Consider the following 57,671-nt stretch of genomic DNA (forward strand, 5'->3'; position numbering starts at 1 on the left):
AATTTGCCCGTGATCGCGTTATCCGAGCAAATATCTTCCTCATGGACGATGTGGACCGGAAAATCCTTGCCGAGCTGCAACAGGACGGGCGGCTGACCCTGACCGAGCTGGCCGGGCGGGTGAGGCTCAGCGTCTCGCCGTGCCACCGGCGCCTGCGCGAGCTGGAGCGGTCCGGCGCCATCCAGGGCTACCGGGCGGTGGTGGACCCGGGCGCGCTCGGGCTGAACTTCGAGGCGCTGGTCTTCGTCTCCATGCGGCAGGAGGACCGGGAGACGGTCCTGGAGTTCGAGCGGGCGGTCAGCGAAGTGGAGCACGTCCTCGACGCCCAGCGGCTGTTCGGGGAACCCGACTATCTGCTGCGGGTGGCCACCGCCGACCTCGCCGCCTTCCAGCGGCTGTACGACGAGCGGCTCGCGACCCTGCCGGGCGTGCAGCGGCTCACCTCGACGCTGGTGATGAAACACGTGGTACGGGACCGTCCGCTGCCCGCGTGAGGCCCGGACAGCGCACAGGCGGCGGTTCGCGAGTGCGAAACCACCGCCTGCCAGACAGGACGTGCCACCCGGGCGCCGCCGGGTGCTGAGGGTGCTACTTCGTCGGCTTCTTGCCCGTCACACCCAGGTGGACCAACAGTGCCAGGTTGGGCTTCAGCTGGGCCGGCTTCACCCCCCAGGACTGGAAGCCCTTCTGGTGGGAGGCCACCGCCGCGAGCATCGCGACCAGTGAGCCGGCCATCGCCGCCGGGCTGACGTCCTTGTCGACCCTGCCCTTGGACTGCAGTTCCGCGATGGAGTCGGCGAGGGAGCTGTTCACCGAATTGAGGATCTTCATGCGGATCTTGTAGAACCGTTTATCCCCCTCGGCCGCGCCGAGGTCGACCACGCGCAGGATCGCATCGTGCTTGCGCCAGAACTCCAGGAAACCGTCCACGAGTTCCTGTGCGGTCTGCCAGCCCGCCTTACCGCCCCAGGTGCGCCCCGCGAGGAGTTCGGTCAACCCCGCGCCCTCGGCGGCCATTTGCTCGGCGATCTCCAGGACGGCACCCTCGACGTCCGGAAAGTACTGGTAGAAGGTCGCAGGTGAAGTCCCCGCCTTCCGCGCGACATCGATGACCTTGACGTCCCGGTAAGGGGAGGAGCTGAGCATCTCGCTGAGGCAGTCGAGCAGCTTCTGCCGGGTCGCCTGCCCACGCCGGCCGGCCACGCGGCCGTCGACGGTACGCACTTGTCCTGTCATGCCGTCAGCTTACCGAGGGGGGGTCGGAGCGCGATTTGGCCGACTGCAAATGGGGTGCACGGGCACACAGAGCGTGGTGCGGCTGGTCTGCGCCGTGCGAGCGGCCCGGTTACTTTGACGACATGGCCGAAAACAGGGCATCCGGGAACGAAGAGGCGTACGGAGAGACGTACGGGGGGGAGTACCGCGAGGGCGTCCCCTGCTGGGTGGACGCCCAGCTGCCCGACGTCGAGGCGGGCAGGCGGTTCTACGGTGAGCTTTTCGGGTGGACCTTCGAGGCGGGGTACGGCCCCTTCGTCTGGGCCCGGCTGGACGGGGAGCCGGTCGCCGCACTCGCCCACAAGGCGGACGGCCGCATGCCCACCGTCTGGACCGTGTACTTCGCCACCCCGGACGCCGAGGGGCTCGGCCGGCGGATCACCGCCGCCGGCGGACAGCTGATCCTGGCCCCGTTTCCGGTGGACGGCCTCGGCACCGCCGCTCTCGCCGCCGACCCCGAGGGCGCGGTGTTCGCCCTGTGGCAGGCGGGCAGCCACCGGGGCTTCGGGCGCCGGTACGCCCCCGGAACCTTCGTCTGGGCCGAGCTGTACACCCGGGACACCGCCGCCGCCAACGCCTTCTACGGCGGCCTCTTCCACGACGCCCTGTTCGGCAGCGGCGCCGAGCCCGACTTCGGGCGGGCGGACGTCACCGAGGTGTTCCCCGCCGAGATGCCCCCGCACTTCCTGACGCACTTCCGGGTCACGGACCTGGAGGACGCCCTCGGGGCCGTCCAGCGGCTCGGCGGGCGGGTGCAGGCGCCACCCTTCGGAACGTCGTACGGGCAGGTGGCCGTGGTCACCGACAATCAGGGGGCGTCGTTCGCACTGCTGCAGCGCTGAAACATCCAGTCTGTCCGAAGACACCCCGATTTTTCACCGGGTTCGCAACCAGGGGCTCGGCCAGGAAGAATCAGGGTGCGTGCCGCCACGGCGGTGCGGTGGTGAGACGCTGCACTTCGGCCGCGTCCATATGCGGGTGACGCGGTTCGTACGGGGAGGTGGCAGGCAAGTGGTGGATCAGCTGACGCAGCACGATCCGCGGCGGATCGGGCCGTTCGAGGTGCTGGGCCGGTTGGGCGCCGGCGGCATGGGGCTGGTCTATCTGGCACGCTCGGCGTCCGGCCGGCGCGTGGCGATCAAGACGGTGCGCACCGAGCTGGCCGAGGACCAGCTCTTCCGGGTCCGCTTCACCCGCGAGGTGGAGGCGGCACGCGCGGTCTCCGGCTTCTACACGGCGGCCGTGGTGGACGCCGACCCCCGGGCCGCCGTGCCCTGGCTGGCCACCGCCTACGTTCCCGCGCCCTCGCTCGAGGAGATAGTGAACGATTGCGGGCCGCTCCCGGCCCAGGCGGTGCGCTGGCTCGCCGCGGGCGTCGCGGAGGCCCTCCAGTCGATCCATGGCGCGGGCCTGGTCCACCGCGACCTGAAGCCGTCGAACGTGCTCGTGGTCGAGGACGGCCCCCGGGTGATCGACTTCGGTATCGCGTCCGGCGTTTCGAACACCCGTCTGACGATGACGAACGTCGCCGTCGGCACCCCCGCCTACATGTCCCCCGAGCAGGCCAAGGACTCCCGCAGCGTCACCGGTGCCAGCGACGTCTTCTCGCTCGGCTCCACCCTCGTCTTCGCGGCCACCGGCCACCCGCCCTTCCACGGCGCCAACCCGGTCGAGACGGTCTTCATGCTGCTGCGCGAGGGCCCCGACCTGACCGGCCTGCCGGACGAGCTGCGCCCGCTCATCGAGGCCTGCATGCAGATGGAGGCCGCCGGCCGGCCCAGCCCCGCCGACCTCCAGGCCCAGCTCGCCCCCCACCTCTTCGGCTCCGGCTCCGACGACAGCGGCACCGCCTCCGCCTGGCTGCCCGAGAAGGCCGTCGCCCTGATCGAGGCCCGCCGCGGCGGCCGCCCCGCCGCCAAGCCGGCCCCGACCGCGCCCGGCCCGCGCGGCGGCGCCAGTGCCGGTGGCCGAGGGCCCGTGCCCCCGCCGCCGCCCTACGATCCCGCCGTTCCCTCCCTGTCCCCGTCCCCGGTGCCCGTCGGCGCCATGGGCGCGCCCGACACCGGGCCGGTCCGGCTGGCCGGCGCCCCGGTGCCCATCGGCCCCGGCCCCCGGGTCGCCGACGCGCGCGCCGCCGCCGTCAAGGCGCCCCCGCCGGAGGCCGGCCTGGTCGCGACATGGTCCCGCCCCCGCCCCGGCGTGACCGGCGCCGACACCGCCGCGCCGGCCGCCCCGCCCGCACCGGCCGAGTCCGCGACCGGCTGGCGCCCCTGGCGCTTCCGCATGTCCAACGACGTCTGGGGCACCCCCGCCGTCGACAGCGGCCTGGTCTACGTCACCTCCTTCGAGGTGCACGCGCTGGACGTGTCCACCGGCCGCCGCCGCTTCAAGACCCGCGACGTCGCCTGGTCCATGGCGGTCGCCGACGGCCGTATCCACGCCTCCGACGGCCCCACCCTGTTCGCGCTGGACGCCCGCGAGGGCACCGACCTGTGGCGGCTGTCCACGGACGCCTGGGTGTACTCCCTCAAGGCCGACCGCGGCACGGTCGTCACCGGCACCCGCGGCGGCGGAGTCCTGGCGTGGGAGGCCGCGAACGGCCAGAAGCTGTGGGAGATCGCCGGCTGCCAGACCGACTTCGAGTCCCCCGAGGCCGGCCCCCTCGTGCACGACGGCACGGTCTACGTCTGGCAGGACGCCCGGCTGCGCGCCCTCGAGGCCCGCACCGGCGAGGAGCGCTGGTCGTACCCCATCGGCGACGCGGCCTCCTGCGGCGGCGTCCCGGTCCGCATCACGCCGGCCCCCGACGGCTACGTCTACGTGTCCGCCGGCACCCGCGTCCTCGCGATCGACGTGGCGAGCGGCATGGTGCGCTGGCACTTCGAGGCCCCGGCGGTCTTCCTGTGCCCGCCCGCCTTCGTCCCCGGCCCCGCGGTCACCGGCGGCGGCGTCTACCTCGCCGACTACCTCGGCACGGTCTACGCCCTCGACGCCACCGACGGCCGCGACCGCTGGCGCATCGCCACGGAGGCCCGCTCGTCCGTCGAGCCGGTCCTGGTGGCGGCGGGCCACGTCCACGTCGGCAGCGGCAAGGGCCTCTACACGCTGGACGCGGTCACCGGCACCCCGAAGTGGCGGTTCCAGGCGGGCGGCGAGGTCGTCGGCGCGCCCGCGGTGGCGGAGGGCCGCATCCACTTCGGCTCCACCGACCACCTCCTCTACACCCTCAAGGCCGACGACGGCCGCCTGCGCTGGAAACTGGCGACGGGCGGCGAGATCACCGGCTCGCCCGTGGTGCAGGACGGTGTGGTGTACGCGTGCAGCAAGGACCGGTGCGTGTACGCGCTGGACGCGGAGAAGGGCACGGGGACCGCGCGTACCACGTAACCCCCCGCCAGGCGGCGCCGCGCCGATAAGACGCGCGCGTGCATGCAGCGGCACGCACGGTCAGGTCACCGCCGTACTGGCTTTCGTGGTGCTCAGCCCGACGGGCCTCTCCACGGGCCGGCACCACAGCCGCCACGGCAGCGCGGGGGCGGCGCGGAACAGGAAGTCGAGCCGACGGCGGTTCGGCCGTCCGGGGTGCGGACCTCGGCCTGGGGCTCCGGACACAGGCCGGCGTCGGACATGCGCAGTCGGGCCACCGTCTCTGCGGGTGAGCCTGTCCTGGGATCGGCGAGCCGCAGCCGGTCGTGGGCCCGGGTGGCGCCGTGGAGCGGGCTTGGAGGGCACGCGCCAGTGCGGCCGGGGTGGTGAGCGGTGCGTGGCGCACCCCGTCGACCCGGCGGTGGCCGAGCGCGGACTCCACGGCGACCAGCGCGTCATCCCTCGATCCCGCCCGGAGGAGGTCGGCGAGGGTACGAGGGACCCCGGTGACGCGCAGGCCGCAACGCTCCACGATGTCGGTCACGGGAAGAGGGATCCGGTGGATCCGGACGCCGGCCGCCGGACCGCTCCGGGTACGAAGCCCGGGATCGGTGAACTCGAGCCGGTTCGCTGCCTCGGCACCCAGGGTCTCGATCATCCAGAGGCGAGCCGCCGGCCGGTGACTGACGATGAGCCCCGGATTGAGCAGTTGGGCCGCCCGCAGCCGCAGGAGCACACCGACCGTTCTCCCGGGCTCCGCCCAGGCGCCGCTCCTGATCCGGGTCCGCCCTTCGCCGCCAAGCCGCCGCGAGAGCGAGCTCCGGGGCCACCCGGCCGCCGACGCCCGCGAGGTGAGCAGCACGCCCCCCTCGACAAGGTTCTTTGCCCCGCTTGCTGTGGACAACTCCCCCCGGGCCTCGGCTGGAGGCTGGAATTGGCAGATCCGTTCCACCACAGGCCGCGCCGACCTCGGTCAAGGCCACGCGCTCGTGGAACGAATCCGCCAATTCCCGGGCGGGACAGGAGGGTCAGCGGGTGCGCAGGGCCGCCATGAACGCCGTCCACGAACCCTGGACACGCCTCGGCCGCGACGGCCCCCCTCCGTGCCGTCGCGGCCGACCCCCGTCGGGAGGGTGGTCTTACTTGCTGTCCAGGTCCAGGGCGGGCGGAGCGGGCATGGCGTTGTTCATGGTGACGATCGCCTCGTCCGTCGCGGGCGGCGTGGGCATGGCGTTGTTCATGGTGACGATCGTCTCGTCCGTCGCGGGCGGCGTGGGCATCGCGTTGTTGTCCGGCGAGACGGTCGTCTTCTTCTGGTCGCTCATGGGCCTGTGTTCCTCTGCTTGGTGACGAGTGAGGAACGCCCGTCCGGAAGCTCCCCCGAGGCTTCTGGACGGGCGTTCGGAGCCGCACACTAACCGGTTGGGCTCCGGGTCGGACCATCTGCCCCCCGATGCGAAGGTCTGACGGGAACGAGCATGCCGGGAGGAGATAAACGAACGCTGAACGTCCGCATTTCCTGGTGGAGAAGCGCCTTGGTCACCCTGCGGACGCGAGGAGCGGTCGCACGGTGTCGGCCTCCGGCGCACCGCTTTGTTCGTAGAGGTTGAGCGCTTCGTGCCAGCAGGCTCTGGCCCGGTCCACCTGCCCCAGCTCACCCAGCGCCTGTCCCAGGAGTGTCAGGACGTTCCCTCGCATCCGGTCGCCGCCGATGCACCCCAAGGTGACTGCCAGTTCGGCGTGTTGGGCGGCCTGCGCCGGGCGATGCGCCGCGAGGTGCACCTGTGCGATCCGGAAGTTGGTCACCCCCTCCCACAGTCGCTGCCGGTGGTTGTTGAAGATGCTCAGGGCCTCGGAGAACTGGTCCAGTGCCTCGCTGGGACGTCCGGCCTGGGTCAGGGCCACTCCCAGCGCGAAGTGGCTGTTGGCGAGGCGCACGGAGCGCCCGATCTCGCTGTGTGCCGCTAGGCCGCGCTTCGCGATCTCGACCGCTTTGGCCGTATCACCCATCCCCAGGTACGCGCGTGACAGGTTGCCCAGGACGGTGGCTTCGAAGGGCCGGTTCCCCGCTGCCCTCAGACCTATGAGTGCCTGGTCGAACAAGGCCTTTCCCTCGGCGAACCGGCCCTGGTGCAGGCAGATGAGTCCCCGGTTGTTGGCCACCCAGCTGACCGCGGTGGCGTCCTGCGCGGTGCCGGCCAGTTCCATGGCGACGCGGGCTTCGTCCTCCGCATGCTCGATGCGGCCGGAGACCAGGAGCACGTCGCTGAGTACCGTACGTGCCCTTCCCTCCGCCCGCTTGTCGCCCACGGCTCGGGTGGCCTCACAGGTGGCCCTGGCCGTCATCTCGTACTGGTACGAGCTGGCCCCGGATTCGGTCAAGTCCTTGGCTGCCCAGAGGAGGTCGACAGCCCGCCGCAGTCTCCTTGTTCCCGCCGCCTGCCGCACGCAGGCCAGCAGCGGCCCCGCCTCCGTGTACAACCAGTCGAGGGCCGCCGCCCCGTCGACGAAGCGAAGCCCCGGATAGTGCGTGGGCTCCAGATCGTCGATCAGTCGGTCCCGGGGCTGCTCGATCGCGTACACCTGCGCAGTCGTCGCCAAATAGAAGTCCAGCAACCGCGACATGGCAGCCTCCCGCTCGCTCGGCGGCTGTTCGTCCCGCTCCGCGCATGCGCGCGCGTAGAGCCGGACCAGGTCGTGGAAGCGGTAGCGGCCAGGCGCGGCCGACTCCAGCAGTGACGTGTCGACGAGGGACTCCAGCAGGTCCTCCGTCTGCTCCGGCGGGAGGTCAAGGACCGCCGCGGCGGCGGCCAGGGACATGTCCGGGCCGTCGGCCAGGCCCAGCAGTCTGAACGCCCGCGCCTGGGCGGGCTCCAGTTGGCCGTAGCCCAGTTCGAAGGTCGCCTTGACCGCCAGGTCCCCGGCCTGCAGCTCGTCGAGCCGGCGCCGCTCGTCCGCCAGCTTCGCCGCGAGGACCGACACCGTCCAGGTGCGGCGGGCCGCCAGGCGGGATGCCGCGATGCGGATGGCCAGGGGGAGGAAACCGCAGGCCGCGACGACGTCCAGCGCGGCCTCGCGCTCCGAGGCCACCCGCTCCACGCCGACGATCTTCGTGAACAACGCCAGCGCCTCGTCAGGCGACATCACGTCCAGGTCCACCAGGTGGGCCCCGGCCAGGTCCACCATCCGTATCCGCGACGTGACCAGCGCCGCGCAGCCCTCCGTGCCGGGCAGCAGGGGGCGTACCTGGGCCGCGTCCTTCGCGTTGTCCAGGAGTACGAGCACCCGGCGGCCGTCCAGGACCGAGCGGTACAGCGCCGCCCGTTCCTCCAGGGAGTCCGGGATCGCGGAGTCCGCCGTGCCCAGGGCGCGCAGGAAGGAGCCCAGGACCGTTTCCGGTTCCGCGGCGCGGTGGCCGGCGCCCTGGAGGTCCACGTACAGCTGGCCGTCCGGGAACGCCGGGCGGGCGCGGTGGGCCACGTGCACCGCCAGCGTCGTCTTGCCCACGCCGCCGATACCGGCCAGCGCCGAGACGGCCATCACCCGGCCCTCCGCCTCCGACGCCGAGGCCAGTACGTCGCTCAGCTCGCTCACGAAAGCGGCCCGGCCCGTGAAGTCGGGGACCGACGCGGGCAGCTGTGCCGGGCGGACCGGGACGACGGACGGCTCCGTCACCGGTGCCGAGGGCTCGGCCAGAGCCGGGTCGGCCTGCAGGATGCGCTGTTGCAGTTCACGGAGGCCGGGGCGAGGATCCACGCCCAGTTCGTCGGCCAGCAGGCGGCGCGTGTCGGCGTACACCGCCAGGGCCTCCGCCTGCCGGCCGCTGCGGTACAGCGCCAGCATCAGCAGTTCGCGCAGGCGCTCGCGCAGGGGGTGCGCGGCCGTCAGGGCCGTCAGCTCCGACACCGCCTCGGCATGGCAGCCCTGCTCGAGGTCCAGGTCCAGGCGGGACTCGAGCAGTACCAGGCGCCACTCCTCCAGCCTGGCCCGCTGCCCCTCCGCGTACGGGCCGGGGACGCCGGCCAGCGGCTCACCGTCCCACAGGGCCAGTGCCCGGTTCAGGGTCCGGCGGGCGTGGGCGAGGTCGCCGTTGCTCCGCGCCTTCTCCGCCTCGGCCGCCAGTCCCTGCGCCGCCGCGAGGTCCAGGGCGCCCTCACGCAGGCCGCGTACCGCGTAGCCGCCCGACTCGCTGACCAGAACTCCGGGGTCCAGGACCTTCCGCAGCCGGGACGCGTACGTGCGCAACGCCGCCAGTGCCTGCGAGGGAGGCTCGGTGCCCCACAGTGCGTCGATCAGCTCCGCGGCCGTCGCCGTACGGCCCTCGCGCAGCAGCAGGGCTGCCAGCAGGGCGCGCTGCTGAGGGGAGCCCGTGCTGAGCGGCGCCTCGCCGCGCCAGGCCCGCACCGGACCGAGCACGCTGAAGCGCAACGCCGCCGGCTCCGCGATGGTCACGGAGTCGGCGCGCCGCTGCTCCGGCACTCGCGGCCCACCGTCCATGGGTTCGTCCCCCTAGGCACTCGAACAACTCCGCCAGTTTGCCTTGTTCCGGGCGGTTGCGTCAGCCGTGCGAGACGCCGATCACATATGGGCGCGCCTTGGTCCACAAGGCCCTCACACGGTCTTCGCACGGCGGCCGCCCAGGAGGGGCGGGGACAGTAGTTGACGAGTCGTCACGGCACGGCTGTTCGTCAAGCGGCAGGGAACCCATGGGGAGGTGCCGTTCGGTGGGTTCGAGAAGAGCGGGGTGGGGCGCGACGTCGGGTCGTACGCCCTGCACGCGTACAGCGCGCTTCGGGTGCCTGCCCCGGCCGGGGAGGGCCGGCGCCCTCTCAGGGCTGGTTGTGCGGGCTGATCCAGGCGATCTCGCGCCTGCGCAGGAACCAGTCGGCGCTGCCCGACGGCCGCTTGGCCCCGTAAGAGCCGGCGAACGGGTCGTTGTGCACCGCCTCGGCCGGGACCCCGGTCTGGCGCAGGGCGGTCCGGACCGCGGCGACCATGGGGCCCGGGCCGGCGACGAACACCTGCACGTGCTGCACTCCGGCCGCGACGGCGCACGCGGCGACCTCACGCAGCAGGCGTTCGTGGCCGTCCTGGGAGCCGCCGGCGCGTGGGGCGAGGGCGACGCCGACGTCCAGCCAGTGGTGTTTGTCGGCCAGGGCGGTGAGGTCGTCCCAGTCGTAGAGGTCCCGCTCTGTGCGTGCGCCCACGAGCAGTTGGACCGGGGGCGGTTCGAGCTGGAGGGCCAGGTCCTCGATGAGCGCCTTGATCTGTGCCCAGCCGGTGCCGCCCGCCACGCAGAGCAGCCCGCCGCCCGGGGTGGCGGGCACGCCGAGCGTGCCCATCGGCGGTCCCAGGCGCACCACGTCGCCGACCTGTACGAGGTCGACCAGCGCGGGGCTGAGCGCGCCGTCCCGTACGCGGCGGACATGCAGCTCCAAGGTGTTGTCCAGCCGTGGCGCGTTGGCGATCGAGTAGGGCCGCCAGACCTGCGGGGCCTGGCTCGTGGTCAGGCTCAGGTACTGGCCGCTCCGGTAGGGGTAGGGCATGCGGGGGCGCAGCGTCAGCACGGCGACGTCGGCTGTGCGCGGCTCGTGGCGCACGACGTCGGCGTCCCAGTAGTCGGGCAGTTCCTTCGCGTCGGCCTCGGCCGCCGCGTCGATCATGACCGTGCTGATGACGGAGTAGGCGGCGAGCCAGGTGTCCTGGATCTCCTCCGACCACTGGTCGCCGGAGAAGGTCTTCAGTGTGGCGATCAGGCTCATGCCCACCGCGGGGTAGTGCTCGGGTCGTGCTCCGAACTTGCGGTGGTCGAAGCCGAGTTGCCGCAGATAGGCGACCAGCGCGTCGGTGTCGTGCGCATGGGCCGCCGCGTGTCCGAGGGCCAGCAGCAGTCGGTCGCGCTGTTCGTCCATGCGCTCGGGGAACATCGACCGGATGCCTGGGTGTGCGGCAAACAGATGTGCGTAGAAGAAGCGGGACGCCTGTTCTGCCCGGCGCTCAACTATGGCGAAACTCTGCTTGAGAAGGTCAGAATCGAAGGACACTGGCCGATTCTAGGCCCGCATTTCACAATAACCGCATGTTTTCTGCACGCTGCGGTGGCGTGTCGCGTGGGGGTCAGGGCCGACCCGGGCCCAGGAAAACGGGGTTGGTGAAGGCGGCCAGCGGGCCTGGCAGGGCTGTGACGGCCGGGTCGTGACGGACCTCGGCGCGTACGTACGCCGAGGACACGGCAGTTGTACGCCACTGGGCCGAACCGACGCCGGAAACAGGCATGTTGCCGCTCGTGAAGAGCGTGCCCCGGTCGGTGACGAAGCGGATCGTGCAGCGCGGCGCCCCCGTCACCGCCAGGTGGACCGTCACCGGCATGTCGTCCGGCACCTCCAACCACTCGCCGGCAACCGCCTGTTGCCCGGACTCGGCCGTCGCGTCGAAGTCGAGCCGTACGTAAGGGGATTCGGCCACGTACGAATGGCCGGCGCGCAGGCCGTCCTGGATCGCCTCCCGGGTCAGATCGTCGGCGAGGACGACCGTCTGGGGCAGGCCGACCTTGTCCGGGGCGCGGTGGGCGTCGCTGCCGCCCATCGCCGGCAGCCACGCCCGCCGCTCACGTGCCGAGGTGGCGAGCCCCGCATCCCAGGCGGCCAGGGCCACTTCGTCGTCGGGCGTGTACGGCCCGTTCCACACCTCGACCGCGTCCGCCTCCGCGAACCCGAACTTCCAGGCGCATCCGAGGCACGTGGCGTACGGATGCGCCGGTACGACCAGCCCCCCGGCGCGGCGGATCTCCCGGGCGAAGTGCGCCCAGCGGTTGTCCCGGGCCCGGTAGCGCCAGTCGACGAACGTGCCGGGGTCGGTCCCGAGGGCCAGCACATGGCCGTTGCGCGTGGTGACCTCCTCGCCGAGCAGGACGAGCAGGTCGTCGCCCGCCACGTCGGCCCAATGGGCGTGGGAGGACGTCGTGTTGTGCTCGGAGCTGTTGATGAAGTCCAGTCCGGCAGCGCGGGCCAGCGTCGCGATCTCGGCCGGGGTGCGCCGGCCGTCGGAGTGCCAGGAGTGCAGGTGACAGTCCCCCCGGTACCAGTTCCGCCCCCGGCCCGCAGCCCGCGCGGGCGGATACACCGGCCGCGGGGTCCTGCCGGGCTCCCCTTCGGTGAGCGTCACCGTCAGCTCGTACGCCAGGCCCTGCGGGGCGACGGTGTAGGGACCGAGCGCGATGTGCCAGGTCCCCGGGCTGAGCGGGCCCGGCAGATAACCGGGGGTGGCGTCGTCGGCCCGGACGAAGAACTCCGTCCGGGCCCCGCCCGACCATCCCCGAAAACCCGACTCGAGACCGCGTTCGTCGAAGAGACCGATGTCGAGCGCGTTGCCGGGGGTGCCGCGCGGCACCGAGGGCCGGTCGTAGGCGTAGGCGACGTGCAACTCCCGGGTGCCGGGCGGTACTGCCACGGGCACGTAGACACAGTCCGGCGCGCCCGGAGCGAGAGTGCCGCGCAGGGTCGTCACACGTCCAGGGTAGATACGGGGCAGGCGCGGGGCCACGGCGAAATCCCGACCGGTCGGTATCGACAGACGGGACGGCAGCCGGTACAGATGACCCATGCGCATCGCCGTCACGATCTTCCTCACCGATGAGACCGTCACCCCCACCCGGCTCGCACGGGAGCTGGAAACGCGCGGCTTCGCGGGGCTGTACCTGCCGGAGCACACCCACATCCCCGTCGAACGGACCACCCCGTATCCGGCCGGCGGCGAGCTGCCGCGCGAGTACGGCCGTACGCTCGACCCCTTCGTCGCGCTCGGGCAGGCGGCGGCCGTGACCGAGCGGCTGGGGCTCGGCACCGGAATCACCTTGGTGGCCCAGCACGACCCGATCGACCTCGCCAAGCAGGCGGCGACCCTGGACCATCTCTCCGGCGGGCGCTTCACCCTCGGCGTCGGCTTCGGCTGGAACGTGGAGGAAGCCGCCGACCACGGCGTTCAGTGGCGCACCCGGCGGGCGCTGGTCCGTGACCGCATGGCCCTGATGCGGGCGCTGTGGTCGGAGGAACCGACCGGGCACGAGGGCGAGTTCGGGAGTGTGCGACCGAGCCTCGCGTTCCCCAAGCCGGTGCGCGAGCCGCGCGGACCGGTCGTCGGCCCGCGCATCCTGGTCGGCGGGGCCGCCGGGCCCGGGCTGTTCGCGCACATCGCCGAGTACGCCGACGGCTGGCTGCCGATCGGCGGACGCGGGCTGTCCGAGTCGCTGCCCGTGCTGCGCTCGGTGTGGGCGGACGCGGGCCGCGACCCGGCCACCCTCCAGTGCGTCCCGTACGCCGTCCACCCCACCCCCGGCAAGCTCGCCCACTACGCCGACCTGGGGATCGAGGAGGTCGTGGTCCAGCTGCCGCCCGCGGGGGAGGCGGAGGTACTGCGCGCGCTGGACGCGTACGCGAGCCTTCTCCAGCCCTCGTCCCAACCCCTCGTCAGCCCCTCGTCAGCCCCTCGTCCTTGATCGGCGCGAACGTATCCTCGAAGGATGACGACTTCCGCGACCTCCGGAACCGGCGGACCCACCGAGAACTCCATGCGTCGCGCCCTCAAACGCGCCCGCGACGGCGTCGCCCTCGACGTCGCCGAGACGGCGGTACTGCTCCAGGCCCGTGGCGAGGCCCTCACCGACCTCGCCGCGTCGGCCGCCCGGGTACGGGACGCGGGCCTCGAACAAGCGGGCCGTCCGGGTGTCATCACCTACTCGAAGAGCGTCTTCATCCCCCTGACCCGGCTGTGCCGGGACAAGTGCCACTACTGCACGTTCGTCACCGTCCCCGGCAAGCTGCGCCGGGCGGGCCACGGAATGTTCATGTCCCCGGACGAGGTGCTGGACATCGCCCGCAAGGGCGCCGCCCTCGGCTGCAAGGAAGCCCTGATCACCCTCGGCGACAAGCCCGAGGACCGCTGGCCGCAGGCGCGCGAATGGCTCGACGCGCACGGCTACGACGACACCATCGCCTACGTCCGCGCGATCTCCGTCCGCATCCTGGAGGAGACCGGGCTCCTGCCCCACCTCAACCCCGGCGTGATGACCTGGACGGACTTCCAGCGTCTGAAGCCCGTCGCCCCCTCCATGGGCATGATGCTGGAGACGACCGCGACGCGGCTGTGGTCCGAGCCCGGCGGCCCGCACCACGGCTCCCCGGACAAGGAACCGGCCGTACGCCTGCGCGTCCTGGAAGACGCCGGCCGCTCCTCGGTCCCCTTCACCTCCGGCCTGCTCATCGGCATCGGCGAGACGTACGAGGAGCGTGCGGAGTCCCTCTTCGCCCTCCGCAAGGTCTCCCGGGCCTACCACGGCATCCAGGAGCTGATCATCCAGAACTTCCGCGCCAAGCCGGACACGGCGATGCGCGGCATGCCGGATGCCGAACTGGACGACCTGGTCGCCACGGTGGCCGTCGCCCGCCACATCATGGGCCCCTCCGCCTGCCTCCAGGCCCCGCCGAACCTGGTCGACAGCGAGTACGAGCGGCTGATCGGCGCCGGCATCGACGACTGGGGCGGGGTCTCCCCGCTGACCATCGACCACGTCAACCCCGAGCGCCCCTGGCCGCAGATCGAGGAGCTGGCCGAGCGGTCCGCGGCGGCCGGCTTCGAGCTGCGTGAACGCCTGTGCGTGTACCCGGAGTTCGTCCGCCGCGGCGAGCCGTGGCTGGACCCGCGGCTGCGCCCGCACGTGAGCGCGCTGGCCGACCCGGAGACCGGCCTGGCCCTGCCGGACGCGGTGGTCGAGGGCCGCCCGTGGCAGGAGCCGGAGGAGGCGTTCGTACCGACCGGCCGTACCGACCTGCACCGCACGATCGACACCGAGGGCCGCACCGCCGACCGCCGCGACGACTTCGACGAGGTGTACGGCGACTGGGAGGCGCTGCGCGAGGCGGCGGCCCCCGGCATGGCACCGGAGCGCATCGACACGGACGTCCGCCAGGCCCTGCGCACGGCGGCCGACGACCCGACCCGCCTGACGGACGCCGAGGCGCTGGCCCTGCTGCACGCGGACGGCCCGGCGCTGGACGCCCTGTGCCGGGTCGCGGACGACGTGCGCAGGTCGGCCGTGGGCGACGACGTGACGTACATCGTCACCCGCAACATCAACTTCACCAACGTCTGCTACACCGGCTGCCGCTTCTGCGCCTTCGCGCAGCGCAGGACGGACGCCGACGCGTACACGCTGTCGCTGGAGCAGGTCGCGGACCGCGCCCAGCAGGCCTGGGACGTGGGCGCGGTCGAGGTGTGCATGCAGGGCGGCATCCATCCCGACCTGCCGGGGACGGCGTACTTCGACATCGCGAAGGCGGTGAAGGAGCGGGTGCCCGGGATGCACGTGCACGCGTTCTCCCCGATGGAGGTGGTCAACGGCGCGACCAGGACGGGCATGTCCGTCCGCGAGTGGCTGGCGGCGGCGAAGGAAGCGGGCCTGGACACCATTCCCGGTACGGCGGCGGAGATCCTGGACGACGAGGTCCGCTGGGTGCTGACCAAGGGCAAGCTGCCCACGGCGACCTGGATCGAGGTGGTCACGACCGCCCACGAGCTGGGCATCCGCTCGTCCTCCACGATGATGTACGGGCACGTCGACCAGCCCCGCCACTGGCTGGGCCACCTGCGCACGCTGGCTCGCATCCAGCGGGAGACGGGCGGCTTCACGGAGTTCGTGACACTCCCCTTCATCCATACGAACGCGCCGGTGTACCTGGCGGGCATCGCCCGGCCGGGACCGACGACGAGGGACAACCGCGCCGTGACGGCGATGGCCCGCCTCCTCCTCCACCCCTGGATCCCCAACATCCAGACAAGCTGGGTCAAGCTGGGCACAGAGGGTGCGGCGGAGATGCTCCGCTCGGGGGCGAACGACCTGGGCGGCACGCTGATGGAGGAGACGATCTCCCGCATGGCGGGCTCGTCCTACGGCTCGTACAAGTCGGTGCGGGACCTGGTGGCGGTCGCGGAGGCGGCCGGCCGCCCGGCGAAGCCGCGGACGACCCTGTACGGAGAGGTGCCGCAGGAGCGGCAGCGGGCGGCGGAGGCCTCCGACGGGCACCTGCCGGAGCTGCTGCCGGTGCTGGACTGAGGTCCTGGCCCGAACGCGGACTGAGTACGATGATCCGACCCCTGTGCTGAGGAGGGGGACCCGTAGCGGAGGAGATGCGTACCCGTGGCTGCCCGACTGCCCTCGTGGGCCTGGGTCTCCGGACTGACGGCGGGAGCGACCGCCGCCGTCATCGCCCTGGCCGTGCAGGCGAACCACGGGCCGCATCCCACGGCCTCGACGTCTGTGAAGCCCCGCCCGTCGGCATCGGCGGGCGGCCACGCGTCCGCCACCCCGCAGCAGCCGTCGCCGCCCGCGCTGCCGGCGGACTCCGGCACGGGCCGCCGGATCGTGTACTCGCTCGGTGAGAAGCGGGTCTGGCTGGTGGACGCGACCGGCAAGGCGAGCCGGACGTTCACGGTGTGGCCGGGCACGGTGAACCCCCGGCCCGGCAGCTACTCGGTCATCAGGCGGGTCCAGTCCCTCAAGGGCTCGGACGGTGTCGAGATCGAGCACGTCATGTACTTCACCCTGGCGTCCGGTGTGAACGTGGCCTTCTCCAATGCCCTCGACGGCGCTTCACCGCCGCCCGCGAACGGCAAGAAGCTGGGCGGCATCCGTATGCACAAGGAGGACGGCGCCGCCCTGTGGGCCTTCGGCGATCAGGGCACGAAGGTGACGGTCGTCACATAGACCCCGCCTGGCGCCCGCCCGGCAGCTGGTTGACGACCAGCGCCACTCCGCTGAGCACGACCACCCGGGTCGCCGCCTCCAGCCCGTTCCAGCTCTTCGACTGCCACATCGCGAACCACTCACCGCCGATGGCGATGAACCCGGCACCGAAGAGCAGGAGCAGCATCAGCAGCCCGTAGGTGGAGTACCGCCGGGCGAGATCGACGTCCCGCCGCACCCAGAGGGACGTCCCCCAGATCAGGACGAGGGCGGCCACCGACTCCCACACGATGATCGCCACGTAAGCGGTGTCCTGAAGCCCCTTGCTGGTGATCGCGCGCCACATCAGGTCGTCGTCCCTGAAGGTCGTGTCCATGGCGAGCACATGCTCCACGAACTGCTGGTTGGTCCCGAAGTCGGTGATGTTCCCGAAGGCGACGAGGGCGATGTAGAGGGCGACCGTGCCCGTGAGAACGCCGGAGGCGAGATCGAGGCCGGTGCGCCGTGCGGGGGTGACGGGAGTCCGTGGGGGGGTGGTGGTCATGGCGGGATTCTCCCCGGGGAACGCCACCTCGTCTCCTGCGCATTGAGCCAGAATGGAACGGCCGAGGGGGAAGGGCATACGCATGGTGCAGGCGCGGCCGTCGATGCAGGAGCTGATCGGGCGACGGAGACGGGCAGGGTTCGTCGGCCGGAGCGACGAACGGGCGGCGTTCCGGGAGAACCTGGACCTGCCGCCCGAGGACGAACGCCACCGCTTCCTCTTCCACGTCCACGGCAACGCGGGTGTCGGAAAGACATTCCTGGTACGGGAGTTGGAGCAGATCGCGCGGGAGCGGGGCGCGCTGACGGCGTACGTCGACGAGGGCGTGGGCAGCATCCCGGAGGCCATGGCGGCCATCAGCCGTGAATTCCTGCGGCAGGGCAGGGAGTTCAAGAGGCTCGACAAGGCGTTGGGCATGTACCGGGAACGGCGGCACGAGGCCGAAGTGGTGATGGCCGGGCTGGAGCCGGACCCGGACGGCCCGTCGGCGGTGACGGCGACGGCGGTACGGGCGGGACTGGCCGGCCTGAGCATGCTGCCGGGGGCCGGTCCTTTCGTGGGCGCGGTCGACCCCGCCCAACTGGCCCAGTACGCCGACCGGTTGCGGCGTGGCCTCAGCGCCCGGTTCGGCAACCAGGACGACGTGCAACTGGTGCTGTCCCCCGAGCGGGAGCTGACTCCCAGACTGCTCGACGAGTTGGCTGCCGTGGCCGCCGCCGCACCCTGGATCGTCCTGTTCTTCGACACCTACGAAAGGACCGGACCGTTCGTCGACGGCTGGCTGCACGAGCTGATGACGACCGACCGGCACGGGGCGCTGCCCGCCAACGTGGTCGTGGTCACGGCAGGCCGGCGACTCTTCGACACGGCCCGCTGGGGCGGCTTCGCCGACTTCATGACGGACCTGCCGCTCGGCCCGTTCACGGAGGCGGAGGCCCGGGGCCTGCTCGCGGACCGCGGCGTGCGGGACGAGTCGGTCGTCGCGGAGGTGCTGCGGCTGACGGCCGGACTGCCGGTTCTCGTCTCCACCCTCGCGGAGGCGAGGCCCACCGATCCGGGCGACGTGGGGGATCCGAGCGCGGATGCCGTGGAGCGGTTCCTGAAGTGGGAGCGGGATCCCGTGCGGCGGGGGCTGGCTCTGGCCTGTGCGCTGCCCCGGCGGCTCGACGCGGACGTGTTCCGGGCCGTGGCGGAGTGCGGCGAGGAGGAACTCGACGCCCTGTACGGCTGGGTGCGGGAACTGCCCTTTGTCGACGGGCGCGGTGAGGCGGTGCGGTACCACGACGTCGTCCGAGCACCGATGCTCCGGCTGCAGCGGGCACGGTCGCCCCGGAGGTGGGGCGAGCTGCAGCGCCGGCTGACGGAGGTGTTCGGGCAGTGGCGTCATGAGATCGAAGGGGCCCGGGACACCGAGGAGCTGTGGACGGACGAGGAGTGGCGGGAACTGCGGCTGGCCGAGTCCTATCACCGGCTGTGCACGGGGGACCGGCAAGCGCTGCCGGTGCTGCTGCGGGAGTTCGTCCACGCCTGCGCCTCCGGTGACGCCACGGCACAACGGTGGGCGCGGGCCCTTGTGGACGCGGGCCAGGACGCCGACCTGGGGACCGTGGCCCGCTGGGGGAGCGATCTGACGCAGGCCCTCGATGACGGAGGAGTGGCCGCCGCACTCGGCCGGCTGCTGCACCGGGCGGCGCTCGACGAGCCGGAACGGGCACTCGCTCACGCGCTGCGCGGCAACAGCCTGCGGCGCACCGGGGCGTACGACGAGGCGCTGGCCGCGTACGGGAAGGCCATCGAGCTGGATCGCGGGCTGGCGCGGGCCTACCGCGGCCGGGCGCTGGCCCACGGCGAACTGGGTGACTACGGGGCGGCACTCGCGGACATCGAACAGGCCGTGGCGCTTGCGCCGGACTACCCGTGGAGTCATGCGGTGCGCGGCGAGTACCACCGCATGCTCCGCCATCACGACGAGGCGATCCAGCACCTGGACGAGGCGATCCGGCTCGACCCGACCAGCGACTTCGCCTGGGCCTCCCGGGGCGCGACCCGCCTCGCCCGGGGTGAACTCGACCGGGCTCTCGAGGATCTGGACCACGCCCTGGAACTCAACCCGGACTACGCGTGGGCGCTCGCCCGCCGGGCCCGCGTATGGCGCGCCCGGTCCGAGCCCGGCCGTCAGCTCGCCGACCTGGACCGCGCCCTCGCCCTGCAGCCGGACTGGTCCTGGGGCCGCTGCGAACGCGGCGACGCCCTCCGCGTGGCCGGGCGCGACGAGGAAGCCCTCGCCGACTACGACCGCGCGCTCGCCCTCGATCCCGAATACGCGTCGGCGTACGCGAGCCGGGGGGCGTCGTTGTCCAACCTCGGCCGTCACACGCAGGCACTGGCCGACCTCGACCACGCCCTCCGGCTGAGGCCGGAGTACCCCTGGGCGGAGCGCCAACGGGAAAACGTCCTCAGCGCCCTGTCATCGCAGGCGATGCACCGCGAAGGCCAGGAACCGGGTCCATGAGAAGTCCCGGAAGGCGAGCTGGACGCCGCATTTCCGTCCGCGGCGGCAGGAGCGTGCCCGCCCTGGGACACGACGTCGTCATGGTGGGCCGACCTCTCGAAGTGCCCCGCCGAGGCTGATTTGCCCCAGTGAACTGCCGCCTCCGGTCGATTACAGTGCTGTGCGTCGTACGTACGGACGGTTCCGTGGGGAGGTCTGGGTGGGTGCGACAGCCGGGCCCGTCTGGGGGCGCGCCGAGCAACAGGACTTCCGGAGCCGAGTGCGCGGCACGCTGCTCGGCGGTGCCGTCGGGGACGCGCTCGGCGGGCCCGTGGACACGCTCGCCCTGGAGGAGATCCGCTCCGTGCACGGCGGCGAGGGCCTGCTCGACCTGGCCTTCGGGCACGGCCGGCGCGGCACCGTCACCCACCACACCCAGCTCACCCTCTTCACCGTGGACGGGCTGATACGCGCCCAGGTGCGCCGCGACACCGGCGCCTGGCATCCGCCGACCGACCTGCACCGGGCGTACCGGCGCTGGGCGGCCACCCAGCGGGACTGGGGGCCCGACGAGCGCCGCGAGGACGACGGCTGGCTGGCGCGCGAGGAGTGGCTGTACGCCCGCCGTGACCCGACACGGGCCCTGCTCATCGGCTTCGGTGACGACACCATGGGGACTTTGCAGACACCGAAGAACCCCGGCGAACTGGGGCCGGAGGCGGTCGCCCGGTCCGCGCCGTTCGGGCTGCTGGTCGGCTGGGAACCCCAGCTCGTCGTGCAACTGGCCGTGGAGTGCGCGGCCCAGACCCACGGGCACCCCGTCGCCGCCCTGTCGGCGGGCGCGTACGCGGTGATCGTGCACGCGCTGGCCCGCGGCGACAGTCTGGACGGCGCCGTGCAGCGTGCTCTCGCCCTGCTCGCGGCCCGCCCCGGCCACGAGCCCGTGACGGACGCCCTGCAGCACGCGCTCGGCGCGGTACGGCAGGGTCTGCCGACGCCGGCACGCGTGGAGGAACTCGCGGGGGACGCCACCGCCGACAGCCTGCTCGCCGCGTCCGTCTACTGCGCACTGGTATGCGAGGACGTACGGCACGGCCTGTGCCTGGCGGTGAACCAGAGCGGCCCCTCGGCCGCCGCGGGCGCCCTCACCGGCGGCCTCCTCGGCGCCCTGCACGGCGAAACCGCCCTCCCCCCGGCCTGGCTCGCCGAACTGGAGGGCCGCCCGACCCTCCTGGTCCTGGCCGACGACTTCGCGATGGAGATGACCCAGGGGCCCGCGCTGCACGGACCGGCGGGAGCCTCTTCGGGGTGGCTGGCGAGGTACCCGCGGGGTTAGTCCGTCACTTCAGCGCGTCGGGGCAAGGAGTACCGCGCGGCAACTGGTACGGCGCGGCCAGCCGGTACGTCCCCGCCTTCGGCGCCAGCAGCATCGTCCACTTGTCGCCGTTGGGATCCTCCGGCGTCTCCATCAGACATCCGTTGGCGTTCTCGTACGACCGCCCGTCCGACAGCTTGTGCGGGGGCTTCAGGCTCTTGCCGTGATCGTCCACGATGCTCAGCCAGGGCGAGTACGGGATCCGGATGAGGATCCGTCCGGCCCTGCGCACCTCGATCGTCAGCTCGCCCTGCTCGGCCCGGTCCACCACCGCGTGGGGCTCGGCGAGCGGCGTCGGGTCGGTCACCTGGAACAGCTGCCAGTTCGCGTCGCCCCAGATCTGGCTCAGGTACGGCATCCCGCGCTGCAGCAGCTCGCGCTCGCGCTGGCCGCCGTCCCCGTCCGGGTTGTCCTTGGGCAGCACCACGAAGTGCACGGCCCACCGCTGGAGCCACTCGTGGTAGTTCGCCGAGTTCAGCGTGTCGTCGTAGAAGAGCGGGTTGCGCTCCATGTCGGCCTGGCGGTTCCAGCCGCGCGCCAGGTTGACGTACGGCGCGAGCGCGGAGGCCTCGCGGTGCGAGCGGGCCGGGACCACCTCGACACGGCCCTTCTCGGCGCCGACCTTCTGCAGCTCGTTCACCAGCGGGGCCAGTTCCCGGGCCCAGGACGCCGCCGGGGTCGTGTGGATGATGTCGTCCACCGACTTGACGCCGATCCAGGCGACGAAGCCCAGGAAGGCCAGCACGGTCAGGTACCACTTGCGCGACTTGCGCACCGTGAACGGCAGCGCCGCGATCAGCGTCACACCCGCGAAAAGCATCGGCAGCCGCGATATGTTCGAGCCGATCTGCGAGCTGATCAGCCACACGAGGACGACACCGACGCTGTACACGGCCGCCGTCAGCCGGACGGTGATCCACTCCTTGGGGACGAGGAACAGGATGAGCAGGCCGTAGGACAGGGGCAGGATCACCGAGAAGATCGTCATCGGCTGCGTGCCGGAGAACGGGAACAGCCACGCCGAGACGGCGACCACCACCGAGGGCGCCAGGCCCAGCGCCCAGGCGCCCGGCCGCCGCTTCTGGAGGAACAGCGCGACCGCGATCAGGCCCACGAAGAGCCCCGCGACCGGCGAGCCCATGGTGGCGAGCGCGGCCAGCGGTGCGGTGATCAGGGCCTTCGCCCAGCGTTTGGACCGCCACCGGTACGGCCAGCAGAAGACCGTCGCGACCGCGCCGAGCGCGAACATGGTGCCGAGCCCGAAGGTCACCCGCCCGGAGATCGCGTTGCAGACGAACGCGAAGACCCCGGCGAGCGAGGCCCACAGCGGGTTCTTCACCGCACGGCTGCGGATCAGGACGAGCGTCAGCAGGCCCGCCGACACCGTCCCGGCGATCATCATCGTCGTACGCACGCCGAGAACCGACATCAGATACGGCGACACCACGCTGTACGACACCGGGTGCATGCCGCCGTACCAGGCGAGGTTGTACGCCGAGTCGGGGTGACGGCCGACGAACTCGGCCCAGGCGTCCTGCGCCGCGAGGTCGCCACCACTGTTCGCGAACGTGAAGAACCAGATGATGTGCAGCACGCCCGAGAGGGCCGTCATGGACAGCACGGGGTGGGCGAGCAGCCGCTGCCGGAGGGGTTCGGCGGCGGAGAGAAGGCGCGCCGGTCCGGGGTTGCGGCGGCCGTACGGGCCGTCGTCACCGACGTCGTCACGACGGTCGTGACGGCTGTTGTGACGACTGCTCGTGTCAGTCGCGCCCGTCCCCCCGGTCCCGCCGGTCGCGGACAGGCGTATTCGTGGGCCGGACCCGGAGGTGGATCCCGGGCCCGGATCGGCGTCGTCGGCGCGTGTCGGCTCCGCTGTGGCCACCTGTAGGCACTCCCCGTGTCCCTGTCCCGTCTTCTTTTCTCGGCCGCGTCCCCGCGACCTGCCCCGATTCGTGACGCTAGCACGCACCCCGCCGCCGGGCCGCGTCGGCGGGGTACGAGGGACGTGGACGGGGGTCCGGGTCGGCGAAGACGGGTCAGCGGAGACGGGTCAGCGAAGACGGGTCAGCTTGTCCGCGAAACCGGGCTCGGTCAGGTCCTTCTCCAGAGCCACCGGCACCTTCACCGCCCCGGCCGAACCGTCACCCACGGTGAGCGATCCGACCTTGGTGCCGGCCTTCGCCGTGTGGGGCACGTCGTCGGCGGTGAAAGACAGCTTCACCTTCAGGCCCGCCCAGCCGGCCGCGGTGACGTCCTTGGTGACGACGACCGGGGTACGGCCGCCGAGACCGTCGTCCACGTACCCGACGACATCGCCCTTCTTCAGGATCGTCGCCGACTTGAGCGCACCCTGCGCGGCCCGGATGAGCTTGTCGCTGCTGTCCAGGGCGGCGTCGAGGATCGTGGGCTCCGGACCGCCCGCGGGCTGGCGCAGCACGGCGCCGACGATGGTGCGGGTCTCGCCGCCGGCCTGCTGCTTCGCCGCGAAGACGAGGTTGCCGAGGGCGGAGGTGGTGGTGCCGGTCTTGATGCCGACGACGTTGTTGTGGCCGACCAGCTGGTTCCAGTTCGAGTGGTAGCCGCCCTTGTAGTCGGTGTAGGACATCATCGCCGCGACCTCGCGGAAGGCGGGCAGCGTCATCGCGGTCTTGGCGAGCTTCACCTGGTCCACGGCCGTGCTGACGGTGGAGTCCGTCAGGCCCGAGGGGTCGGTGTACGTCGTGCTCGTCATGCCGAGCTTCTTCGCGGTGGCGTTCATCTTGGCCACGAACGCCTGCTCCGAGCCGGCGTCCCAGCGGGCGAGGAGGCGGGCCACGTTGTTCGCGGAGGCGATCAGGATGCCTTCCAGAGCCTCGCGCTGCGAGATGGAGTCGCCCTTGGTGACATGGACCGTGGACTCGTGGCCGGCGTTCGACTGGTCCTCGGCGGCCTGGTCGATCTTGATCTTCGGGCCGTCGGCGCCGCTCTTGAGGGGGTGGTCGTGCAGGATCAGGTACGCGGTCATCACCTTGGCGACGCTGGCGATCGGTACGGGCTTCTGGTCGCCGGAGTTGCCGAACGTGCCGACGCCCTGGACGTCGAGCGCGGCCTGGCCGTGGCTGGGCCAGGGGATGTCCAGCTTGCCGCCGTCGAAGGTGTACGTGTCCTTCGCGGTGAGGTCGAGGGTGGGCTGGGGGAGCGGGCGCAGAGTCTGCACGACCGCAAAGACGACTGCCAGGAGCAGGACCAGCGGGGTCCAGATCTTGACCCGTCGGACGATGGTCCTGAGCGGGGTCTCCGGCGGCGGAGGCGTGTTCGTCAGCTCGGCCAGCAGGTCCAGCGGAGGCTTCGGCGGGAGCGGCTGCTGGGTGGTGCGCTCCGGGCCGACCTGGGGAAGGCTGGTGGTGACGTCGGGCTTCAGCGCGACGAACTTGCTGGTGCGCTCGGAATCGGCGGCGGGAGCCTGCGGCGCCTTGGGGGCACCGCCGAGCTTCAGCATGGTGGTCGGCTGATCGACGTCGGGCTTCCGGGGCCGGACGGCCTTGAAGACGGCGGTGGGCTGATCGACACCCTTCGCCTTGGCCTCGCCTTCGGCGTCCTCGTTCCCGTCTGCGGGGGGCGTGTCCGTGTCGTGGGCCGGCTTCGCCTCGGCTTCGTCCTCGCCGTCCTCGGCGTCCTCGCCGTCCTCGTCCCCACCGGCACCGCCCGTGCGGGTTCCACGGTCGGCTGCGGGCGGCCCCTGCGGCGCGCCTTCGCCGGCGGCTTCCGGCTCGTCGCCGGACAACCCCGCCTCGGCTACGCCGTCGCCGTCGCGGTCCGCGGCCACACCCTCGCCCGCCACGGCCTCCGCATCTGCGTCCGCCGCGGTGGCATCGCCGGCGTCGGCGTTCCCCTTCGCGCCGCCGCTCGTGCCCTGGTCTGTGTCGGCCTTCGCGTCGGCAGCAGTGTCCGCGGTGGGCGTCGCCTTCCCGTTTGCGTCAGCGTCGGCGTTCGTCGCCTCCGCCTCCGCAGCCTTGGCCTCCGCCTCGGTGTCCCCCTCGGTGCGAGCCTCAGCGTCGTCCTCGCCCACGGCCTCCGTGCCGGCGGCCCCCTCGGTCCGCGCGTCAGCAGTCCCCTCGGCCTTCGCCTCGGTGGTCTTCTCGGCCCGCGGGTCAGCGCCGTCCGTGGCCACGTCGGTGTCCCTGTCGGTCTCCGCGTCAGCGGTCTTCTCTGCTCGCGCCTCAGCGCTGCCTTCGGCCGCCCCGGTGCCTCCCGTGGCCTTCGCCTCGGTGGTCTTCTCGGCCCGCGGGTCAGCGCCGTCCGTGGCCACGTCGGTGTCCCCGTCGGTCTCCGCGTCAGCGGCTCCCTCGGCCTCCCCGGCGGCGGTGTCCTCGGCGGAGGCGTCAGGGCTGCCCGTGGCCTTCGCCTCGGGCTCACTGTCGGCCTCGGCCGCCGCCCCGGCGGCCCCCTCACCGTCCGCCCCGTCGGCGTCCTCGGGCCGCGCCTCGGCGCCGCCTTCGTCATCCGCCGCGGCGGCGTCCTCGGACCCCGCCTCGGGCGTACCCCCGGCCTGCTCGTCCTTCGGGGCGGTGTCGTCCTCCGGCAGGTTCGGCGTGGCCGTGCGGACCCAGGCCGAGACCGCCTCTCGGAGGTCGGGGTCCTCGGCGGGGGCGGAGGGCTTCGGGGGGCGCAGGGAGAGAATCTGCGTTGCCGTGTCCGTCGTCCCGCCGGAGGAGTCCCCGTCGCGGGACATCGCCAGACGCGGATCGCGCGCCTCGGGAACCGGAACCGCGCTCCCCGACGTCGGTTCTGCCGACGACTCGCGCTGCTTCGACCTGTCGGGGGACTCGCCCGCCACCAATGCCTCCTCCTGCGCCGGACGCCCACTCGTGCGCCCTGTCCGAACCATGTACCAGTGTCCCGTGTGAGGGCTTGGCCCCTGTGGTAGACGAGAACGACATACCTGCCGGTTCCCTCACGAACCGGTCACGCACCCTCGACAGACCAATGTGAGAGGGGTCACCCTGTCATTCATCCACGCGGGGAGGCATGGATGGGCAGGAGCCGCAGAACACTTCCGGAGGAGCTTCTGTTGCTGGCACTGGACCCGGCCACGGGTACCACTGCACAGCCGCAGTCGCTCGACCTCGGTCTGGCCGGAGCGCAGCTAGTAGAGCTGGCGTTGGCCGGACGGATAGCCCCAGACGGGGATCGTATCGCCGTGGTGGTGCCACGGCCGACAGGAGATCCGACTCTGGACTGCGCGTTGGAGTTGCTGCGAAGGCGCGGCGCTCCGGTACGTGCCGTCCATTGGATCGGCGGGCCCCGGTTGGGGCTGCGCCAGACCTACCTCTCGCATCTGGAGCGGTGCGGCATGGTTGCCGCCGTACCGGGACAGATGTGCGGAGTACTTCCGACGACGCGGTACCAGGCGACGGACACCGCCATCAGCCGGGAGATCCGAACCCGGCTGGATACCGCGATCCGCACCGGCGTTCCGCCGGACCCGCGGACCGCGGCGCTCGCCGCGCTGGCCCACGCCGTCGGGCTCGGCAAGCACCTGTATCCGGGGAACGAGGGACGTTCGTCCCGGTCCCGGCTGCGGGATCTGATCCGGCACGACCCCATGGGCGGGCTGGTCGCGCATGCCGTGATGGACGTTCAGAACGGTGTGGCCGCGCAGCCGCGCCGCGGGCCGGCCGCGGCCGGCCGGCCGGCGGGGTCCGGCGTCAGGCCGGCCGCGGCGGAACCCGCCCGCGGTGTGCCGATGCAACCGCGCCACGGCCACGGATCCATGGCACGCGCCGCGGTCCACTGAGGGCCGACGGAGTTCGAACCGCCGCACCGCACCGTCAGTCCCCGGCACCCGTACGACACCGTGCAATACCGTTCCACCCCGTTCCACCCCGTTCCGCCGCGTTCGACGCAGGTCCGGGTGCCGCTGGTCCGAGCGGAGTGGTGAGACCCCCCACGGGTCTCGCCGCTCCGCTCGGCCGCGTTCCGCCCCCTGTGGGCCCGGCCGTGCCCGAACTGATGCGTAGGCGCCGCATATCCCCCGTTTCCCAGCGGTAGAAAGAACCTTGGTGGCAGTCTGCTCAACAGCAGATACGCAAAGCGTTAAGGAACAGGCAGACAGCCGGAGGTGCACGTCCCGTGGCGTCCAATGTCAATCCCACCGTCAGGCGGCGCCGGCTGGGCCAGGAGCTGCGCAGGCTCCGTGAGCTCAAGGGCATGACGGCCGAGGAGGTTGCGGAGCGGCTGCTCGTCTCGCAGTCGAAGATCAGCCGGTTGGAGAACGGCCGGAGGAGCATCAGCCAGCGCGATGTGCGCGACCTGTGCGGCGTGTACGAGGTCGCGGACCAGCGGGTCGTCGACTCGCTGATGGAGATGGCCCGGGACTCCCGGCAGCAGGGCTGGTGGCACACCTTCGGCGACATCCCGTACAGCGTCTACATCGGGCTGGAGACCGACGCCGAGTCGCTGCGCGTGTACGAACCCCAGCTGGTGACCGGCCTGTTGCAGACCCGCGCCTACGCGGAGGCCCTGGTGCAGGGCGCGCTGCCGGAGACGGCGGCGGCGGACATCGAGAAGCGCGTACAGGTGCGCATGCGCCGACAGGAACGTATCACCGCCGAGAACAACCCGCTGCGACTGTGGGTGGTGCTGGACGAGGCGGCGCTGCGCCGGGTCGTCGGCAGCCGGCTGGTGATGCGCGAGCAGTTGGAGCACCTGATCCAGATGTCCCAGCTCCCCCATGTCACCGTGCAGGTGCTGCCCTTCGACGTGGGCGCGCACCCGGGCCTCAACGGGCAGTACGCGATCCTGGAGTTCACCGACGCGGCCGACTCCAGCGTGGTGTACCTGGAGGGCGTCACCAGCGACCTCTACCTGGAGAAGGCACCGGACGTGCAGAAGTACGCCGTGATGTACGAGCACCTGCGGGCGCAGTCCCTCAACGTGGAACAGTCCCGGCAGTTCATCGGCAAGATGGCGAAGGAGTACGCCGACTGAGGCCCGGCGGAAGCCGGTTGAGGCTGTCGGAGGTGAAGATCGGCGAGGAGCGCGGGATCTTACACTGTCGGTCCGATCTCGCGTAAGGGACGCCTGGAATATGCCATCAAGTTGAGTGAACGACGTCTCCGGTGAGGGCAGTTGCCCGGTAGCGTCGATCACGCCAATCAGACGACACGGTTGGCGTGAACCGCACCACCAGCAACTCGCAACAGGAGTGGACATGGCACTGATTCAGGGCGCTTCGGAGACGTGGATGAAGTCCTCCTATTCCGCGGGCAACGGCGCCTGCGTCGAGGTCAGGTCGCACAATGCCGCCGAACTCGCCGTTCGCGACTCCAAGGTTCTCGAGGGCGCGATCCTGGAGTTCCCCGCCGACGCGTGGAACGCCTTCGTGGCCTCGGTCAAGGCCTAGGGAGCCCTCCCCGACCCTTGTCCGCAGAGCACCTCCGAGGACCAAGACAGAGGCAGCCGCAAGCGCAACGGCTAGGACAACGGCAAAGGCATCGGCAGCGGCACGACAGCCGCAGTTTCATCCGCACCACCCACAGAGCCCTCTCGACCGGTCGCCGTCCTTGCCGAGAGGGCTCTTCCCTGTTCAGGGGAGCAGCGGGTCAACTCACCGGGAAGGCCACATCGCACACCAGGTCTCCGGGCCCCGAAGCCTCCCAGTCCCCGAAGTACACCTCCCGGCAGGGTCCGGCCGGCTGCAGCCCTTCCCGGGCCAGCCACTGCTCCACCGCCTCGTAGGCGGCCAGGATCTGCGGCTGCGCCACCTGCGCCTTGGTGATGCGCGTGTAGGCCAGCCGCCGGGCCGGCTCCACCCGTACGCTCGTCTCCCAGGCCCGTCCCGCCCGCTCGGCCCACGCCCGCGCCGCCGCCTCGTCCTCGACCGGCACGCACGACTCGGCGGGCCCGTCGCTCTCCATCGACACCTCGGAGTGGTAGACGACGAACGGCGCCCCGGCCATGCCCCCGCACTCCCGCGCCGCGGCCTCCAGCCGCCCCAGCGACGCGCCGATCCAGGACGGCAGCTCGTCCGCCAGGGTGTGCCGCTTCTCGGTGACCACCACCTGCGCCGGTACGTCCACCGTCTCGACCACGAACTTCCCGTACATATCGGAACTCCTCCCCGACAGTCGTCCACGGAGGTACTCCGCGAGGCTCCGCTGTCCGGCCACCCGTGCCTCGACGTCCGCCCAGTAGGCGGCGAGCAGGTCGGCGGCCTCGGCGCCCTCGGCCCCGACCACCTCGGCGATCCGGGCGAGCGGCATGTCCAGCTGCCGCAGCATCGCCACGAGCCGGGCGCGTTCGACCTGGCCGGCGTGGTAGTAGCGGTAGCCGCTGGTCTCCTCGACATGGGCAGGGACCAGCAGGCCGAGCCGGTCGTACAGCCGCAGCGCCTTGGCCGACAGCCGGGCACGCGCGGCGAACGCACCGATGGTGAGCAGTTCGTCGTCCACCTGGGCATCCTCCGTCACCGGGCGCGGTTCGCCCGGTGACAGGGACGCTCCTCCTTGCCCCAGGGGCAAGGTCAACCAGCCGGCCGGCTAGCTCAGCTGGGCCTCGATGGCCGCCACGACCGCGGCGGACTCCGGCTCGGTCTGCGGCGAGAACCGCGCCACGACCCGGCCGTCCTTGCCGATCAGGAACTTCTCGAAGTTCCAGCGGATGTCACCGCTGTGCCCCTCGGCGTCGGTGAAGCCGACGAGGCGCTCGTACAGCGGGTGCCGGCCCTCCCCGTTCACCTCCACCTTCTCGGTCATCGGAAAGGTCACGCCGTACGTCGCCGAGCAGAACTCGGCGATCTCCTCGGCCGTGCCCGGCTCCTGCCCGAGGAACTGGTTGCAGGGCACCCCGAGCACGGTGAAACCCTGCCCGGCGTACCGCTCCTGGAGCTTCTCCAGCCCCGCGTACTGCGGGGTCAGGCCGCACTTGGAGGCCACGTTCACCAGCAGCACGGCCTGTCCGGCGTACTGCGACAGATCGGCGGAGCCGCCCTGAAGGGCCCCGATCTCGACGTCCAGCGGGGAACCGTTGCGGTCGTTAGTCGTCATGCCCGGATGCTAGCCCCGCCGGGTGACGGCCCCGGGGCCGCCCTGGATTCCGCCGTCCACCAGCACGTCACCGGCCGCCGTCCGCGCGTACAGCACCGACCGCCCGGCCCGCCACCGCCGCACCAGCCCGGCCTCGCGCAGCACCCGCAGATGGCGGCCGACCGAACCCAGCCCCTGCCCGGTCACCGCGGTCAGCTGGGTGGTGCTCATCGGGGAGCCGAGCAGCACCAGCACGTGCGCCCGTGCCGACCCGACGAGCGCCCCGAGACCGGGCGGTACAGCCCGGTCGCCGGAGTCGGCCAGGGCCCCGGCGCACGGGTAGATCACGGCGTACCGCTCCCGCTCCTCCCATGCCACCCAGCCGTGCCGCTGCGCGGTCACCGGCACGAACACCAGTTCCGCCCCGGAGATCTCGTGCGGCGGATACTCCTGCAGATTGACCTGCAAGCGGTTGTCCCCGAGCCAGCGCGTGCCGCCGGGCCGCAGGCCGTCCAGCACCCCCGCCCAGCCGCCCCGGCTCACCTGGGCGGTCCGCGCGAACACGTCCGCCTCCAGCACCCGCCGACGCCGCTCCCAGGACGGCCGTACGGTCTCCGCCCACACCCACTCCAGCAGCGAGGCCGCGCGCTCGGCCAGGTCGTCCCGGTCGAGCACGGCGGGCAGCGGACCGGCGAGGGACAGCCGCAGATGGGCCCGTGCGGCACCCGGCCCCACCGCCCGCACCCGGGCGACAGCGTCCGCGAAGCTCTCGCCGTCGCGGGGCGTGGGCGTGAGGAAGTCGGCGATCCAGAACCGGCCGAGCCCCGCCCGCACCAGCCGTGCGGTCACCGGGTCGGCGGCCAGCCTGGCCCGGTAACGCGGCAGATGGGCCCTCAGCCACTCCTGCTCACCGGGGTGCGCACCCTCGCCGGCGTGCAGGAGCTTCAGCCCCGCGAAGGCCTCGGCGAACGGGGAGATCACGAACCGGCTCCGGGCGAGCGTATCGGCGTTGAGCTCCCACCACCCCAAAGCCCCCGCCTCCCCCTACGCCCCAGCGGCCCTACGCCGTTCCAGCCCTACACCGCTGCGGCCCTACGCCGTTTTCGCACATCGGCGAAACAATAACGACCGCCCCCGCGGCAGGCCCACACTCCGGGCCATGCCCAGTTACCGATCCCTGATCCGTACGCGGGAGTTCACCCCGCTCTTCCTCGGCACGGCGGCGCAGACCGCCGCCCAGACCGTCGGCGGTCTCGCGCTCGGCACGCTCGTGTACCGGGCGACCGGCTCCCCGCTGCTGTCCGCGGTGAGCATGTTCGGCCCGTCGCTGGCCCAGGTGCTGGGCGCGACCGTCCTGCTCTCCGGCGCCGACCGGCTGCCCCCGCGTACGGCCCTGTCCGGTATCGCCCTCACCTTCGCCGCCGGTACGGCCCTGCAGGCGCTGCCCGGCCTGCCGGTCGGTGCGGTCCTCACCGTCGTACTCCTGCTGGGCCTGGCGGCATCCCTGGGCGGCGGCGTCCGCTGGGGCCTGCTGAACGAGATCCTGACCAAGGACGGTTATCTGCCGGGGCGTTCGCTGTTCAACATGATGAGCGGCCTGATGCAGATCACCGGCTACGCGACGGGCGGCGCACTCCTCGCCCTGCTCTCCCCGCGGGTCTGCCTGCTGCTGTCGGCGGCCCTGTACGCGACGGCCGCGCTGGTCCTGCGCCTGGGCCTGACCGCGCGCCCGCCCCGGACGGCGGGCCGCCCCTCGGCGTCGGAGACCTGGCGCACCAACACCCTGCTGTGGTCGGACCGCAGCCGCCGCCTCACCTTCCTGGGCCTGTGGCTGCCCAACGGCCTGGTCGTCGGCTGCGAGTCGCTCTACGTCTCGTACGCCCCCGACGCGGCCGGCACCCTGTTCGCCTGCGCGGCGTTCGGCATGTTCGCCGGGGACATCACGGTGGGCCGCCTGCTTCCGCCGGCCGTGCGGGCCCGCCCGGCCACCCCCCTGCTGCTGCTCCTTGTGCTGGCGGCGCCGTACCTGCCGTTCTTCGCGCACCCGGGGCTGCCGGTCGCGGCCGTCTGCGTGACGATCGCGTCGGCCGGTTTCGGCGCGAGCCTGGTCCAGCAGGAACGCCTGATGGCCCTGACCCCCGCCGAACTCGCCGGTCACGCCCTGGGGCTGCACTCGGCGGGCATGCTGACCCTGCAGGGCGTGAGCGCCACGCTGGCCGGGGCGGCGGCCCAACTCATGTCGCCGGCGTGGTCGATGACGACGATGGCGGCGGCGTCGGTGTCCGTGACGCTGGTGCTGGCTACGGCTGCTCGCCGAGTTCCTGGGCGGCGGCCGGAGCCGGAAAGGGAGTCGCGGCCGGGGCCGGGGCCGAAGTCGGGGCCGGGGCTGGAGCAGGAGCCGGGGCCGGGGCTGGAGCAGGAGCAGGAGTCTTCTCCCCGCTGACGTCGAGGTCGGCGGCGATCTTCTGGGTGGCCTTGTCGAAGTAGCGCAGCAGCTCGACCGGGAAGGGCATCACGAGCGTGGAGTTCTTCTCCGCGGCCACCTCCACGACGGTCTGGAGGAGCCGCAGCTGCATGGCCTCGGGCGTGTCCGACATGATCCTGGACGCGTTGGCGAGCTGCTGAGCGGCCTGGAACTCACCGTCGGCGGTGATGACCCGGGCCCGCCGCTCCCGCTCCGCCTCGGCCTGCCGGGACATGGAGCGCTTCAGCGACTCGGGCAGCTGGACGTCCTTGATCTCGACGCGGTCGATGTGGATGCCCCACCCGGCGGCAGGACTGTCGATCATCAGGGCCAGCCCCTCGTGCAGCCGCTCCCGGTCGCTCAGCAGGTCGTCCAGGTCGCTCTTGCCGATGATGGACCGCAGGGAGGACTGGGCGACCTGCCCGACGGCGAAGACGTAGTCCTGCACCTCGATGGCGGCCCGTACCGGGTCGGTGACCCGGAAGTAGACGACGGCGTCCACCTTCACGGACACGTTGTCCTTGGTGATGCCCTCCTGGGTGGGCACCGGCATGGTGACGACCTGCGTGTTCACCTTGCGCATCCGGTCGGCGAACGGGATGAGGAAGGTGACGCCCGGCTGCCGGTACTCCGGCAGAGCCTTCCCCCACCGGAACACCACCCCGCGCTCCACCTGGTTGACGACCCGCATCCCGCTCTTGAGCACGAACAGCACGAGCAGGACCACGACGACCACTGCGACGACGGTGCCTTCCATGGCACTCCATTCTCCGACGCGACTACATCCAGTTCAGGACAACGGGGAAGACGGCGCTGTGGGTACTGGAGGATGCGTCCCCGACGTCAGGGATGTGTCAAGAAACGCGTCAGGCCCCGGACCGCGACCGGTCCGGGGCCTGACAGTGGTGTTCTGGGTTACCTGGTCACGGCTGTGCGGTCTTCCAGATGCCGCGGCCGTGCGTGGCCACGTACACCTGGCTGCCGTCCGGGCTCGGCGAGAGGTAGACCGCCGGCGAGGCCGGCAGGTCGGTGCCCAGGCGCGACCAGTGGCCCGCCGAGGTGCTGGTGAACACGCCCAGGTCGGTGGCGACCATGAGGGTGCCGCCCTTGGTGACCATCGCCGCGTTGGCCGGGACGTCCGGGAAGGAGTCCGCGGCCGAGGGGTCACCGCTGATGTCGTTCCAGGTCGTACCGCCGTCCGTGGTCTTCCAGACGTGGCCGTAGCCGGCCCCCGGACCCTCGGCCCAGTGCCGCGAGAAGCCGTTGATCACCGCGTAGACCGTCTTGCCGGAGGCGTCGGACGGGTCGATGGTCAGACCGGAGATGTAGCGGTTCGGGAAGTCGGCGGGCAGGTTCACCTGGTGCCAGGTGCCGCCGTAGTTGGTGGCGATGCCCCGCCCGAAGGTCTCGTTGACCGCGCCGCAGGGGCCGCACCAGGCCGCCCACGTCACGTGGTTGCGGCTGGTGACCGCGGAGGCGGAGTGGCCCGCGCCCAGGTCGTACAGCTTGGTCCAGTCGGCGCCGGAGGTGCTGTTCCAGGTCTTGGTGTTGCCCCACACGTACTGGCCGCCCGCGACCCACAGGCCGTTCGGGTCGGTCTCGTCCGCGCTGAACGGGGCGATGAAGCGGGCTCCCGGGTCGCCGGGCGCGATGTCGGTGATCACGTCCTCGGAGCCGTCGTCGCTCGCGGTGTAGCCGCAGTTGTTCGTGATCTGCAGCGCGAGGTCGACGTACTCGCCGACCGTCTGGCAGCCGTTGTCCGGGTTGACCAGCTGGTCGCCGCCGTCACCGCCGAACGGGGCGACCATCTCGCCGTTCGGGTTCAGCTGCTGCCCCTGGTAGGTGGCACCCTTGGGCGTGAGCAGCGAGACGCCGTTGTCCTGGAGGCCGCCCCAGACGGCGTCGCCGCTGCCGTCGGTCATCTTCCCGGCGCGCACCGAGTAGTACTGGAGGTTGCGCAGGGTGCCCGACTCGTTCAGGTTGCGCCAGCCGGCGGTGGTCTGCGTGGTGGGGCGGGAGTAGGCGCCGCCGTCGTTGCCGACGAACACCTCCGGCGTGCCGCCCTTCCACTCCGAGATGGCGATGGCGTGCTGGTCGGAGTGCATCACGTCGCCGTCGCAGGAGTTCGCGTCCGGGTCGTAGGAGAAGCACGGCATGCCGAAGTCCCAGTACCGGCCGATCGTCTTCCAGGTGGCGCCGCCGTCCCGGGACTCGAACATCTCCTCGAGGCCGAGGTAGACGTGGTTCGGGTCGGTCGGGTCGACCTTGATCACCTGGTCGTACCAGGCCTGGGAACCGGGCTGGTAGCCGCTGCCGATCGCGTTGATCTTCATCGCGGAGCCGGACGCCGACAGCGACGCGGAGGTCGCGATCTGCTTGAACGAGCCGTTGGCGTCGCCGCTCTGGCTCACGTACACGCCGGCGAGGATCGAGGAGACGCCGGAGCCGGAGGACTTGTTGAGGAGCTTCGGGGACTCCATCGAGACGTACAGCCTGCTGCCGTCGGCCGCGTAGGCGAAGGCGGCGTTGCCGATCTCGGCGGGGTTGATGGCGCCGGTCGGGTTGGACCGCTTCCAGGTGACGCCCGCGTCGGTGGAGTAGTAGAAGCCGTTGTAGTCGGCGCCGCTGCGCCAGGCCACGTTGGCCAGCAGCTTGGTGCCGTCACTGCCGGGCTGTACGGCGATGTCGTTGACGATGTCCGCGTAGTGGCTGTTCACCCCGCAGGTGACACCGCTGATGCCGACGCCCGCGCAGGGGGCGAGGACCTTCGTCCAGGCGGTGGACTGCCCGGCCGACAGCGGGCGCCGGAAGACGCCGTGCGAGGTGGCCGCGAAGACGTAGCCGGCGGCCTTGTCGAAGGTGACGGTGTGGACGGAGGAGGAGTCCAGCTCCGCACCGCCCACCTTGTCGCTCTCGCTGAAGGTGCCGGTGGCCGGGTCCGCGAGCCGGTAGACGCCGCTGCCCAGGTAGTTGTCGGAGGCGGTGTTCGCCTCGCCGGTGGCCAGCCACAGCGAGCCGTCGGGGGCGACCGCGAGGGCGCCCACGGACAGCGCGGGCAGCCGGTCGGCGATCGGCGTCCAGGTCTTGCCGTCGTCGGTGGAGCGGAACACACCGCCGCCGGCGGCACCCGCGTAGACCACGCCCTGGTGCGTCGGGTCGGTGGCCAGGGCGGCGATACGGCCGGCCGAGTGCCCCGCGCCGCCACCGCCGTTGGAGGCCGAGTGGTCGCGGTAGTGCAGCGCGTCCTCGTTGTACGGGGAGGTGGTGACCTCGCTCCAGGTGCCGGACTTCACCGGCATGTTCTTGATGTGCGCCCAGGCGCCGGCGTACGCCCCCGGCGTGATCTCACCGCCGGGGGCGAGCCGCTGCTCGTTGAACGAGTCGAGGGATTCCATCAGTTCGTGGGACTCGTCGCCCGCCACGTCATGGCGGCTGGAGTCCGTGTCGGTCATCCCGTAGGCGGCGACGGGTCCCGTCCCCGCTATCAGGAGTGCGGCAGCGGCGACGGCGAGTGCCGTTCTGCCGCCGCTCTCCGCTCCGCGGCGCGGTCTGCGCCGTGCGGAATTCACACGCATGGACTGTCTCCGGCTTCTTCGGCGTAAGCCGCGGCCACCCCTGCGGCCGCACCTGATCTCACACTGCCGAGCGCCGGAACCGTACCCCTGTACGGCACTTCAGCCCCAGGGGTTTGCTGCGACTTACACGCCAGTAAGCGTAAAGATTATGAAAAACGGCCCAGTCTGCACTGGTGTCGCACAACTCCAAGGAGATGCACACCCCTTGCAGCGTCGCGACGCCCGTCACTGTTACTGGGGGCCGTACGACACCCCCATCCCTCTCTCGTCGGCCGGCGCGAACGCTTCCTCGGCCACGTGACAAGTACGGGGTGAGACCGCCGTCGGGCGGTCGGAGACGGAGAATCCGTGGAACCGGATCACGAGCACCGGGGCGGCCATGACAGCGACGCCCTCCTGACGCGGGCCGCGGACGACCCGGCCGCGTTCACACCCCTGGTGGAGCAGTTCTCGCCCGCCCTGCACGGCTACTTCGCCCGGCGTGCGCCCGGCGCAGCCGACGATCTGCTGGCCGAGGCGTGGTTGCAGGCCTTCGCGGCGCGGCACACCTTCGACGCCGCCCGCGGCTCGGCCCGCGGCTGGCTGTTCGGGGTGGCCCGTAACGTCCTGGCCGGGCACATCCGGCGAACCGCACGGAACACCACCACGGCCGAACCGGCCTCCGTCGACCCGTGGCAGGCGGTCGACCAGCGGCTGGACGCCGCCGCCCTGGCGGCCGAACTGCGTCAGGCGCTGGCCGATCTGCCCGCCGAGGAGCGGGAGTTGCTGCTGCTGATGTCCTGGGAGCAACTGACACCGACCGAGGCCGCCGCCGCGGTCGGAATCCCCGCCGGCACGGCCCGCTCCCGTCTGCACCGCGCACGCGGCCGGCTGCGTGAACGCCTCGCCGCCCTCGGCCACCTGACCTTGGTGCACACCACTCCCGCACGTTCACCCCGGAAGGAAACAGCATGACCCAGCCACAGGACCTCCTCGACTTCCCCGGTGCCGAGTCGCTCCGGGCGGCGGGCCGCGTCGAGCCCCCGGCGCCGCAGGCCGTCGCCCGCGCGCTGGCGGCGGTCGAGGCCGCCACGCGTCAGGAGAGCGCGCGGCACTCCTCGGTGGTGCCCCTCCGGCGCCGCTCCCTGACCCATGGCCGGCGGATCGTCGCGACGGCACTGGCGATCGCCGCCGCGGCGGCCGGGGTGGTGGTGTACGGCGTCACGGGCACGGGCTCGTCCGGCGGCCGCACCGACGCCGCACCGCGACCGGAGGCCGTCACCGCCGCCACCGTCCTGGACCGTACCGCCACGGTGGCCGCCGCCAGGCCCGCCTCCAGCGCGCCGTACTGGAAGATGCACGAGAAGATCAGCCTCCCGGGCAGGCAAGCCACCACGGCGGACCTCTACTTCTCACGCTCCATGCACGCCTACATCGTCGCGGGCGGCCAGACCCACAAGAAGCAGGGCACGTTCAACTGGCGCCTCGGCCCCAAGGCGCTGACCTGGAACGACCTGAACCGTCTCCCCACCGACCCGGCGGCGCTGCTGAGCCTGATGAACAGCTCCAAGGAGTACGCGGGCCAGTCGGCGTTCCTCCAGGCCGGCAACCTGCTCGGAGGGTCCCCCGCGAGCCCCGGACTCCGCGCCGGCCTCTACCGGGCTCTTGCCCACATCCAGGGCGTCAAGCTGGTCGGCACGGTCAAGGACAGCGCCGGCCGTACCGGCACCGAGCTGGTCTTCAACGGCGTCGCGAGCAGCGACCGCCTGGTGATCGACCCCAAGACCAGCGCATTGCTGGAGACCGTCAGCGTCACCACCAAGGGCACGGACAGCGGTGCGACCTCCCGCGTCACCTACCTCTCCGTAGGCCCCGCCGACCGGATCGGCTGACCGCCCCGGCGCACCGGCGCCGGAGAACGGGCATTGCTCCATCCGCACGCACGTCTCCTGTACCAGGACCACCTCTGCCGCAGAATGTCTGAAATGGCGGGCATAGGGTCAGATGTGCCTTTTTACCCTGCGGAGGAGTTCCCGTGGATGTTGGGCTGATCAACGGCCTTCCCGGCCATCCCCTGTTCGTTCACGGCGCCGTCGTGCTGGTGCCGCTGACCGTGTTGGCGCTGCTCCTCTGTGCGCTGTGGCCTGCGGCAGCGCGGCGATTCGGCTGGGTGCTGCCTGCACTGGGGCTGCTCACTCTTGTTCTGGTGGTGCTGACCACCGAGTCCGGCGAATGGCTGGAGGAGCGGGTCCGGGAGACCGCGCTGGTGGAGAAGCATGCCGATATGGGCTCCGACCTCACTCCGTGGGTGATCGCCCTGTTCGTACTGACGGTCGCCGTCTGGCTGATCGGTCACGCCGGAGCCCGCCGGGAGCGGGAGCGCAGCAGTGTGCCCGGGAGTCCCCCGCAGGGCGGGGTGTCCACTGCGGTCCGGCTGGCCTCCTCCGTTCCGGCGCGCGTCGTGGCGCTGGTGCTCGCCCTGGTCGTGGCCTTCGGCGCCGTCATCGACGCGTACCGGATCGGGGACTCGGGTGCGAAGGCGGCCTGGCACGGCCGCTTCTCGACAAGCGAATCCAGCAGGCGCTGATGCGGCGGCAGCTGCGCCGCCCCCGGTGGCAGGCCGGTCGGCCTGCCGGGCGCCGACCGGCCGGACCCCGGCCTTGCCCAGGGTCCGGCCGGTCTCGTGGCTCAGCCAGGCAGGCGTCAGCGCAGCTGGTCGAGTGCCTGCTGGAACGCGGCCGCGTGTCGGGCCTCGTCGGCGGCCGTATCCCGGAAGTAGCGGGCGACCGCGGCGTCGCCGACGGCGGTGGCCCGCTGGGCGAACCCCGGATACAGGGTGGCCGCTTCGGCGCGCTCCCCGGTGATGGCCGTGCGCAGGTTGGTCTTCGTCGTGCGGACCAGGCCGGCCAGCACCGCCTCGCCGGCGAAGTGCTCGTTCAGCTCGACCCCGGCGGTGCCCTCGAACAGCCGGGCCAGGGCAGGCTGGCCGGTCTGCTTGGCGTGGGCGGCGAAGAGCATGTACTTGGCGCGGGCGAGCGCCTCACCGTGCATGGCTGTGCCGAGGTTGGTCCTGGTGCGGGCGGCCTTGACCTTCGGCAGTCCGGCGGGCACCGACACCGGTTTGGCCGTCGGCGGTGCCGGGACGGTGCCGCGGCCGGTGGTCAGGACCGTCAGCGCGGTGCGGTAGGCGTCGCGGTGGCGGCCCTCGTCCGCGGCGATCTCGGTGAACAGATCGGCGGCCTTGAGGTCTCCGTCCTTGCGGGCCTGGGCGGCGAAGCCCCGGTACATGACCTGATGCTCGTAGGACTCACCGTTGATGGACTGGCGCAGGTTGGCGGCGTTCGTGCCGACCACACCGGCCAGGGTGGCCGCCTCGCGCAGATGTTCGTCCAGCTCGGTCTGCGCCGTCGTACGAAAGAGCTCACCGACGGCCGGGTGGTTGCGGCGGACGAGCTTGCCGGCGGTCGGCTGGTCCTGGCCGTCTGCCTGGGCGGCGAAAAGGCTGTACGAGGCATTCGCGTACGCCTCGCCCTTCATGGCGGTGGTGAGATCGGAGAGGGTCTGCGCGTGGAGAGCCCGGGCTGCGGTGTGTGTCGCCCGGTGCTGATCGGCCGGCGTGGCCAGGGCCACTGCCGTGGCCGCCTGGGACGCGGCGGTCAGGGAGCAGAGGCCGACCAGGAGCGTGCGCATCGTGTGGCGGAGCATGACGTCCTCCTTTTGGGGCGCCTCTGGTGCGAGCGCCCCCTCCTCATGCGACCCGCACCCGCGCACTCCTGCGCCTTCACATAACCCTTTCGGGTGACTGCGCAAAGTGACGCCGACGACAGGAAAGGCACTCCCCGCCCAGTGGCGGCGACCGCGCGCATCGGCGCAGACAGGGATCGGGGGCAGCGAGGGCGCCACGTGGTGCCGGCGCCGGGCTGCGGCTACGCACAGCGCAGCAGGACCATCGGTGGGCGCGCCGACGACGTGGCCCGGTCGCGTTCAGCGGTGGACTGCCCCGGCAAGGAGGGCGAGCGTGATGAGGAGGGCCACGACAGTGACCGCCGCCGTGGCCGAATCACCGGCCCGGGGGCCGCGAGGAGTCGCCGGTCCGCGGGCCAGCCGCTGATGGGCGCGTCCGAGCGCCACGCACACCGCACGCCCGACTCGGTGCGGAGCGAGCACCGATGCCGCCCGCGCGCCCCGGCTCGCCCCGTGGGGGCGAGCGCGGTGAGTGGCACCGCCCACTGCGGCACCCCGGCCACCTGCTCCTCCTCCCATGCGTCGGGCAGAAGACCGAGCCCCGCGATGGGGGCGCGGCGGGCTGCGCAGTGCCCGGGCGCACCGGCTCCGTCAGCGGCGGTAGCAGTACGAATCCGAGGAGGCGTCACCGCCTTGCAGGCGCGTCTGGTGCACGCGCAAGCCGAGGAAGTCCGCGTCGTGCGGGAAGAAGCCGCTGTCGACCGAGAGCCCTCCGTGCGAGGTGTCGGCGTCGAGTTTGACCATCCACGGGTGGATGCCCGCGGGATAGAACTGTTCGTCCCAGGCGGAGTACAGGGAGTTCGTCAGGTACACGCGCCGCCCGTCGCGGCTGAGCTCGACCATCTGCGCGCCGCCCGTCAGCGGAACGTCCGGCGCGGCGGGGTGCGGCTGCCGGCCGACGATGCCGCCAAGACGCACGGCCGCTGTCTGCCTGGGATGGAAGGGGTCGCTCACGTCGTACTGGAGGAGGTCGCCGGTTCCCCATGCGGAGACGTACAGCCACTGGTCGTCCACGGACAGGTCGATGTCGGTGAACATGGGGGGCACGGCGCCGAACGGCTGCAGCGCCGGAGGCAGGTCCTCCGTCCGTGCGGGCTCGGCCGGGACGGTGATCACCTTGCGGACCGTGAAGTCGTCGCCCTCCCGGTTCCACAACCACACCGAAGCCGACAGGTCCTCCACGTTGACCACGGTGTTGGTGAACCCCCACGTTGCCTCGGGGTCGTGCGCGGGGCGCAGTTCCAGCACCATCTGGTTCTCGTCCCCCAGATCGACGCGCTGCAGGTGCCGGCCGGAGTCGAGTTCCCAGAAGTGCAGAGAGTGGCCGTACTGGCGAGCCAGCAGCAGGTCGGGGACAAGGCCGTCCTCGATCATCGGCGGAGTCCCCCACTCGCTGGTCACAGCGATGTTCTGGCGCAGGTGCCACCAGACGTCGTAGGCGAACCGCTGCGGCCCACGGCTGCTCTCCCAGGCGCGCAGGACTTCGAAGCTTTCATGGTCCAGGAGCGCGACGCCGCCAGGCCCGTCCGCCCCGTCCGCGGCGCCCAGGCAGGACAGGAAGACTCCGTCGGGACCACAGTGCAATGTGTGCGGGCGCGAATATCCGGCCTTGCCGGCCAGTTCCTCGGGCTCGACCACCTTGACCAGGCGGGGGTGGGCGGGATCGGGGCTGGTGTCGAAGACGTGCAGCCGGGACGAGCGCAGTCCCGGGACGATGAGGTAGCGACGCGCAGCGTGGTGATGGCCGGCGTGCGCCAGCGCGCTCGAGCAGGCGTTCCAGCCGAAGTGGTGCAGTTCGTTGCCCGGGTCGGGCAGCTCGGCGTGGGAGGTCACGCGGCCGTATGCGGGGGATTCGGGGTCGGTGCCGACGGTGAACAACGCGTCCGCGCGCTGTGCGGTCGGGTCGAATCCGACGACATAGGCGACCTTTTCCGGGGGCGCGGCGACGGCATCCGCCGGAGTGCGATACAAGGTGGGGTCACTGTGGTCGTCGCGGTCGTGAACGTGCTCGGTCGTCCTCATGGCTGTTCCTTACTCCCGAACGGGAGCCTGGATCCGGATGAACTCCCGGCAGAGAGCCCGGCTCGCTCGTCCGGGACACGTGCAGACGAGGGACGGATGTGTCAATTGGGATATGCCGCATATCGAGCGTTTCACAGCCCTGGAACTCTGCCAAGGCGGCAGCTCGACGGCGCGACCGCCTGAGCCGCGTGATCTTCTGGCAGCAGGGCGTTCGCTCGCCCATCGTCGCTTTGCCCTGCCGGCTCACCCCCGAAGTCGCCGCTCCCCTGCATCGACGGGTGACGGAGTTGCCGCCCTGCTCTTCGGCTCCGGCCGGCTCGAAGATCGGTCGGTCGTGTGCTCCTGTGCCTAGGGCAGCCGTCGTACCAGGAGGTAGGTCCGCCGGCTGGGGTGCTCGTGGTCGGGGTGCGGTGCTCGGTCGAGTCGTGCGGTGAGGGCGAGGCCCGCCTCGGCGAGGGCCGCCGTTTCGGCGACCGGATCGAGGAAGCGGAAGGTGAGGTCGACGGGGCGGTCCCACCATTCGGTGAGGTGTGTGGCCTGTCCGGGGCGGGTGGTGCTGTCGCTGGTGTGGAAGGCGAGGAGGGCATGGCCGGCGGGGCGCAGCACACGGGCGAATTCCCTGTATGCGGCGGCTCGTTGCGCCTGGTCCAGGTGGATCACGGCGTACCAGCACAGTATGCCGCTCACCGTCCGCGAGCGGATCGGCAGCGCGGTCATGTCCGCAGCGGCGAACGGCAGGGCGGTGGCGCGGTGCGCGATGGTGCACATGGCGGGCGACAGGTCGACGCCGAAGGTGTGGGCTCCGCGGCGGCCCAGGTGGGCTGTTGCGTGGCCCGGGCCGCAGCCGACGTCCACGACCGGTCCGCCGGAGGCCAGTTCGGCGAAGGCGTCCAGCAGGGCACGGTCAAGGGGCTTGCCCTCGAGTTCGTCGCCGATCTCGGCGGCGTAGCGTTCGGCCACCGTGTCGTAGCTGCGGCGTGTCACGGCGGATGCCGAGGCGTGCGGGAGCGGTGCTGTCATACCTGACTCCGGTCGGGTCGGACGAGGACGTCGGCGCCGGTCGGGCTGAACCCGGTGGCGAGGGAGGCGCGCAGGCCGCCGGGCAGCGCGGGCAGCACCGTGACGGCCCCGTCGGGGGATGGGAAGCTTCTTTCGGCGGCGTCGGGAAATACTCCAGCAGCGGGTGTGGGGCGCGAGTGCGGTCCGGTCGGTGTCGAGGAATGCCGGCAGCGCCGGCGTCGAACCGCTCTGCCTGCTCCAGGCTCGGCAAGTGGGCGCGTCATCGACGACGGCGAGAGCCGGGTCGGCGACGAGCCCGTGCGGGAACCCGGCCTGCTCCACGGGCGTGTGGTTGTCGGTCAGTTGCCCGCCCATGGACGGCCCGGCCATGGACGGCCCGGCCATCGCGGCCGCGCTCCGTCCCGAGACGGCCGAGCACGTCCGCGCGGTGACACCTGTTGCGGCGGGGACCTCGCAGACTCGGGCTCTGGTCGCCGAAGTCCCAGCACGGCTGATGGAGTTCATGCCGATCGCCTTTCCGGGTCCGAGTGCCGGTGAGAGCCCTGCGCGCTCGTCAGGGCTTGACGGCGTGCAGGATCCGCATCCCCCGTGCGTCCGCGGCGTCGTGGCGGACCTCCAGACCCGCCGCTCGGCACTGTTCGACCAGCCATGAGGACGCGATCCGCAGCTTGGGGTAGCTGCCGGCCTGCTGCTGCCAGGAGCCGTCCGTGCGGGTGTGGAGCAGGTCGTGGACCATCACCGTGTCCTCGTCGCGGTATTCCAGGAAGCAGGTGAGGAGCCGGTCGTCGCTGCCGCGTACCGGAATGAAACGGTCGGTACCGTGCAGCTCCGTCGTGAGGTCGCGGTAGGTGACGACGAGGTGGCCGCCCGAGGCGAGGGCACGGCTGATGTGGCCGAGCAGCACGGGGACGTCCGCCTTGGACGGGAGGTGGGGAAGCGTGTCTCCCATGCAGACGACGGCCGCGGCCGTGCCCGGCTCGGCCGCCTCGGGCAGGACGGTGCGGATGTCGCCGTGCACCGGCCGGACGACTGCGGCGTCCTGGGTGTGCGTGACGAGCTCGTCGAGCAGGCGGCGGCTGGTGTCCACGGCGATCACCGAGGGGAAGCCGAGGCGTACCAGGGCCAGCGTCTGCGCACCGGAGCCGCAGCCCAGGTCGATGGCCGGGCCGCCGTCCGCGGTTCCTGTCAGGCCGAGTTCCGCGAGCGTCGCGGCCTGCCGGACCGCGACCTCGTGGACGTCGCCGCCCAGCATCCAGGTGTAGTGCTCGGCGAGCATCCGGTCGTAGTGGTCGACGGCGCTACCCGTGGCGGGGGTCATGGCGTGGTCCTCCGGGTTGTCGGTACGCCTCGCCCACTGTCGCTCTGCGCGAGCAGCGAGGCGTCGGGCCAGGTGAAGCGGAGCTTGGCAGGGGAGCCGGCGAGCCGCGACGGTACGCCGCCGGGGGGCGACACCGGCGCCTTCTCGACGCAGGTTCCGCCCAGGGCGCGGTAGAACTCCTGGGCAGCTGCGTTCTGTTCGAGCACCCACAGGTACAGGGCACGGCCACTCGCGCGTTCGGCGACGGCCTGCGCGGCACGGGAGAGCAGTGCGGTGCCGAGGCCCATGCGTCGGCGGTGCTCGACGAGGTGCAGGTTGTCGATGAGGCTGCCCCAGCGGTCGTCCGCGTCGAAGACGACGTGGACGAATCCCGCGAGCCCGGTGTCGTCCTCGGCCACGACCGTCGCACTGCCGCTCGGGTCGGAAAGGCGCGAGGACCAGACGGACCGCCGGTCGGCCACCACGTCGCCGTCCAGGAACGCGTCGGAGTACGCACCGCGGTAGTGCCGGCGCCAGCTGCCGGCGTGCAGCAGTGCCATGTTCTCGGCGTCGCGGGGCCCCGCTGCCCGGAAACGCAACGCGGCCGTGGGTGAGCTGGTGGGGCTGCCGGCGGCGGCACGCAGGCGTCGCCGGGCTAGTTCGCTCGCCGCCTGCGCCGGGGTCTGGCCACGGAGCTGCGCGGTGTCCAGCAAGGTGTCGACGGTGTCCTCGATGGCGTCGACCCGTGCACGGGCGTCGTCCGCTCCGACGTGGTGGAGTTCGGTGCTGACGGCGTGGATGACACCGCCTGCGCCGGCGACGAAATCCGGCACCCACAGGATGTCGCGCTGGTGCAGCAGATCGGAGACGTCCGGCGTGGCGAGTTGGTTGTTCGCCGGTCCGACCACGGCACGGCAGCGCAGCTCGGCCACGGTCTGCCGGGTCAGAACGGAACCGAGGGCCGCGGGGACCACGATGTCCACGTCCGCGGCGAGGATCTCCTCGGGCGACATCCAGACAGCGCCGAGCTCGTTGCCGACCTTCCGCTTGCCGGGATCGATGTCGGTCACCGTCAGCCTGGCTCCGTCGGCCGCGAGAAGGCGGGCGAGGCCGGCGCCCACGCGGCCCAGGCCGATCACGGCGAGACTGCGGCCGTCCAGGCTGGAGGTGCCGTACAGCCGTCGACCGACAGCCCGTAGTGCTGCGAGCGTCCCCTGCGCGGTGTGCGGGGACGAGTCGCCGCTTCCCCCCATATCCGTCGGCTTGCAGAACACGTGGGGGGTGGATTCCCCGATGACCGCCATGTCGGCGGGTCCGGTCCCGACATCCGGTCCGGTGGCGTACGCACCGCCCAGCGATGCGATCACCTCGGCCGCGTCACGCAGGACGTCCCGCCGCCGGCCGGCACCGAGGTCCATCCCTTCCGGCAGGGCCACGACCGCCTTCCCGCCGCCGCTCGAGAGCCCCGCCACGGCGAACTTGGAGGTCATCGCGGCCGACAGGCGAAGGGCGTCGGTGAGACCGTCCCGCCAGTCGGCGTAGTGCCAGAGCCGGAGGCCGCCGGCCGCCGGACCGAGTGCCGTGGAGTGCACAGCCACGATGACCGGCAGACGGGAGCGCCGGCCAGTGCGGATCACTACCTGCTCATGATCGAGCATGGGACCTCCGCGTTCTCATTCATCCGATTCGACGACGCCATGCTGCACAAATGTCTCCTCAACTCGCCATCAGACCGAACGAATGGCTGATATTCGGGTACGGTCGTCGACCATGGATGAACTTGATTCGGCGATCGTCCGGCTCCTCCAGACAGATGCACGGCAGTCCAACCGTGAACTCGCCCGGCAACTCGGCATCGCCCCCTCGACCTGCCTGGAGCGGGTCCGGGCACTCCACCGCCGGGGCGTCATCCGCGGCTACCACGCCGACATCGACCCCGCCGCCCTCAACCGCGGCGTTCAGGCGCTCGTCTCCGTCCAGGTGCGGCCCCTCAGCCGCGCCGTCATCGACGCCTTCAAGGGCTTCGCCGGCGGTCTGCCGGAAGTCCTGCACACCTTCGTGCTCTCCGGAGGCGACGACTTCCTGCTGCACGTCGCCGTACAGGACCTCGACCACCTGCACGCCTTCCTCACGGACCGGCTCAGCAAGCGCGGTGAAATCACCGACTTCCGCACCTCGGTCATTTTTCAGCAGGTGAGCAACACCGTCCCCACGCGGCTTCCCACGCCCGAGTAGGCACGGCCCCGGGTGGCTCCAGGGTGCGGACCGGGCGGCGCAGGACATGGTCAGCCCGCCGGTGTCTCTCGTTGGGCGAGGGGCCGGGGACGCTGCCCTTCGCTTGGGCGGTTCCGCGCCCGCGCTGTTCCGCCGCAGAGCCGAACGACGGCGAGATCACCGGACATGCCGCGTGTGCGCCCGAACGGCCCTCGTGGGTGGCGCGGAGTACCTCCACGTGGACGGTCGACCCTGCGGAAGGGCCCGGCCGATCTCCCGCCCGGCGCCGGCTTCACCTGGGTGGCGAGGTACCCGCGGTCCGCGTCGCGGTGACCGCCAGGGTGGCGTAGTGCATCGTGAAGCTGCCTCCCGCTGCATCGATGGCTGCGCCGACGCCCGCCAGCACGTCCTCCAACCGGGCCTGCGGGAGCCGGGTGAAGGCGCCTTGGGTGGGCAACTGGTCCAGCCACTCGTCCCGTGTGTAGGACTGGTCCCAGTCGTATCGCCACTGCTCGGGCTCGGCGAACGCGCCCGCCTCCCGTATCCCGTCGGCTGCCTTGGCGCACAGCGGCGCGTACCCGTCCACGGCCGGCACCGACCCTTGACGGGCGGCGAGCGAGTCGGGCAGCACCCTGCGGTAGACCTCGGTAAAGGCGTGCGCCACCTCGGGCCCGGGTTGGCCCGCGTTCCAGAACAGGGCCAGCAGGCCGCGAGGGCGCAGGGCCTGCGCCGCCACGGCTGCGCCGGCGACCGGGTCCACCCAGTGCCAGGTCTGTCCGGAGACGACAGCGTCGAACGTCCGCCCGGCCGGGTCCCAGGCTTCGAACGAGGCGACTTCCACGTCGAGTCCGCGCTTGCGCGCCAGGTCGGCCATCCGGGCGTCGACGTCGACGCCCAGCACCCGGGAGCCGGCCGCTTCGAACTGCCGGGCCACGATGCCGGTGCCGCAGCCGACGTCGAGGACGTCCGGTCCCGGGCTGGCGGCGACGATCCGGTCCACCAAAGCCTGGGGGTAGTGGGGCCGAGCCCGGTCGTAGCGTTCGGCGTCCGAACCGAACGATTCCGCCACCTGTCGGTGTTCATGGGACGCGTGGCCGGATTCACGGGACGCGCGTCCGGGGCGAGGAGAACGCCCCGACGGTATAGTGGGCATGTGCCCACTATGAGTGGGCACATGCCCACTCGTCAATCGAAACGGGCCGATCCAACGGAGCGAGGGAGATTGCGCGGTGCCCACGGGAGTAGCCATCCGCGACGTTCGCGACCAACTCTTCGAAGCGGCCGAGCGCGTCCTGCTCCGCGACGGACCGAGCGCGCTGACCAGCCGGGCGGTCACCACTGAGGCGGGCTGCGCCAAGGGCGTCCTGCACCGCCACTTCGCCGACTTCGACGCCTTCCTCGCCGAGCTCGTGCTGGACCGCATCGCCCGGATCGACGACCAGGCTGCCGCCCTGCGCAGAACAGCTGGAACCGGCACCGTGGCCGACAACCTCACCCGGGAACTGATCGACCTGTTCGGGTCGGTCGCGGTGGCGATCGTCAGCCTCGTCACCTCCCGGGACGACCTGCGTGCCCGCCTGCGCACGGCCAGGCCCACCGGCGTCCCGGTCCTCAGCGACGCCGCGACCGCGATCACCTCCTACCTCACCGCTGAACGCGACCTCGGCCGCATCACCGCAGACGCGGACATCGACACACTCGCTCCCACGCTGATCGGGGCCGTGCACATGCTGTTCGCCGACCGGCAAGGCACCCCACCGGACACCGGGGCCGTCCGCAAGGTCGTGACCGCGGTCATGGCCGGCGTCGCGTAGCGGCCCCACACGCTGCTGATCGTGACTGCCATGCCTTGAGGGGCGGGTGACCGGGGGAACGATCGCCCGGACCTCGAGCGGGCAGCTCCTCACGGCTGACTGCTCTTTGGTGACCTGACGCCGAACGGAACCCGGAGTCCGGCCGGCCGCCCTGAGCGAGCCCGCAAAGCCGGATTCCCCGACGCAACCCCTGCCGTCAAAGATCTCCGGACACACTCATCGGGCAACGGCGGAACGGACGGTCCGGGGCACCACCGCACGGTCTCGCGGAAGTGAGGCGACCATCTCCTGGAGCCTGTCCGGCGCAGCATGGGCCCGTCAAACGGCAGTGCTCTAGGGCCTGTTGACTTCCTCCAAGATCGGGGCCGGGAGCCGGTCGATGTCGGTGATCGCGCGGCTTCTCACCCGGGCATGAAGATCGTCACGGAGCCCGGGACGCGGGCTGACATCGCACTCAGGGGGAGGAGACCCGGGTGACAGGCGGGTATTCGATATTTACTGAAACGATGGCCGACCTCACGTATCCAGAAGTGGAGGCAGCGGCTGGTCGAGGTGCATGCGTGCTGCTCCCCACCGGTGTCATAGAGCAGCACGGTCCCCATCTGCCACTGGGAACCGATGCCTACGGCGCCTATCAACTGTGCCGGCTCGTGAAGGCGGAACTGGAGCAGCACGGGGTGGAGGCGCTGATCGCTCCACCGGTTTTCTGGGGCATCAATCAGGTCTGTTCGAGCTTCCCCGGAACCTTCCGCACGCGTCCCGAGACGGCGGTCGCGCTGCACACCGACATCCTGGATTCCCTGGCAACGGACGGATTCGAGCGGATCTTCGTCATCAACCACCAGGGGGACATCGCCCACAACCAGATGCTGCTGGACGTCGTGCAGCGCCAGCACGCGGAAGGGCATACCCGGGTCGTGCTGGTGGAACCCGACTTCATCGCCGACCGGCTCGGCGACGCCGCGCAGACACCTGCCCTGGGTGTCTTTGCCATGCAGCCCTTGTTCGAAGGTCTGGAGCTGACCGGCGAACTGGGTGTGCACGCGGAAGAGATCGAAAGCGCACTGATGATGCGCTGGTTCCCCGAACTCGTCGACTACGACGCCATGGCCCGGCTGAAGCCCACCGGCCTGGGGCCGCAAGACCTGGCGGAATGGCGGAAAGGCGGCGAGCACGCCCGACAGGTGACACCACAGGGCTTCTTCGGCGCCCCCTGCCCCAAAGATCCCTTCCTGTGGAGATTCCACCAGCGTATGGCTCGCGCCATGGCGAATGTCGTCATGAACCCACCGCAGACGCCAGGCAGTTGATCAGAGACCGGGTCCAGCGATACGTGGAAGAGCAGGCCGGCCCCCGCGCTGCCAGGCGTTCTGGGAGATGCAGGACGGCCGGCTCTTTCGCCAAGGCCCATAGCCCACGGCCGGGTTGGCGTGAGCAGCGGATTCCGTACCGCTACTGGGCGGAGTCCGGGCGAACACGCCCGTGCGTCTGGCCGAACACTCCCGTGTGGAAACCCAGTTCCCCGTGAGTCCCCCATCCCTTCCGGCACGAGAGTGGCACGGCTACGGGACCGTTCCCCGGGCCCCTCGATGCGAACCGCGGGCGGTGTCGGCGCCGAGGCCGCTCGGCCGACCATGATCGGCTCGTAGACAGCATGGTCAAGATCCGGCAGGATCGGCGGATGTCGACGCGTGAACGGCCGGTCGTGGTCGCCGTATGCGGGTCCCCGGGGGCCGGAAAGACCACCGTTGCCTGCGCAACGGCGCGCCGCCTCGGTGTGCCGTTCCTGACCCGGGATGAGATCAAGGCCGGTCTCGGGCTGTCCTCGGCTTCCGTCGCCGAGGACGGTGGTGTTCAGTTCAACCCGGACTTCCACATCGCCGGCGGTCCATTGAGCCTCCGTGCTGAGGCCGTGATGGTCGACGCAGCCCAGCTGCTCGCCTCATCAGGGGCGAGCTTCGTCGTGGAGTCCTCCGTGTTGTCGCGCAAGCTGCTGGATGCGCTCCTCGCATGCGACGCCCGGGTGCTCGCTGTTCACGTCGTCGCCGGCGAATCGGTCATCGCCGAGCGCCTCCGCGCCCGGGCGGCCGGAGGCGGGGCAGTCGACCGACAGCTCTCCTCTCAGTTCCAGCGAGGCGAGATGAAGCGGTCGATTTTCGCTCCGCCGGGTGGAGCCCATGCCGTCGTTGAAGTCGATACCTCAGATGGTGGTGACCCGGACGTCGAAGGCATCGAGGCAGCAGTCGCCGCCCTGATCCGGTGACCGAGCGTCGCTCACAGGTGCCCGGCTCGGGAGATCGCGCACGGACGCACAGTGGAGAGGGTTGTTACTCGCCCTGCCGGGCGGGGTTCAATCCGTGTGCGCGTGGCGGTGGTTGGGTGCCTGGCGATGCGCGAGCATCAGGAGGAGCACTGGCCGGATCGTCCACGTGATCCGAGTTCCGGCGTGGGCCACTGACACCGTGCACGGCGAGACTCACCAGCCCAATGACCGTAGTCCCGAGGCCGATGGTGCTTCGTCGGTCGATGTAGTACGCGGTCGCCTTGACGTCCCTGGCCCGGAGCCGGAGTGAGTCTCGTCTGAGCCACGGGCTCCCGCACCGAACCTTCGCTCCTCGACCCACTGCTTCCCCAGCTCGGGCCACCACGCACGTGGTCAGCGAGGGCGAGCGGGAAGCCGTCGCCCTGCTCGCTGAGCCACTGGGCGACCCGGTCATCGGTTGAGCAACGATGGTGGGTGCGACGAGCGACGGGATACGCCTCGATGCACCCACCACCAACCTCATCCACTCTGCCGACGCTGTCGAGCAGAGAGGGTTACAGCGACCGGCCCTTGCCTCCGGCTGCCACCGTCAGTGGCGGTGGGGCTTGGGGTGGTGGGGCTTGGGCTTGTGGTGGGGCTTGGGGTGCGGCTTGGGGTGCGGCTTGGGGTGGGGGTGGGGCTCTTTGCATTTGATGTAGGTGCGGTCTGTGGCGGTGTGCGTGGCACTGTCGCCGCCCCCGGTGACCGTCACCCTGTCGATGTCGTGCCGCGTCTTGCAGTTGCACGGCACGAGGACCGTGAGCGTGATCGGCGGGTAGCTCTGCCCGGCGGCCAGGACATCACTACGGGTACAGGTCAGCGTGGCCAGGTCACAGGTCCATCCGGTCCCCGAGAGAGCCGCAGCGGTCAGTCCCTTGGGAAGGACGTCACGGACGGTCACCGTGCTGCCGTTCGTGGAACCGGCACCGGCGCTGTTGCCGACCGTGATGGTGTACGTGCCGAGCTTGCCCTCTTTGAAGTCTCCCTGGTGGGTCTTCTTGATCGTCAAGGAGGGCGGCACCCTGGGGCACAGTCCGGCCGGGTTGCTCGTGTTGGCCTGATTGGCCGTCCAGGTGTCCGCCGTCCCGGCCGTGCCGGTGCCGGTGGTGAGGTCTTCGCAGTCGTACACCCGGCTGTTCTGCAGCACGTTGCGGGTGACCAGGTTGCCGGCGTTGACGCCGGCGTCCTCGATGAGGACGCCGTCGTGCCCGCTGTTGCTCACGCTGTTGTCCGAGATGGTGGAAAACGTCAGTGAGCTCGAACCTGCCGAGATACCGTCGCCGCGCGTGGTGTTGCGGATGTTGTTGTCGCTGATCTGGATTTGAGTGTTTGCATCTGACGGGCCACCGACGACGTTTTCCGCGCGCACGCCGTGGTAGCTGCCCTGGATGTCGTTGCGCAGAACCTGAAGCCCGGAGTTGGCGCCTCCGATGTAGATCGCGGATCCGGTGCTGTCGACCGCCTGGTTGTCGGTCACCACACTGTCGGTGGAGTGGAAGATGTTCAGCAGCCCACCGTCCTCGTGCGAGACGTTTTGATCGACGGTGGCCCGCAGGATGTTCTGGTACTTGTCGAGGGTGATCGCGCCGTTCTTGTTCTGGAAGAACGCGTTGTTGTCGATCAGCGCGTTGTCCAGGCCCTGGTCGGAGTAGATGCCGTTACCGGCCGCGGACGCGACCCCATAGCCCATGTTGTTCAAGCGGATGCAGTTCTGTGCGACCTCGGACTGCGTTGTGCCGCTCGCGTTGAAGTAGATTCCGGCCGGGTTGTTCTGAATCACGTTGTTCGTGATCACGTAGCCGGAGTGGGCGGGGGTCGTCTGGATGGCGAAGCCGCCGGAGTTGTCCGCGGCGCCTTGGTTGTTCTGCACCGTGAAGCCCCTGAACCGGATGTTGTCCGCGTTCAGGTAGACGGTTCCCTGGTTGCTTGAGGGAGGGTTCGGGAATTGCTGGATGATGGAGTCCGTCGCCGGATTGGGCGGTGCGAACACATCACAGTCCGGCGGCAGAGTGGTCTCTCCCTCCAGCGTGAGATCCGGCGTGGTGACGGTGACGGTTTCGTTGTAGGTGCCGGGGCAGACATGGATGGTGTCCCCTGACGATGCCGCGCTGACGGCGGACTGAATCGTCGTGTAGGTGGCGTTGGGGCAGTGAGCCGTTCGTCCGCTGGCGGAGACTACGAGCGTGGAGGCGGCATAGCTGGGTGTGGCCGGGAGTACTGCGGCCACTGCCGCGAGCCCCGGCAAAAAGGCGTAAACCTTTCTCATTTCCTCACCTGTTGGTCTTCACGGAAGGCTGGCAACGGCAGCCATGAATCGGCGCACCGGCACCGCTGCGTTGGGTAGACCTGGAAGTCGGTTTCGCCGATTGACCTGCACTGTGTGATCGCAGGAGCCTGTAAGACAAGCTCACCCGCTGGCATGAGAAGAAGAACGACCAATATGGCGGTATTCCCCTGCAGTTCTTGGTCGCCAAGGGGCAATTAAGATGATGAGAAGATCATCGGAGTAGCATTGGTCGGCATTGGCTTTAGCCGAGGCGATTATTCGGGGATACGCGGCGTGTTGGCCGGGGGTGCCGCCTTCCTTCGAGCCAATCGCTGATGCTGTGATGGCGGGTCTCCGTGTGCCGACGTTGCCCCCGGCGCTGGCGTCGTGTTCCTGCCCCGACACGGGTTCCGTCCCTTGTGCCGGGCACTTCCTGACAAGCCGCCGGTGTCATGGCCGAACTGCACTTCCACGACCTTCGGCACACGGGCAATACGCCGGCCTCCGCGGCCGGGGCCGGGGCGCGTTCACGGGTTTCCCCGCCTTCAGGTGTGCTGAATCCGTGCCCTGGTGGGGCGAGGGTGTCGGCCTCGTCTTCGGCGAGCCGGAGCGCGCCTCGAGCCTCGTCCGGATCGTCGTCTCGTAGAGCACCCGGTCGAAGTCACCGGACCGTCGAGCAAGACGCCGATCCTTTCGCCCTCGTCTGCTGCGAGGCAGCACGAGCGCAGGCGGCCCAAGGCGACAGGACCGGGGTCGGATCCCGGGAGACAGTGGGATGAGGAGGCGGCGCCGATGATGAGCACCAGCCCCTGCCAGGTCTGGCATCCGTGTGGGCTCGCCGAGCCTTCCGTACGGCTGAGACGGTCCTACCGCGCTCGACGTGGGGCAGGCGTCGTGCTTCGGGAGCCTGGAGGCTCGCCGTGAGGCCGCCGGTTGTCGTGGGAGTCGACGGCTCGCCTTCCAGCCTGGACGCTGTGGCGGTCGCGGCGCGTGAGGCGAGGCTTCGCGGGTGCGGGCTGAAGATCGTGCACGCGTATTTTCTGCCTGCCGTGTATGCGTCGCTCGGTCTGTGGTCCACGGGGTCGGCCGGGGAAGTGCTGCGGGAGGCGGCCGGACGTCTGGTGGTTGAGGCGGTGGAGCACGCCCGTTCTGTGGCCCCTGACGTCGAGGTCGGTGACTCGGTGGTGGCGGGTGGGCCGCTGACGGTGCTGGAGGCCCAGTCGCGCACGGCAGCACTGGTGGTGGGCAGCCGGGGGCTGGGAGGTTTCGCCGGGCTGATGCTGGGGTCGACGGCGGTCCATCTGGCCGCGCACGGGCGCTGTCCGGTCCTCGTGGTGCGTGACCGTCCCGAGGGCACCGGCCCGGTCCTGCTCGGCGTCGACGGCTCACCGGCCGCTGAAGCCGCCGTGGAGTTCGCCTTCGCCGAAGCGGCCCTGCGCGGCACCGGCATCGTGGCCCTGCACGCGTGGACGCCGTGGACCGTGCCGGTTCCTCCTCCGCCGGATCCGTCGGAGCCCTATGCACTGGCTCCAGGCATGCTCGCGGACGGCGAAAGGCGCCTGCTGGCGGAAGCGGTCGCCGGCCGGCAGGAGCGCTACCCGGAGGTTGCGGTCGAGCACACGGTGGTGAGGGGCGGTGCCCGTGAGGCGCTGATCGGGGCGAGTGCGAGGGCCGGACTGCTTGTCGTCGGTGCACGGGGCCGTGGTGGGTTCACCGGTCTGCTCCTCGGCTCGGTAAGTCAGGCGGTCCTGCATCACGTGCACTGTCCGGTCGCGGTCGTGCGAGGTTCCGGTGACCGGCCATGAGGTTGCCCGAGCCCCCGGGCAGACGTCCGCCCCCGCGGCGACCGCGCACCATGCGGTGGTGGCCCGTGAGGTGGTACTGCTGCTGGAGACCGACGCCGATGGCGGGCTGAGCACCGAGGAGGCGGCCCGGAGGCTTGAACGGTTCGGACCCGATGTGCTTCCCCTGGCTGTGGGCGGCGGCCTGCTGTGGCGGGTCCTGCGTCAGTTCCACCATCCACTGATCTACGTCCTGCTGGCCGCGGGCGCCGTCACGGCTGCGTTGGGTGAGTACGTCGACTCTGCGGTGATCTTCGGTGTGGTGCTGGTGATGCGCTCATCGGATTCGTGCAGGAATCCCCTCCGCGTGCCGCCGTCACCACCGCGGTGGGCACCTGCCGTACCGCCGGCATCGCCGCCAGAATGATCAGCGGAGCCTCGGCGTACTCATGGGGCAGCAGGCGTTCCGCGATGCCTCGGTCGTCCTGACCGCTCGCGTCAGCGCGACCAGTCGTCGGTCCCTCGGCACAGGACCGTTCGGCCCGATGCGCCGCGCGGCACGGTGACGGAATCTGGAAGGGAGCCCGTACAGGAGGCAGCGAGATCCGTTTGACAAGAAGGCGGTGCCATGAGGAAGCCGGTCGTAGTGGGTGTCGACGGCTCACCGTCCAGTCTGGACGCGGTTGAGGCAGCGGTGCGTGAGGCGGCGCTACGCGCGACCGGCCTGAGGCTGGTGCACGCCTTCGGCTGGCCGTCGGTCCATGTCCCCCCGGGGATCCCGCCTTGGACCCCCGCTGCGGCGGGGGTGCGGGAGCTGGTGGACGGCACGCTGGCCAAGGCCGAACAGCGGGCACGCGAAGTCGAGCCGCACGTGGACATCACCCGGGAGGTCACGGTCGGCGAGCCGCTCATGGTGCTGGAGATCGAGTCGCGCACCGCCTCGCTCGTCGTGGTGGGCAGCCGCGGGCTTGGCGCGTTCGGTGGCCTGCTGCTCGGGTCCACCGCCGTGCATCTGGCCGCCCACGGCCATTGCCCGGTGCTGGTGGTCCGGGGCAAGCCGAACCTCACCGGCCCCGTGCTGCTGGCGGTCGACGGCTCACCGGCGGGTGAAAGGGCTGTCGAGTTCGCCTTCGCCGAAGCGTCGATGCGCGGTGCGGGCCTGCTGGCGCTCCACGTGTGGAACACCTGGAGCGAGCGGGCCTACGAGGGCCCGGGCGACCCGCTGAACATGGTGGTCGACATCGAACGGCTCCGCGAGGAGGAGCAGCGGCTGCTGGAAGAGACCCTGTCCCCGTGGTTGACGCGTTACCCACATGTCGCGGTGGAGCGGCGCTTGGTGCGCTCTCGCATTCGCCCAACCCTCATCGAGGCGAGTCACGACGCGCGGTTGGTCGTGTCCGGAGCTCGTGGTCGAGGCGGCTTCACAGGGCTGCTGCTCGGCTCGGTCAGCCAGGCCCTGCTGCATCACGCACACTGCCCGGTCGCCGTGATCCGCGGCGAGGAGTGACCATGGCGATGCCTTCCCCGGCAGCCGGCCGCTGCGGAACCATCGCTCACCTCCAGGCAGCAGGCCGATCCGATCCACGAGCGCGCCCCCGCGACTGCCGGGCGGTGGGTGGCCGGTGGCGCAGCTTCGGCCAGAACGCCGACGTTCGTTGGGCGTAGGCGGTCTACTGTTCGCCGAACCGGGCGGCGACTTCCCGTTCCTCGCTGCGCGCCAGGCGCAGGTACACGCAGACCAGCACGGGGAACATGATCAGAGTGGGGATGGTCGGCCACTGCACCAAGAACCCGATCACGCCGTGTCTTCATCGTGCGAAGCGTCTGCAACAACCTTGCACGGGCGGCCCCTTGGTCGACACTTCCGATTCCCTAGAGCGGCCCGCGTCCTACTGCCCAGTCGGTGCAGGCGTTCCACGGCCCTGATGCTGCGTCCGGAGCGCGGCGACGGCTCTACGGTTGGATGCATAGCCCTGCGGGGTGCCAAGGCGTGAGCCCCGTGCCGATGCTCGTGAGTCTGTTCCGCGGACCGGATCAGACCCACGAGCTGTGCCTGTGAAAGGTCCGAGTGACGCCTGTTCCTACGGGTCCGACACGGACTAATCGCGCAGTAGGCGCATAGCCAGTACGGAACCATCCGGATGGATGGAGACGGGACCGTTCCAGCGTGGTGCCCAGACGTCGCTTGGCCATGTGGACCGGCGAGCGTAGATTTCCCGGCGGTACTGTTCCACCCGTCCTTCCTCAAGGTGGCGGAAGAGATCCTCCGCGACTCCGGAGAACGCCTCGACTCGCTTCCGGTTGAGTCGGAAGACGTGGTCGGTGCCGACGAAGTCGATGCCGAAGAACCGGTGCCGTGCGTCCTGGACGCTGTCCGTGGCGGCGTGGGCAAAGCCTGCGAAGTGTCGTTGCCCTTGCCGTTTCGTCAGGTATGGGACGGTCGCACTCGTGTCTCCAGCGAAGGCCGTAAGGCCAGCTGCGGCTGTGCGGGACTTGCATCAGAGGTGCTGCGGGCATGCGAACGGAGGGTTGAGTTCACGGCGCATGATGACCGGTTATGGTGAAAACCGGACGTCCGGCTTGATGGTCGATGACGGCCGAACTCCGTGACCGGCCGTGCCGGATCAACACCGGGATCGGCCGCGTGCGAAACGGCCCGAGTGCCGCCGTGGTGTCCTCCCTGCGCAAGATCCTGGCCGTCGAGGACGGCACGGATGTGCTGTCCGTCAACCGCGATGGCGTCTGGCTCGGAATCCGGTTGCAGATCACCGCCGGTCAGCCCACCGTCACCCCTCTGAGCCTGAAGGAACGGGAAGCCGCCCAGTTCGTAGCCGCCCGCGCCAAGTTGGGCGCGGCCTACTGCACCATCACCCGCGAAGGAGCAACCTCGTGCCGCTGACTGCAACCCACATCGTCGCCGACACCGCCACCGTGACGGTCGCCTCCCAGACGGAGGAGATCGCCGACTGGTCCCGCCGCTACTTCGGCCCCTGGGGAGCCACCCCCGCCAAGGCCCCCAAGGGCGTCGGCATCGCCGAAGACAGCGGCGCCCTGGTCCTCGCCGACACCGGCCCCACGCGGGTGGACGACGTCGAGACCCTCATCCACGACTACGGGTTCGCAGACGCCGACTACGCCAGTGCCCGCACCCTCGACATCGGCGGCCCGCCCACTTCCTGCACTGGGCGGGCCGCCCTCACATGCCCCTGCCAGGGCTTCCCTTCACGCCATGAGATTCGTCGACGAAAACCGAGGCCCTGCACTTCTGTAGGGTCTCGCAGTTGGTGTCAGGTGTGTGACTCGCTCGGTCGCGCAGTGCAGTCGATGCGCTTTCCCAGCTGGTCGGGCGGGCGGATCAGCGCAGCCCGGCGAAGAGATCGTTCTCGGGTACGGCCGCGCC

44 protein-coding genes and 1 pseudogene (1 of these 45 only partly in view) are annotated in these 57,671 nt (G+C 71.0%); 23 read left to right on the forward strand and 22 right to left on the reverse strand.

All coding sequences use genetic code 11. The annotated features are described in order from the left end of the window. Window positions 1–41: 41 nt before the first annotated feature. Window positions 42–494, forward strand: coding sequence for an Lrp/AsnC family transcriptional regulator (locus tag K7G59_RS14445; RefSeq protein ID WP_374114227.1), 453 nt, complete (start codon window positions 42–44; stop codon window positions 492–494). A gap of 94 nt (window positions 495–588) precedes the next feature. Here K7G59_RS14445 and K7G59_RS14450 read toward each other — a convergent pair whose 3' ends face one another. Beyond that, on the reverse strand, window positions 589–1,236 hold the full coding sequence (locus tag K7G59_RS14450; protein WP_225834131.1) for a TetR family transcriptional regulator: 648 nt from the start codon (window positions 1,234–1,236) through the stop codon (window positions 589–591). Window positions 1,237–1,358: 122 nt separating this feature from the next. Between K7G59_RS14450 and K7G59_RS14455 the strand changes: the two genes are divergently transcribed. Both K7G59_RS14455 and K7G59_RS14460 read left to right on the forward strand, forming a co-directional pair. Further along, on the forward strand, window positions 1,359–2,117 hold the full coding sequence (locus tag K7G59_RS14455) for a VOC family protein (RefSeq protein ID WP_225834133.1): 759 nt from the start codon (window positions 1,359–1,361) through the stop codon (window positions 2,115–2,117). 169 nt (window positions 2,118–2,286) lie between these two features. Continuing rightward, on the forward strand, window positions 2,287–4,662 hold the full coding sequence (locus tag K7G59_RS14460; protein ID WP_225834136.1) for a serine/threonine-protein kinase: 2,376 nt from the start codon (window positions 2,287–2,289) through the stop codon (window positions 4,660–4,662). Window positions 4,663–5,780: 1,118 nt separating this feature from the next. Here K7G59_RS14460 and K7G59_RS14465 read toward each other — a convergent pair. The 4 genes from K7G59_RS14465 to K7G59_RS14480 all read right to left on the reverse strand — a co-directional run bounded on the left by K7G59_RS14465 (window position 5,781) and on the right by K7G59_RS14480 (window position 12,147). Then, window positions 5,781–5,966 carry a hypothetical protein gene (locus K7G59_RS14465; protein ID WP_225834138.1) on the reverse strand — a complete coding sequence of 62 codons (186 nt, stop codon included), beginning with the start codon at window positions 5,964–5,966 and terminating at the stop codon, window positions 5,781–5,783. Between the two features lie 214 nt (window positions 5,967–6,180). After that, window positions 6,181–9,138, reverse strand: coding sequence for a BTAD domain-containing putative transcriptional regulator (locus K7G59_RS14470; RefSeq protein WP_225834140.1), 2,958 nt, complete (start codon window positions 9,136–9,138; stop codon window positions 6,181–6,183). 332 nt (window positions 9,139–9,470) lie between these two features. Next, a complete protein-coding gene (locus K7G59_RS14475) occupies window positions 9,471–10,685 on the reverse strand; it encodes a globin domain-containing protein (RefSeq protein ID WP_225834142.1) in 1,215 nt (404 codons plus the stop codon). Between the two features lie 73 nt (window positions 10,686–10,758). After that, window positions 10,759–12,147, reverse strand: coding sequence for a CehA/McbA family metallohydrolase (locus K7G59_RS14480; RefSeq protein ID WP_225834143.1), 1,389 nt, complete (start codon window positions 12,145–12,147; stop codon window positions 10,759–10,761). Between the two features lie 94 nt (window positions 12,148–12,241). Here K7G59_RS14480 and K7G59_RS14485 point away from each other — a divergent pair, with 94 nt between their 5' ends. The 3 genes from K7G59_RS14485 (at window position 12,242) to K7G59_RS14495 (ending at window position 16,399) form a co-directional block, all read left to right on the forward strand. Then, window positions 12,242–13,135 (forward strand): LLM class F420-dependent oxidoreductase, encoded by an 894-nt coding sequence (locus K7G59_RS14485; protein ID WP_225834144.1) that lies wholly within the window; start codon window positions 12,242–12,244, stop codon window positions 13,133–13,135. Window positions 13,136–13,159: 24 nt separating this feature from the next. Further along, complete coding sequence (locus K7G59_RS14490) at window positions 13,160–15,748, forward strand: bifunctional FO biosynthesis protein CofGH (protein WP_225834145.1); 2,589 nt, start codon at window positions 13,160–13,162, stop codon at window positions 15,746–15,748. A gap of 84 nt (window positions 15,749–15,832) precedes the next feature. After that, window positions 15,833–16,399, forward strand: coding sequence for a hypothetical protein (locus K7G59_RS14495; RefSeq protein ID WP_225834146.1), 567 nt, complete (start codon window positions 15,833–15,835; stop codon window positions 16,397–16,399). On the opposite strand, the gene K7G59_RS14500 is transcribed toward K7G59_RS14495, so the two are convergent. Continuing rightward, window positions 16,392–16,922, reverse strand: coding sequence for a DUF2165 domain-containing protein (locus tag K7G59_RS14500; protein ID WP_225834147.1), 531 nt, complete (start codon window positions 16,920–16,922; stop codon window positions 16,392–16,394). The two genes, K7G59_RS14495 and K7G59_RS14500, sit on opposite strands and share 8 nt — an antisense overlap. An 82-nt stretch (window positions 16,923–17,004) precedes the next feature. Here K7G59_RS14500 and K7G59_RS14505 point away from each other — a divergent pair, with 82 nt between their 5' ends. Together K7G59_RS14505 and K7G59_RS14510 are read left to right on the forward strand one after the other, a co-directional pair. Continuing rightward, window positions 17,005–19,434 (forward strand): ATP-binding protein, encoded by a 2,430-nt coding sequence (locus K7G59_RS14505; protein WP_225834148.1) that lies wholly within the window; start codon window positions 17,005–17,007, stop codon window positions 19,432–19,434. A gap of 199 nt (window positions 19,435–19,633) precedes the next feature. After that, window positions 19,634–20,749, forward strand: coding sequence for an ADP-ribosylglycohydrolase family protein (locus K7G59_RS14510; RefSeq protein ID WP_225834149.1), 1,116 nt, complete (start codon window positions 19,634–19,636; stop codon window positions 20,747–20,749). 4 nt (window positions 20,750–20,753) lie between these two features. On the opposite strand, the gene K7G59_RS14515 is transcribed toward K7G59_RS14510, so the two are convergent. Further along, window positions 20,754–22,670: an MFS transporter gene (locus K7G59_RS14515; protein ID WP_225834150.1), complete on the reverse strand. Its 1,917-nt coding sequence runs from the start codon at window positions 22,668–22,670 to the stop codon at window positions 20,754–20,756. A gap of 168 nt (window positions 22,671–22,838) precedes the next feature. Beyond that, window positions 22,839–25,604: a D-alanyl-D-alanine carboxypeptidase gene (locus tag K7G59_RS14520; protein WP_225834152.1), complete on the reverse strand. Its 2,766-nt coding sequence runs from the start codon at window positions 25,602–25,604 to the stop codon at window positions 22,839–22,841. A 195-nt stretch (window positions 25,605–25,799) separates the two neighbouring features. Here K7G59_RS14520 and K7G59_RS14525 point away from each other — a divergent pair, with 195 nt between their 5' ends. The 3 genes from K7G59_RS14525 (at window position 25,800) to K7G59_RS14535 (ending at window position 28,172) form a co-directional block, all read left to right on the forward strand. Beyond that, complete coding sequence (locus K7G59_RS14525) at window positions 25,800–26,564, forward strand: GPP34 family phosphoprotein (protein ID WP_225834154.1); 765 nt, start codon at window positions 25,800–25,802, stop codon at window positions 26,562–26,564. A 335-nt stretch (window positions 26,565–26,899) separates the two neighbouring features. Beyond that, window positions 26,900–27,757 carry a helix-turn-helix transcriptional regulator gene (locus K7G59_RS14530; protein WP_225834156.1) on the forward strand — a complete coding sequence of 286 codons (858 nt, stop codon included), beginning with the start codon at window positions 26,900–26,902 and terminating at the stop codon, window positions 27,755–27,757. Window positions 27,758–27,980: 223 nt separating this feature from the next. Further along, window positions 27,981–28,172 carry a DUF397 domain-containing protein gene (locus K7G59_RS14535; RefSeq protein WP_225834157.1) on the forward strand — a complete coding sequence of 64 codons (192 nt, stop codon included), beginning with the start codon at window positions 27,981–27,983 and terminating at the stop codon, window positions 28,170–28,172. 199 nt (window positions 28,173–28,371) lie between these two features. On the opposite strand, the gene K7G59_RS14540 is transcribed toward K7G59_RS14535, so the two are convergent. The 3 genes from K7G59_RS14540 to K7G59_RS14550 all read right to left on the reverse strand — a co-directional run bounded on the left by K7G59_RS14540 (window position 28,372) and on the right by K7G59_RS14550 (window position 30,822). Next, window positions 28,372–29,220 (reverse strand): MerR family transcriptional regulator, encoded by an 849-nt coding sequence (locus K7G59_RS14540; protein ID WP_225834158.1) that lies wholly within the window; start codon window positions 29,218–29,220, stop codon window positions 28,372–28,374. 87 nt (window positions 29,221–29,307) lie between these two features. Further along, window positions 29,308–29,814 carry a glutathione peroxidase gene (locus K7G59_RS14545; protein ID WP_225834160.1) on the reverse strand — a complete coding sequence of 169 codons (507 nt, stop codon included), beginning with the start codon at window positions 29,812–29,814 and terminating at the stop codon, window positions 29,308–29,310. 9 nt (window positions 29,815–29,823) lie between these two features. Further along, complete coding sequence (locus tag K7G59_RS14550) at window positions 29,824–30,822, reverse strand: helix-turn-helix transcriptional regulator (protein ID WP_225834162.1); 999 nt, start codon at window positions 30,820–30,822, stop codon at window positions 29,824–29,826. 130 nt (window positions 30,823–30,952) lie between these two features. On the opposite strand from K7G59_RS14550, the gene K7G59_RS14555 reads away from it, so the two are divergent. Further along, window positions 30,953–32,236: an MFS transporter gene (locus K7G59_RS14555; RefSeq protein WP_225834164.1), complete on the forward strand. Its 1,284-nt coding sequence runs from the start codon at window positions 30,953–30,955 to the stop codon at window positions 32,234–32,236. Between the two features lie 205 nt (window positions 32,237–32,441). Here K7G59_RS14555 and K7G59_RS14560 read toward each other — a convergent pair. Together K7G59_RS14560 and K7G59_RS14565 are read right to left on the reverse strand one after the other, a co-directional pair. After that, window positions 32,442–33,014, reverse strand: a pseudogene (locus K7G59_RS14560) (SPFH domain-containing protein); the annotation flags it as partial. Between the two features lie 166 nt (window positions 33,015–33,180). Further along, a complete protein-coding gene (locus K7G59_RS14565; protein ID WP_225834165.1) occupies window positions 33,181–35,832 on the reverse strand; it encodes a glycosyl hydrolase in 2,652 nt (883 codons plus the stop codon). Between the two features lie 348 nt (window positions 35,833–36,180). On the opposite strand from K7G59_RS14565, the gene K7G59_RS14570 reads away from it, so the two are divergent. The 3 genes from K7G59_RS14570 to K7G59_RS14580 all read left to right on the forward strand — a co-directional run bounded on the left by K7G59_RS14570 (window position 36,181) and on the right by K7G59_RS14580 (window position 38,398). After that, window positions 36,181–36,786 (forward strand): RNA polymerase sigma factor, encoded by a 606-nt coding sequence (locus K7G59_RS14570; RefSeq protein ID WP_225834166.1) that lies wholly within the window; start codon window positions 36,181–36,183, stop codon window positions 36,784–36,786. Then, window positions 36,783–37,703: a CU044_5270 family protein gene (locus K7G59_RS14575; RefSeq protein ID WP_225834167.1), complete on the forward strand. Its 921-nt coding sequence runs from the start codon at window positions 36,783–36,785 to the stop codon at window positions 37,701–37,703. Before K7G59_RS14570 ends, K7G59_RS14575 begins: the two co-directional genes overlap by 4 nt. 143 nt (window positions 37,704–37,846) lie before the next feature. Further along, entirely contained in the window at window positions 37,847–38,398 is a 552-nt protein-coding gene (locus K7G59_RS14580; RefSeq protein ID WP_225834168.1) for a DUF2231 domain-containing protein, read from the forward strand. Window positions 38,399–38,514: 116 nt separating this feature from the next. Here the strand turns inward: K7G59_RS14580 and K7G59_RS14585 are convergent, their stop codons facing one another. From K7G59_RS14585 to K7G59_RS14605, 5 genes are all read right to left on the reverse strand, one after another. Continuing rightward, window positions 38,515–39,516 (reverse strand): ferritin family protein, encoded by a 1,002-nt coding sequence (locus K7G59_RS14585; RefSeq protein WP_225834169.1) that lies wholly within the window; start codon window positions 39,514–39,516, stop codon window positions 38,515–38,517. A 630-nt stretch (window positions 39,517–40,146) separates the two neighbouring features. After that, entirely contained in the window at window positions 40,147–41,577 is a 1,431-nt protein-coding gene (locus K7G59_RS14590) for a selenium-binding family protein (protein WP_225834170.1), read from the reverse strand. 348 nt (window positions 41,578–41,925) lie between these two features. Beyond that, the gene (locus tag K7G59_RS14595) at window positions 41,926–42,597 is read right to left on the reverse strand and encodes a class I SAM-dependent methyltransferase (protein WP_225834171.1); all 672 of its coding nucleotides are present in this window, start codon (window positions 42,595–42,597) and stop codon (window positions 41,926–41,928) included. 553 nt (window positions 42,598–43,150) lie between these two features. Next, a complete protein-coding gene (locus tag K7G59_RS14600) occupies window positions 43,151–43,915 on the reverse strand; it encodes a bifunctional 2-polyprenyl-6-hydroxyphenol methylase/3-demethylubiquinol 3-O-methyltransferase UbiG (RefSeq protein WP_225834173.1) in 765 nt (254 codons plus the stop codon). Beyond that, window positions 43,912–45,552 (reverse strand): GNAT family N-acetyltransferase, encoded by a 1,641-nt coding sequence (locus tag K7G59_RS14605; RefSeq protein ID WP_225834176.1) that lies wholly within the window; start codon window positions 45,550–45,552, stop codon window positions 43,912–43,914. The genes K7G59_RS14600 and K7G59_RS14605 overlap by 4 nt, the downstream gene beginning before the upstream one ends. Window positions 45,553–45,664: 112 nt before the next feature. On the opposite strand from K7G59_RS14605, the gene K7G59_RS14610 reads away from it, so the two are divergent. Then, complete coding sequence (locus K7G59_RS14610; protein WP_225834178.1) at window positions 45,665–46,129, forward strand: Lrp/AsnC family transcriptional regulator; 465 nt, start codon at window positions 45,665–45,667, stop codon at window positions 46,127–46,129. Window positions 46,130–46,400: 271 nt separating this feature from the next. Here the strand turns inward: K7G59_RS14610 and K7G59_RS14615 are convergent, their stop codons facing one another. Beyond that, the gene (locus K7G59_RS14615; RefSeq protein ID WP_225834179.1) at window positions 46,401–47,177 is read right to left on the reverse strand and encodes a class I SAM-dependent methyltransferase; all 777 of its coding nucleotides are present in this window, start codon (window positions 47,175–47,177) and stop codon (window positions 46,401–46,403) included. A 160-nt stretch (window positions 47,178–47,337) separates the two neighbouring features. Here K7G59_RS14615 and K7G59_RS14620 point away from each other — a divergent pair, with 160 nt between their 5' ends. The 3 genes from K7G59_RS14620 (at window position 47,338) to K7G59_RS14630 (ending at window position 50,185) form a co-directional block, all read left to right on the forward strand. Next, entirely contained in the window at window positions 47,338–47,922 is a 585-nt protein-coding gene (locus K7G59_RS14620; protein ID WP_225834180.1) for a TetR/AcrR family transcriptional regulator, read from the forward strand. A gap of 506 nt (window positions 47,923–48,428) precedes the next feature. After that, window positions 48,429–49,232 carry a creatininase family protein gene (locus tag K7G59_RS14625; protein WP_225834181.1) on the forward strand — a complete coding sequence of 268 codons (804 nt, stop codon included), beginning with the start codon at window positions 48,429–48,431 and terminating at the stop codon, window positions 49,230–49,232. Window positions 49,233–49,576: 344 nt separating this feature from the next. Further along, window positions 49,577–50,185 carry an AAA family ATPase gene (locus K7G59_RS14630; RefSeq protein WP_225834182.1) on the forward strand — a complete coding sequence of 203 codons (609 nt, stop codon included), beginning with the start codon at window positions 49,577–49,579 and terminating at the stop codon, window positions 50,183–50,185. A 589-nt stretch (window positions 50,186–50,774) separates the two neighbouring features. Here the strand turns inward: K7G59_RS14630 and K7G59_RS14635 are convergent. Then, window positions 50,775–52,490: a right-handed parallel beta-helix repeat-containing protein gene (locus K7G59_RS14635; RefSeq protein ID WP_225834183.1), complete on the reverse strand. Its 1,716-nt coding sequence runs from the start codon at window positions 52,488–52,490 to the stop codon at window positions 50,775–50,777. A gap of 920 nt (window positions 52,491–53,410) precedes the next feature. Here K7G59_RS14635 and K7G59_RS14640 point away from each other — a divergent pair. The 3 genes from K7G59_RS14640 to K7G59_RS14650 all read left to right on the forward strand — a co-directional run bounded on the left by K7G59_RS14640 (window position 53,411) and on the right by K7G59_RS14650 (window position 55,778). Next, window positions 53,411–54,295, forward strand: a complete 885-nt coding sequence (locus tag K7G59_RS14640) for a universal stress protein (protein WP_225834184.1) — start codon at window positions 53,411–53,413, stop codon at window positions 54,293–54,295. A 58-nt stretch (window positions 54,296–54,353) separates the two neighbouring features. Continuing rightward, window positions 54,354–54,698 (forward strand): cation-transporting P-type ATPase, encoded by a 345-nt coding sequence (locus K7G59_RS14645; RefSeq protein WP_225834185.1) that lies wholly within the window; start codon window positions 54,354–54,356, stop codon window positions 54,696–54,698. Window positions 54,699–54,899: 201 nt separating this feature from the next. Beyond that, window positions 54,900–55,778, forward strand: coding sequence for a universal stress protein (locus K7G59_RS14650; protein WP_225834187.1), 879 nt, complete (start codon window positions 54,900–54,902; stop codon window positions 55,776–55,778). A 163-nt stretch (window positions 55,779–55,941) separates the two neighbouring features. On the opposite strand, the gene K7G59_RS34710 is transcribed toward K7G59_RS14650, so the two are convergent. After that, window positions 55,942–56,070: a hypothetical protein gene (locus tag K7G59_RS34710; RefSeq protein WP_263976284.1), complete on the reverse strand. Its 129-nt coding sequence runs from the start codon at window positions 56,068–56,070 to the stop codon at window positions 55,942–55,944. Window positions 56,071–56,915: 845 nt separating this feature from the next. Here K7G59_RS34710 and K7G59_RS14655 point away from each other — a divergent pair. Further along, a complete protein-coding gene (locus K7G59_RS14655; RefSeq protein ID WP_225834190.1) occupies window positions 56,916–57,170 on the forward strand; it encodes a hypothetical protein in 255 nt (84 codons plus the stop codon). Between the two features lie 456 nt (window positions 57,171–57,626). Here K7G59_RS14655 and K7G59_RS14660 read toward each other — a convergent pair whose 3' ends face one another. Next, on the reverse strand, window positions 57,627–57,671 hold the final stretch of the coding sequence (locus K7G59_RS14660; RefSeq protein WP_225834192.1) for a PIG-L family deacetylase. 789 nt of this gene lie beyond the right edge of the window; the window shows 45 of its 834 coding nt (coding positions 790–834); its start codon lies off the right edge, out of view — the gene reads right to left on this strand; its stop codon occupies window positions 57,627–57,629.

The organism is Streptomyces sp. NK08204, assembly GCF_020400585.1.
Classification (GTDB): domain Bacteria; phylum Actinomycetota; class Actinomycetes; order Streptomycetales; family Streptomycetaceae; genus Streptomyces.

Coding starts and splice junctions, on each gene's coding strand:
- K7G59_RS14465 (WP_225834138.1), bottom strand. CDS start 5,966: ATGAGCGACCAGAAGAAGACGACCGTCTCGCCGGACAACAACGCGATG.
- K7G59_RS14565 (WP_225834165.1), bottom strand. CDS start 35,832: ATGCGTGTGAATTCCGCACGGCGCAGACCGCGCCGCGGAGCGGAGAGC.
- K7G59_RS14595 (WP_225834171.1), bottom strand. CDS start 42,597: ATGACAGCACCGCTCCCGCACGCCTCGGCATCCGCCGTGACACGCCGC.
- K7G59_RS14450 (WP_225834131.1), bottom strand. CDS start 1,236: ATGACAGGACAAGTGCGTACCGTCGACGGCCGCGTGGCCGGCCGGCGT.
- K7G59_RS14555 (WP_225834164.1), top strand. CDS start 30,953: ATGCCCAGTTACCGATCCCTGATCCGTACGCGGGAGTTCACCCCGCTC.
- K7G59_RS14470 (WP_225834140.1), bottom strand. CDS start 9,138: ATGGACGGTGGGCCGCGAGTGCCGGAGCAGCGGCGCGCCGACTCCGTG.
- K7G59_RS14600 (WP_225834173.1), bottom strand. CDS start 43,915: ATGACCCCCGCCACGGGTAGCGCCGTCGACCACTACGACCGGATGCTC.
- K7G59_RS14635 (WP_225834183.1), bottom strand. CDS start 52,490: ATGAGAAAGGTTTACGCCTTTTTGCCGGGGCTCGCGGCAGTGGCCGCA.
- K7G59_RS14525 (WP_225834154.1), top strand. CDS start 25,800: ATGGGCAGGAGCCGCAGAACACTTCCGGAGGAGCTTCTGTTGCTGGCA.
- K7G59_RS14505 (WP_225834148.1), top strand. CDS start 17,005: ATGGTGCAGGCGCGGCCGTCGATGCAGGAGCTGATCGGGCGACGGAGA.
- K7G59_RS14590 (WP_225834170.1), bottom strand. CDS start 41,577: ATGAGGACGACCGAGCACGTTCACGACCGCGACGACCACAGTGACCCC.
- K7G59_RS14500 (WP_225834147.1), bottom strand. CDS start 16,922: ATGACCACCACCCCCCCACGGACTCCCGTCACCCCCGCACGGCGCACC.
- K7G59_RS14485 (WP_225834144.1), top strand. CDS start 12,242: ATGCGCATCGCCGTCACGATCTTCCTCACCGATGAGACCGTCACCCCC.
- K7G59_RS14630 (WP_225834182.1), top strand. CDS start 49,577: ATGGTCAAGATCCGGCAGGATCGGCGGATGTCGACGCGTGAACGGCCG.
- K7G59_RS14545 (WP_225834160.1), bottom strand. CDS start 29,814: ATGACGACTAACGACCGCAACGGTTCCCCGCTGGACGTCGAGATCGGG.
- K7G59_RS14650 (WP_225834187.1), top strand. CDS start 54,900: ATGAGGAAGCCGGTCGTAGTGGGTGTCGACGGCTCACCGTCCAGTCTG.
- K7G59_RS14575 (WP_225834167.1), top strand. CDS start 36,783: ATGACCCAGCCACAGGACCTCCTCGACTTCCCCGGTGCCGAGTCGCTC.
- K7G59_RS14445 (WP_374114227.1), top strand. CDS start 42: ATGGACGATGTGGACCGGAAAATCCTTGCCGAGCTGCAACAGGACGGG.
- K7G59_RS14625 (WP_225834181.1), top strand. CDS start 48,429: ATGGCCGACCTCACGTATCCAGAAGTGGAGGCAGCGGCTGGTCGAGGT.
- K7G59_RS14455 (WP_225834133.1), top strand. CDS start 1,359: ATGGCCGAAAACAGGGCATCCGGGAACGAAGAGGCGTACGGAGAGACG.
- K7G59_RS14535 (WP_225834157.1), top strand. CDS start 27,981: ATGGCACTGATTCAGGGCGCTTCGGAGACGTGGATGAAGTCCTCCTAT.
- K7G59_RS14610 (WP_225834178.1), top strand. CDS start 45,665: ATGGATGAACTTGATTCGGCGATCGTCCGGCTCCTCCAGACAGATGCA.
- K7G59_RS14585 (WP_225834169.1), bottom strand. CDS start 39,516: ATGCTCCGCCACACGATGCGCACGCTCCTGGTCGGCCTCTGCTCCCTG.
- K7G59_RS14490 (WP_225834145.1), top strand. CDS start 13,160: ATGACGACTTCCGCGACCTCCGGAACCGGCGGACCCACCGAGAACTCC.
- K7G59_RS14605 (WP_225834176.1), bottom strand. CDS start 45,552: ATGCTCGATCATGAGCAGGTAGTGATCCGCACTGGCCGGCGCTCCCGT.